This window comes from Streptomyces sp. NPDC050738, assembly GCF_040654175.1.
Taxonomy (GTDB): domain Bacteria; phylum Actinomycetota; class Actinomycetes; order Streptomycetales; family Streptomycetaceae; genus Streptomyces.
Genome location: NZ_JBFAHN010000009.1, coordinates 1 through 57671 on the forward strand (window position 1 = coordinate 1; position 57671 = coordinate 57671).

Consider the following 57671-nt stretch of genomic DNA (forward strand, 5'->3'; position numbering starts at 1 on the left):
GCCCGGTTACATTCCGAACCCGGAAGCTAAGCCTTTCAGCGCCGATGGTACTGCAGGGGGGACCCTGTGGGAGAGTAGGACGCCGCCGAACAATCATTCAACGCTGGCCCCAGAACTTCGGTTCTGGGGCCAGCGTTTTTTTGTGCCTTGTTACTTGTCGTTCACGTTGTGTAGCCAGCATCTGCAGTCATGAGCACCTTGAGGTTGCTGAAGGCCGCGGGCATCGGTGCCGGCGACGAAGTCATTGTGTCGGCGTACGGCGATGTCGAGGCCGCGGAGGCTGTACGTGCCGTCGGGGGCATGGTGGTGTTGGCGGACATCGACCCGGACACCTACTGCCTGGATGCGCGGAGCGTCGAGATCTCGGTGACCTCGCGGACGGCCGGTGTCGTGCTGACGCATCGGTTCGGGCATCCGCCGGACATGGTGGCCATGCGTGAACTCGCTCGCAGACGTGGGCTCTTCGTGGTCGAGCAAGCGGTGGTGGGGGATGGGCGTGAGCAGGCCGCGTACCTGAGTGAGCGGCTACGGGGCATGCGCACGCCCTCCTTGGGGGCTGGGCACAGTTGCGAGAGCTATGTCGTACGGGTGCCGGGCAACGGGCGGCCCGACCGGGACGCAGTGGCCCGTGCGTTGAAGGTGCGAGGGGTGGAGTGCTGGGTTCCTGTTCCTGCGCCGCTTCACCGTTTGCCGGCGTTCCGGCGTGATGTGCGGCTTCCCGAGGCCGAGTTGGCCTCCGACGAGACGCTGGCGCTACCGCTTCATGGCGATGTGCGGCGCACCGCGGCGGCCTGCAATGCGCTGGGTGGGCTTCTGCAACCCGCCTTCTAGGTGGTGCCGAGTACCGCAGAAGATCGGGTATGATTTCTCTTGTTGCTGCGCCCCAATAGCTCAGTCGGTAGAGCGTCTCCATGGTAAGGAGAAGGTCTACGGTTCGATTCCGTATTGGGGCTCTGGAAACGCGAAGGCCCCCGCCGGTTGGCGGGGGCCTTTTGCGTGCCCGCTACTTCTGGGGCTCAGGAACGCGCATGACCAGGATGGCCATGTCGTCGGAGGCCGGTTCGGCCGCGAAGCGCTCCACGGCTCGCAGTACCCGGCCGGCCACTGCGCCCGCGGTGAGGCCGGTGCAGGTGGTGAGGACCTCGGCCAGGCCGTCGTCGCCGAGCATGCGGGTGCCTTCGCGGCGCTCGGTGATGCCGTCCGTGACACAGAGGAGGACGTCGCCCGGGTCGAGGGTGATCGTCTGCTCGTACAGCTCGAGGTCCTCCATGACGCCGAGCAGGGGCTGAGGCTCCGCGGCCGGTTCCACCGTGCCGTCCTGGCGCAGGCGCAGCGGGAGCGGGTGGCCCGCGCAGACCACCTTGAGGACCGCGCTGCCGTCCTCCTGGGGCCACAACTCGCCGTAGAGCAGTGTCAGGAAGCGGCTGCGGGCGCCCTCGTCGAGGATCGCCGCGTTGAGGCGCTCCAGGACTGCGGGGCCGCCGAAGCCCTCCCGGGCGAGCAGGCGCAGGGCGTGGCGGGCGAGGCCGGTCACGGCCGCTGCCTCGGGGCCCGTACCGCAGACGTCTCCGATGGCGAAGCCGTAGGCGCCGTCGCGGATCGGGAAGAGGTCGTAGAAGTCGCCGCCGACCTCGTTGCCCTCGCCGGCCGCCCGGTAGATGACTTCCACTTCCACGTTGGGAACCACCGGCAGGCCGGGCGGGAGCAGGCTGCGCTGCAGGGAGCGGCTGATGGCCATGCGCTCCGAGTAGAGCCGGGCGTTGTCGAGGGCCAGGGCGGCCCGGCGGGAGAGGTCTTCGGCCAGTTCGAGGATCTCCTGGCGGAAGTGGTCGTCCGAGGGCTTTCCCAGGGTGAGCATGCCGATGACGCGGTTGCGGGCGACCAGGGGGAGCACCACTGTCTCGCCGCCCACTGCCGCGGCCGTGGCGAGAGTTGTGCCGATTCCCCCGCCCAGTGCGGGAGTTGAGCCGAGACCGAGGCTCCGCATGGAGGAGCGCAGGGCCGCCTGGTGGGCGGCTTCGCCGGGGGCGGCCCAGAGGCGGGCACCGGGGGTGGGGACCGGCTCGGGTGGCGCGATCTTGGAGAGGAGCGCCTTGAGGCCGTCGATGCGCTCCTCGTCCTCGTGGAGGACATAGCTGAGGTACGGGTCCGAGGCCTGGTCGGCGATCGTATAGACCGCGCACCAAGTGGCCAGGGTGGGGACCGTCATCTGCGCCATGAGCGCGAGGGTCTGGTCGCGGTCCAGGGTGCCGGCCAGCAGGTCGGATGCTTCGACGAGGAAGGACAGCGAACCTCGGCGCAGGCGCTCCAGTTCGCCGAGGCGGGCCGATTCGACGGCGAGCGCGATGCGGTCGGCGGCGAACTGCAGGCGCAGGGCCTCTTCGTTGGAGTATCTGCCGGGTGACTCGGCGGCGACTCCCAGGGAGCCGGTGAGGCGGCCCTCGACCTTGAGGGGGACGGTGACGACGGAGCGCATTCCCGTACCGCTGAGGAGAGGGACGGCTCCGGGCACCGCGGCCAGGTCCTCGTGGACGGCCGGCATCCGGGCAGAGCCGTAGCGACCCGTGCCCGCCTCTACGGGGACGCGGGCGAAGCGCTGGCGGGCGGAGGGGAGGCCGGTGGTGGCCCGTACTTCCAGTTCTGTCTCGTCGTCGGTGGCGAGCAGCAGGAAGGCGGCGTCCGCGTCGAGCATGTCGCGGGCCCGCTCGACGGTGCGCTGGAGGAGACCGTCCAGGTCGTCGGGGGCGGGGGAACCGATGAAGATTTCGAAGGGGTCGGTCGAGCGGTTGCCCGAGGAATAGCTGTCGGTGCTGTCCTGCGGTGTGCGCAGCGGGGTCTGCAGGACGGCGCGTTCGTCGTCGCGGACCAGGAGGCAGACCGTGGAGGGCTCTCCCTGGGGGTCGCGTACGCGCAGGTGTGAGGCGTAGACGGGGATGACGCGGCCGTCGGCGCCGCGGATGCCGTAACTGCCTTCCCAGCGGGAGAGTTGGAGGGCTTCCGCGATGCCCGTGCCGGTGCCCGGGGTGTGAGGCCAGGCCGCGAAGTCGGTGAGGGGCTTGCCGATGACCTGCTCGGCTGCGTACCCGAAGAGGATCTCGGCGTCCTCGTTCCACGAGGAGACGGCGGTGGTGCGGTCGATCTGGATGGTCGCGACGCGGACCTGGGCGTCTGCCACCGGCAGGAGCTCGACCGGGATGACGGGGCCCGCGGAGCGGGCGCCCACCGGGCGGTCGGGCAGGTCGAGTTGGAACCAGACCTGTTTGAGCGTGGGGGTGTACTCGACGCCCCAGCGCGAAGCGAGTGCCGCGCAGAGCAGCAGTCCGCGGCCGCCTTCGCGGTCGGGGCTGGCGTAGGACTCGGTCTGGCTCTGAAGCGGGACCTCGCGTTCCGGGTAGCGGTCGACGACCTCGACCCGGATTCCGTTCTCCGTACGCAGACAGAGCACGTCTGCGGTGGTTCCGGCGTGCACCACCGCGTTGGTGACGAGCTCGCTGGTCAGGACGACGGCGTCGTCGATGACATCGGAGTAGCCCCACCCCTGGAGGGTGTCGCGGACAAAGGCACGGGCGGTCGCTACCGACCGTCCGACCGGTTCGAAACTGGCAGCCGCCCGCGCGGTGATCACAGAACTCCTCGTACGCGTCTCGACGCCCGGCTCCGCCATTGTCGGCCCGCCCCTCCGGTGCCCGGTGGTAGTACTTGGTGCCTCCGCCCCCGCCGGGCGGACCGGGACGGTTGGACAGCCGGATGCCAGGTTACTTACCTTCGCTGTCCGAGCGGATGCCGGTCACTGGGTTTCCGCCCACTGTGGGCGGGGACGGTATGCGAAGCTGCCGAACTGTTATGGCCGGGTTCAGCCATGGTGAAACACTGGGCAAGCTTCCTTAGACAGCCCGGGAGTACGGTCAACCCCTGCGGGAGGGACACGGTGGAGTCTGGCATGGCGACGCGTGCCAAGAACACGCGCGCAAAAAGCGGACAGTCCCCGAAAAATCGGCGTAACGGGACCACTGAAGTGGACTCGGCCGCCCTCGGCAGACTGCTGACGGCCCTGGCCTCGATGCGGGACGGCAACTTCCGTAAACGCCTCACGGTCTCGGGCGAAGGGCCGATGGCGGAGATCGCCGCGGTCTTCAACGAGGTCGCGGACCGAAATCTCCACCTCACGGGTGAGCTGGCTCGTGTGCGGCGGATGGTCGGACGCGAGGGAAAGCTGACCGAGCGGCTGGAGACAGGGGCCTGCGAAGGCTCCTGGGCCGCCGCCATCGACGCGTCCAACGATCTGGTCGACGATCTGGCGCGGCCGGTTTCCGAGGTCGGCAGGGTGCTCTCCGCGGTCGCCGAAGGTGACCTCGAGCAGCGGATGGACCTGCGGTCGCAGAACGAGGACGGGGCGGAGCGGCCCCTGCGCGGGGAGTTCCTGAAGGTTGCCCGTACGGTCAACAGCCTGGTGGACCAGCTGTCGGCGTTCACCGACGAGGTCACCCGGGTCGCCCTGGAGGTCGGCACCGAGGGCAAGCTGGGCGGTCAGGCCCAGGTGCGCGGAATGTCCGGTTCGTGGAAGGACCTCACGGATTCGGTCAACACGATGGCATACCGGCTCACCGCCCAGGTGCGTGACATTGCTCTCGTGACGACCGCGGTCGCCAAGGGTGATCTGTCGCGCAAGGTCACGGTGCATGTGGCCGGCGAGATGCTCCAGCTGAAGAACACCGTCAACACGATGGTCGACCAGCTGTCGTCCTTCTCCTCCGAAGTGACGCGAGTCGCACGCGAGGTGGGTACGGAGGGCGAGCTGGGCGGTCAGGCTGCGGTGCCCGGTGTGGCCGGTGTGTGGAAGGACCTCACCGACTCGGTGAACACGATGGCCGGCAACCTGACCTCTCAGGTGCGCGGTATCGCAGAGGTCACCACGGCGGTCGCCAACGGTGACCTCTCGCAGAAGGTCACGGTGAGCGCGCGCGGCGAGGTCGCCCAACTTGCCGAGACCATCAACCAGATGACCGACACGCTGCGCACCTTCGCGGACGAGGTCACCCGCGTGGCGAGCGAGGTCGGCGCAGAGGGTCTGCTCGGTGGCCAGGCGCAGGTGCCGGGTGCGGCGGGGACGTGGAAGGACCTGACGGACTCCGTCAACACCGTCTTCCGCAACCTCACGACCCAGGTGCGGGACATCGCGCAGGTGACGACGGCGGTCGCCAACGGCGACATGACGCAGAAGGTCACCGTCGATGTGGCCGGCGAGATGCTGGAGCTGAAGAACACCGTCAACACGATGGTGGAGCAGCTGCAGGCGTTCGGTTCCGAGGTCACGAGGGTGGCCCGGGAGGTCGGCGTGGAGGGCCGGCTCGGCGGCCAGGCCGAGGTTCCGGGGGCTGCCGGGACGTGGAAGGACCTCACCGACTCGGTGAATACGGCCTTCCGTAACCTCACCGGACAGGTGCGGGACATCGCGCAGGTGACGACGGCGGTCGCCAACGGCGACCTCTCGCAGAAGGTCACCGTCGATGTGGCCGGCGAGATGCTGGAGCTCAAGGCCACCGTCAACACGATGGTGGCGCAGCTGTCGAACTTCGCCGACCAGGTGACGCGGATGGCGCGTGACGTGGGCACGGAGGGGCGGCTCGGCGGCCAGGCACGCGTCGACGGCGTATCGGGTACGTGGAAGGAACTCACCGACTCCGTCAACTTCATGGCGGGGAACCTGACTTCACAGGTGCGGCAGATCGCACAGGTGACGACGGCGGTGGCACAGGGCGACCTGTCGCAGAAGATCGACGTCGACGCACGGGGCGAGATCCTCGAGCTGAAGAACACCATCAACACGATGGTCGACCAGCTCTCCGCATTCGCCGAGCAGGTGACGCGGGTGGCCCGCGAGGTGGGCACGGACGGGCGCCTCGGCGGCCAGGCACAGGTGCCCGGTGTGGCCGGCGTGTGGCGCGATCTGACGGATTCGGTGAACGGCATGGCCGGGAACCTCACCGCCCAGGTGCGCAACATCGCGCAGGTCGCGACGGCGGTGGCGCGCGGTGACCTGTCGCAGAAGATCGACGTGGACGCGCGGGGCGAGATCCTCGAGCTGAAGAACACCCTGAACACGATGGTGGGCCAGCTCTCCAGCTTCGCCGAGCAGGTGACGCGGGTCGCGCGTGAGGTGGGCACCGAGGGCATCCTCGGCGGCCAGGCCGAGGTGCAGGGTGTGTCCGGTACGTGGAAGGACCTCACCCAGTCCGTCAACTTCATGGCCAACAACCTCACCAGCCAGCTGCGCAACATCGCCGAGGTCACGACCGCGGTCGCCAAGGGCGACCTGTCGAAGAAGATCACGGTGGACGCCAAGGGCGAGATCCTGGAACTGGTCACCACCGTCAACACGATGGTGGACCAGCTCTCCAACTTCGCCGAGCAGGTGCTCCGGGTGGCGCGTGAGGTGGGCACCGAGGGCATCCTCGGCGGCCAGGCCCAGGTGCGCGGGGTCACCGGCATCTGGGAGGACCTCTCCGACAACGTCAACCTGATGGCCAACAACCTGACCAGCCAGGTGCGCAACATCTCGCAGGTCGCCACGGCGGTCGCCAACGGCGACCTGACCAAGAAGGTGACGGTCGAGGCGCGCGGCGAGGTCGCTCAGCTCGCCGACACCGTCAACACCATGGTGACGACCCTGTCGTCGTTCGCCGACGAGGTGACCAGGGTGGCCCGCGAGGTGGGCACCTTCGGTTCGCTGGGCGGACAGGCACGCGTCCCCGGAGTCGCCGGTACGTGGAAGGACCTCACCGAGTCGGTGAACTCGATGGCGTCCAACCTGACCGGACAGGTGCGCCAGATCGCCACGGTCACGACGGCGATCGCCAAGGGCGACCTGACCAAGAAGATCGACATCGATGCCCAGGGCGAGATCCTGGAGCTGAAGACGACGATCAACACGATGGTGGACCAGCTCTCCAGCTTCGCCGAGCAGGTGACCCGGGTGGCCCGCGAGGTGGGCACCGAAGGGCAGTTGGGCGGTCAGGCGCGGGTCCGGGACGTGGACGGCACCTGGCGCGACCTCACCGAGTCGGTGAACGAGATGGCCGGGAACCTGACCCGTCAGGTGCGCGCGATCGCCGCGGTCGCCACCGCGGTGACCCGGGGCGATCTCAACCTGAAGATCGACGTGGACGCCGCGGGCGAGATCCAGGCCCTCCAGGACAACATCAACACCATGATCGCCAACCTGCGCGACACCACCGTCGCCAACAAGGAGCAGGACTGGCTGAAGGGCAACCTGGCCCGTATCTCCGGACTGATGCAGGGGCGCCGCGACCTGGAGGACGTGGCTTCGCTGATCATGAGCGAGCTCACCCCGGTGGTCTCCGCGCAGCACGGCGCGTTCTTCCTGGCGATGACCACGGGGACCACGGCCGAACTGGGCGTGGACGCGGAGAACGCGTACGAGCTGCGGATGCGCGGGAGTTACGGATACTCGGCCGGCTCGATGCCGACCACCTTCCGTCCCGGCGAGACGCTGATCGGTACGGCGGCCGAGGAGAAGCGCACGATCCTGGTGGAGAACGTGCCGCCGGGGTATCTGAAGATCTCCTCGGGCCTCGGCGAGGCGCCTCCGGCGCATGTGATCGTGCTGCCGGTGCTCTTCGAGGGGCAGGTCCTCGGGGTGATCGAGCTGGCTTCCTTCCAGCCCTTCACCCACATCCAGAAGGACTTCCTCAACCAGATCGCCGAGATGATCGCGTCGAGCGTCAACACGATCAGTGTCAACACCAAGACCGAGGTGTTGCTGAAGCAGTCGCAGGAGCTGACCGAGCAACTGCGTGAGCGTTCCGCCGAGTTGGAGAATCGACAGAAGGCGCTGCAGGCCTCCAACGCCGAACTGGAGGAGAAGGCCGAGCTGCTGGCGCGGCAGAACCGCGACATCGAGGTCAAGAACACCGAGATCGAAGAGGCCAGGCAGGTCCTGGAGGAGCGCGCCGAGCAGCTCGCCGTCTCGATGCGCTACAAGTCCGAGTTCCTGGCGAACATGTCGCACGAGCTGCGCACACCGCTCAACTCCCTGCTGATCCTCGCCAAGTTGCTCGCCGACAATGCCGAGGGGAATCTCTCCCCGAAGCAGGTGGAGTTCGCCGAGACGATCCACGGAGCCGGTTCCGACCTGCTTCAGCTGATCAACGACATCCTCGACCTCTCCAAGGTCGAGGCGGGCAAGATGGACGTCAGCCCGACGCGCATCGCGCTCGTACAGCTGGTGGATTACGTCGAGGCGACCTTCCGGCCGCTCACCGCGGAGAAGGGGCTCGACTTCTCCGTACGGGTCTCTCCGGAGCTTCCCGCCACTCTGCACACCGACGAACAGCGACTGCTGCAGGTGCTGCGCAACCTCCTCTCCAACGCGGTGAAGTTCACCGACACCGGAGCGGTCGAACTGGTCATCAGGCCGGCCAACGCCAACGTGCCGCACGACATCCGCGAGCAGCTGCTCGAGGCCGGCTCGCTGCGCGACGCGGACGCCGACCTGATCGCCTTCTCGGTCACCGACACCGGGATCGGCATCGCCGCCAGCAAGATGCGCGTGATCTTCGAGGCCTTCAAGCAGGCCGACGGTACGACCAGCCGCAAGTACGGCGGCACCGGCCTCGGCCTCTCCATCAGCCGCGAGATCGCACGTCTCCTCGGCGGTGAGATCCATGCGGCGAGCGAACCGGGCCGCGGCTCCACCTTCACGCTCTACCTGCCGCTGCACCCCGCCGAACTGCCGCCCCAGGGCTACCCGCAGCTCGCTCCCGGCGGTCTGGAGCGCGCACCGGGCAACAACGACACCGGGGACTTCCCGGAGTCGGCCGGCGGGTACTCAGGGATGTCCCCGACCGATGTCCAGGGCGGTCCCGCAGGACTGTTCCGGCGGCGCCGCAAGTCGCTCGGCGCGTCCGGCCAGCGTCCCGCGCTGCCCGGCCAGCCGGGGGTCTCGACGCCTCTGGAGCGTGAACAGTGGCCGACGGACGATCACGGTCAGCAGGAGGTGGAGCAGCCGCGCCGTGTCTTCCAGTTCGACAGCGAGAAGGTGCTGATCGTCGACGACGACATCCGCAACGTCTTCGCGCTCACGAGCGTGCTGGAGCAGCACGGGCTCTCCGTCCTGTACGCCGAGAACGGGCGCGAGGGCATCGAAGTCCTGGAACAGCACGACGATGTGACGGTCGTTCTGATGGACATCATGATGCCCGAGATGGACGGCTATGCGACCACGTCGGCGATCCGCAGGATGCCGCAGTTCGCGGGCCTGCCGATCATCGCGCTGACCGCGAAGGCGATGAAGGGCGACCGCGAGAAGGCGATCGAGTCGGGAGCCTCCGACTACGTCACCAAGCCGGTCGACCCCGATCACCTGCTCGCGGTGATGGAACAGTGGATGAACGGGGAGTGATCAGGGCGGTGGGAGGGAGCCCCGGGGGCGTACCCCGGGGCGGTCCGGCGCCGGGAGTTGCTGACTGACTGTGGCCGACGGAGTGTGAGACCGCGGTATTCGGGGAACCTTCTGGTCTCCCACTGCGTTTCTGCTACGTGCACAGTGACATCGCGGTGACAGGGTGTGGCGACAGGCGGGGTGCGGCTACCATGACCGGCACAAGGACGGGCGGCGCAACGGAGTCGTCCCCTGGGGCGGCGCCGGGTGTACATCCGGGGCGAGGAGGACGGGCCATGGTGCAGAAGGCCAAGATCCTCCTGGTCGATGACCGGCCGGAGAATCTGCTGGCGCTGGAGGCCATCCTCTCCGCGCTCGATCAGACACTGGTGCGGGCATCGTCAGGGGAGGAAGCGCTCAAAGCGCTGTTGACGGACGATTTCGCAGTCATTCTGCTGGACGTCCAGATGCCGGGCATGGACGGTTTCGAAACGGCCGCGCACATCAAGCGGCGCGAGCGGACCCGGGACATCCCGATCATCTTCCTCACCGCCATCAACCACGGCCCGCACCACACCTTCCGCGGATACGCGGCGGGGGCCGTGGACTACATCTCCAAGCCCTTCGACCCGTGGGTGCTGCGCGCCAAGGTCTCGGTCTTCGTCGAGCTCTACATGAAGAACTGCCAACTGCGCGAGCAGGCGGCCCTGCTCCGGCTCCAGCTGGAAGGCGGCGCGCAGGCAGGCGCCGGCGAGGCCAAGGAGCCCGCGGGGCTGCTGGCCGAACTCTCGGCGCGGCTGGCGGCAGTTGAGGAGCAGGCGGAGGCGCTGTCCAAGCAGCTCGACGACGAGTCAGCGGACGCCGGCGCGGTCGCCACCGCGGCCCATCTGGAGCGCAAGCTCACCGGGCTGCGGAGGGCACTGGACGCGCTGGAGCCCGGCACGGGCGGCTCTTCGCCCACGCTCCCCTCGCAGAACTGACAGCTGATCCCGCGTCAAGAAGCGTGCCCCGCACGGGCGACACGGACGGGTGAAGCGGTAGGCACACGTGTCCACCGCCGTAGACACCGGTAACCTCACCACCATGGCCTCACGTACGTCCGGCAAGGGATCCGCGAAGAAGGTGGCGCCCGCCAAGAAGGCCGCTGCGAAGAAGACCGCGCCCGCGAAGAAGGCTGCGCCCGCGAGGAAGGCCCCCGCCAAGAAGGCGGCGGCCAGACCCGCACCGAAGCCGGCGCCTTCGCCCACGGGGGGCGTGTACCGGCTCGTACGCGCCGTCTGGCTCGGCATCGCGCACAGCGTCGGAGCGATGTTCCGCGGCATAGGGCGCGGCGCGAAGGGACTCGACCCGGCCCACCGCAAGGACGGGCTCGCGCTGCTGCTGCTCGGCCTCGCCCTGGTCGTCGCCGCCGGTACGTGGTCGAATCTCCGCGGCCCCGTCGGGGACCTGGTCGAGATGCTGGTCACCGGCGCCTTCGGCAGGCTCGATCTGCTGGTGCCGATACTGCTGGGCGCCATCGGCGTGCGGCTGATCCTCTATCCGGAGAAGCCCGAGGCCAACGGCCGTATCGTCATCGGTCTCTCCGCCCTGGTCGTCGGCGTGCTCGGTCAGGTGCACATCGCCTGCGGCTCACCCGGCCGCAACGATGGCACCGCGGCGATGCAGGACGCGGGCGGGCTGATCGGCTGGGCCGCCTCCAAGCCGCTGGTCTTCATGATGGGCGACGTACTCGCCGTACCCCTGCTGCTTCTGCTCACCGTCTTCGGACTCCTCGTGGTCACCGCGACGCCGGTGAACGCCATCCCGCAGCGGCTGCGGCTGCTCGGCTCCAAACTCGGCATCGTGGAGCCCGCCGAGGAGCCGCTGCCGACGGAGGACGACGACGCCTACGACAACGAATGGCGCGAGGCGCTGCCCGCCCGCCCTCGGCGGTCCTCCGTACGGCGCAGTGACTCCCAGGAGGTCTACGACGCGGACCGGGCCGAGGAAGCGGCGCTCTCCCAGCGGCGCAGGCCGCGGCGTCCTTCCGTACAGCCGGTGCAAGGGCGGGCCATGGACGCGGTCGATGTGGCCGCGGCGGCGGCCGCGGCACTGGACGGCGCCGTACTGAACGGGCTGCCGCCGTCGCCGATCGTCGCCGACCTGACGCAGGGCGTCTCCACGGACCGCGAGGTCTCCTCGCCGTCCGCGCCCGCCGAGCCCTCGGTGCCGCCGGCGCGAGAGCGCGAGCCCGGGCGGCGTCAGCCCGGCACTCTCGTACCGGATCTGACGAAGAAGGCCCCCGAGCGCTCCGAGCCGCTGCCGCCGCGTGCAGAGCAGCTGCAGCTCAGGGGGGACATCACCTACTCGCTGCCCTCGCTCGACCTGCTGGAGCGCGGTGGGCCCGGCAAGACGCGCAGCGCGGCCAATGACACGGTCGTCGCCTCGCTGAGCAATGTGTTCATGGAGTTCAAGGTCGACGCGGCCGTCACGGGCTTCACCCGCGGTCCGACGGTCACGCGCTACGAGGTGGAGCTCGGTCCCGCGGTGAAGGTCGAGCGGATCACCGCGCTCACGAAGAACATCGCGTACGCCGTCGCCAGCCCGGATGTCCGGATCATCTCCCCGATCCCCGGCAAGTCCGCGGTCGGCATCGAGATCCCCAACACGGACCGCGAGATGGTCAACGTGGGGGACGTGCTGCGTCTCGCGGACGCCGCCGAGGACGACCATCCGATGCTGGTCGCGCTCGGCAAGGACGTCGAGGGCGGCTACGTCATGGCGAACCTGGCGAAGATGCCGCACATCCTGGTCGCCGGTGCCACGGGCTCGGGCAAGTCCTCGTGCATCAACTGCCTGATCACGTCGGTGATGATAAGAGCGACCCCCGAGGACGTCCGGATGGTCCTCGTCGACCCCAAGCGGGTGGAGCTCACCGCGTACGAGGGCATTCCGCACCTCATCACGCCGATCATCACCAACCCCAAGCGCGCCGCCGAAGCCCTTCAGTGGGTCGTACGGGAGATGGACCTGCGCTACGACGACCTCGCGGCGTTCGGGTACCGGCACATCGACGACTTCAACCAGGCCATTCGCGACGGCAAGCTGAAGACGCCGGAAGGCAGTGAGCGCGAGCTCAAGACGTACCCGTATCTGCTCGTGATCGTCGATGAGCTCGCGGACCTGATGATGGTCGCGCCGCGCGACGTCGAGGACTCCATCGTGCGCATCACGCAGCTCGCGCGAGCCGCAGGCATCCACCTGGTGCTCGCCACCCAGCGGCCTTCGGTCGACGTCGTCACCGGTCTGATCAAGGCGAACGTGCCCTCGCGGCTCGCGTTCGCGACCTCCTCGCTCGCCGACAGCCGGGTCATCCTCGACCAGCCGGGCGCCGAGAAGCTGATCGGCAAGGGCGACGGGCTCTTCCTGCCGATGGGGGCGAACAAGCCAACCCGTATGCAGGGCGCCTTCGTCACCGAGGACGAGATCCACGCGGTGGTGCGGCACATCAAGGAGCAGATGGCTCCGGTCTTCCGCGACGACGTGGTGGTCGGCACCAAGCAGGTGAAGGAAGTCGACGAGGAGATCGGTGACGACCTCGACCTGCTGTGTCAGGCCGTCGAGCTGGTGGTCTCGACGCAGTTCGGGTCCACGTCGATGCTCCAGCGCAAGCTGCGGGTGGGCTTCGCCAAGGCGGGCCGGCTGATGGACCTCATGGAGTCCAGGGCGATCGTCGGTCCGACCGAGGGGTCGAAGGCACGCGACGTTCTGGTCAAACCCGACGAAGTCGATGGAGTGCTGGGCATCATCCGCGGGGAGTCTGAATCGTAGGAGATCGCAAGGCAACCGTTTCCTCTGGCGGAACGTCAAGTTGGGGAAGGGGATCGGAAAATGTCCCGCCATCAGGCAGCCTGCGCGTCCTGATGGCGTACAAACTCTGCTCTCCCGGTTGCCCCGTCCTCCAAATGCCCCCCTAAACTGAACATCCAGCAGGTGGCTACACGCTCGAAAGGCGCCCCCGTGTCCATCGGCAACTCCCCCGAAGACGACCGGCCTTCGATCGGTCGCTCCCTCCAGCAGGCCCGGATCGCCGCGGGCCTGACCGTCGACGAGGTCAGTTCCTCCACGCGGGTGCGCATTCCCATCGTGCACGCGATCGAGCAGGACGATTTCTCCCGCTGCGGCGGCGACGTCTACGCGCGCGGTCACATCCGTACCCTCGCGCGCGCCGTCGGTCTCGATCCCGCACCTCTGGTCGAGCAGTTCGACGCCGAGCACGGCGGCCGGCCTGCCCCTACCCCTGCCGCTCCGCTTTTCGAGGCGGAGCGGATCCGTCCGGAACCGCGGCGGCCCAACTGGACGGCCGCCATGGTCGCCGCGATCGTCGCCGTCGTTGGCTTTGTCGGCTTCACGATGTTCAGCGGCAACAGCAGCGGCGACAAGACGAAGACCCAGGTGGCCGAAGGACCGACGACCACCAAGGCGCCGGCTCCTCAGCACACCACCGGAAAGCCCGCAGACCCCAAGCCCGACCCCTCGGACAGCGCGATCGCCGCGGTGCCCAAGGACAAGGTGACGGTGAAACTGACCGCCGCTGACGACATGAGCTGGATCTCGGCGAAGTCGCACACCGGCAAGACGCTCTTCGCGGGGAACCTGAAGAAGGGCGATTCCAAGACCTTCACCGACGACAAGCGCCTCGATCTCATCCTGGGCAACGCGGGAGCGATCCAGCTGTTCGTCAACGGCAAGGAAGTCCAGAACGAATTCGAGCCGGGCCAGGTGGAGCGGCTTTCGTACACCAAGGGAGACCCGGTGACCGGCTGACCGGTTGCCATGATCGCCCCTGGCGGGCAGGGCGTGGGCCAGGACAAAGTAGTCTTGAGCCCATGTCCGAACGCCGCACTGTCGCCCTTGTCACTCTTGGCTGCGCCCGTAACGAGGTGGACTCGGAGGAGCTGGCAGGCCGCTTGGCAGCGGACGGCTGGGACCTCGTCGAGGACGCCGCCGATGCGGATGTCGCAGTCGTCAACACCTGCGGATTCGTCGAGGCCGCCAAGAAGGACTCCGTCGACGCGCTCCTCGAAGCCAATGACCTCAAGGACCACGGCAGGACCCAGGCCGTCGTGGCCGTGGGCTGCATGGCCGAGCGGTACGGCAAGGACCTCGCCGAGGCTCTGCCGGAGGCGGACGCGATCCTCGGGTTCGACGACTACACCGACATCTCCGACCGCCTCCAGACCATCCTGAACGGCGGAATCCACGCCTCCCACACCCCGCGCGACCGGCGCAAACTGCTGCCGATCAGCCCGGCGGAGCGGCAGGACGCGTCCGAGGTGGCACTCCCGGGTCACGCTCAGGACGTACCGCCCGAGGACCTTCCCGATGGGGTGGCTCCGGAGTCCGGGCCGCGTGCGCCGCTGCGCCGCAGACTCGGATCGAGCCCGGTCGCCTCGGTCAAGCTGGCTTCCGGATGCGACCGCCGGTGCTCCTTCTGCGCCATTCCCTCCTTCCGTGGCTCCTTCATCTCGCGGCGGCCCTCCGACGTGCTCGGTGAGACGCGCTGGCTGGCCGGGCAGGGCGTGAAGGAGGTCATGCTGGTCTCCGAGAACAACACCTCGTACGGCAAGGACCTCGGCGACATCAGGCTCCTGGAGACGCTGCTTCCCGAGCTCGCCGAGGTCGAGGGGATCGAGCGTGTGCGGGTCAGCTATCTGCAGCCCGCCGAGATGCGGCCCGGCCTCATCGACGTACTGACCTCCACGCCCAAGATCGCGCCCTACTTCGATCTTTCGTTCCAGCACTCCGCTCCGGGGGTGCTGCGGGCGATGCGGCGCTTCGGGGACACCGACCGGTTCCTGGAACTGCTCGACACGATCAGGGGGAAGGCACCGCAGGCCGGTGTGCGGTCGAACTTCATCGTGGGCTTCCCCGGTGAGACCGAGGCCGATCTGAAGGAGCTGGAGCGCTTCCTCACGGGTGCGCGGCTGGACGCGATCGGCGTTTTCGGGTACTCCGACGAGGAGGGCACCGAGGCGGTCGGTTACGAGAACAAGCTGGACGCCGAGGTCATCGCCGAGCGGCTCGAGCACATCTCGCGGCTCGCCGAGGAGCTCACCGCCCAGCGCGCCGAGGAGCGGATCGGTGAGACGCTCTCCGTGCTGGTCGAGTCGGTGGACGACGAGGACGGCGCGGTCGGCCGGGCCGAACACCAGGCGCCCGAGACCGACGGCCACGTGGTGTTCACCACGCGCGAGGGACTTGTCCCCGGTCGTATGGTCGAAGCAAAGGTGGTCGGTACCGAAGGCGTCGACCTGGTGGCCGAATGTCTTGTTGAGGAGGCGGGCAGATGACCGGAGTCCCGGCATCCGCCACGGGCGGTACCGGTGCGAAGCCGGTGCCCGGGGGCAAGCTGGGCGCTGCGGCCGTCAATCAGGCCAGCCTCTGGAACATCGCCAACATTCTGACCATGGTGCGGCTGGTGCTCGTGCCGGTCTTCGCGGTCCTGCTGTTCCATGGGGACGGATATGACCCGGCCTGGCGTGCCTGGGCATGGGCCGCTTTCGCCGTTGCCATGATCACGGATATTTTTGACGGTCATCTGGCACGTACGTACAACCTTGTGACCGATTTTGGGAAGATCGCCGATCCGATTGCGGACAAGGCGATCATGGCCGCCGGGCTGATCGGCCTTTCCGTGCTCGGGGATCTGCCGTGGTGGGTGACCGTGGTGATTCTGGCGCGGGAGCTCGGGATCACGCTGCTGAGGTTCTGGGTGATCAGGCACGGAGTCATCGCGGCCAGCCGGGGCGGCAAGCTGAAGACCCTGGCACAGGGGGTCGCGGTGGGCATGTACGTCCTGGCGCTGACCGGGCCGCTGGCGACGCTGCGGTTCTGGGTGATGGCGGTGGCCGTGCTGCTGACCGTGGTGACCGGTCTTGACTACGTACAGCAGGCCGTCGTGCTGCGGCGGTCGGGGCTGGCGGCCGAGCGGGCCGAGGCCGCTGCTGCGGCTGCCTCGGCTTCGGCCTCGGCGGAGTCCTCGCGGTGAATCCTGCGGCACAGGTGCTGGAGCTGCTGGTGGAGCGCGGGGAGAGTCTTGCGGTCGCCGAGTCGCTGACCGGGGGCCTGGTGGCCGCGGAGCTCACTTCCGTGCCCGGAGCCTCGCGGGTCTTCCGCGGGTCCGTCACGGCGTACGCAACCGAGCTGAAGCGGGATGTGCTGGGCGTGGACGGCGCGCTGCTGGCGGCGCGCGGAGCCGTGGACTCCGGGGTCGCGGTGCAGATGGCGGCCGGTGTGCGTCGGGTGCTCGGGGCGGACTGGGGGATCGCGACCACCGGTGTCGCCGGACCCGATCCGCAGGACGGGCAGCCCGTCGGGACGGTCTTCGTCGCCGTTTCGGGACCTGATGGAGCAGAGAATGTGGCCGCGTTGAGGTTGAACGGGGACCGGGCGGAAATCCGTAGAGAGAGTGTGCGAAGCGCGCTGCGACTGCTGGCCGGCGAACTCGGCGGGAATGCGCGGGCACAGGATACGGAACAGAACGGGGAGAATTGATGTTTGCAGCCCTGAGTGAACACGACATCGCTCCCCGCACGGCCGCAGCGCGAGGCGGTACGGTGGGGCGTGAAGGATGCGGCTACGCGGTCCGAGGAGGGAGCCACCGATGATTCTGCTCCGTCGCCTGCTGGGTGACGTGCTGCGTCGGCAGCGCCAGCGCCAAGGCCGTACTCTGCGCGAAGTCTCCTCGTCCGCCCGAGTCTCTCTCGGCTATCTTTCCGAGGTGGAGCGGGGGCAGAAGGAGGCATCCTCCGAGCTGCTCTCCGCGATCTGCGACGCGCTTGATGTACGGATGTCCGAGCTCATGCGTGAAGTGAGCGACGAATTGTCCTTGGCGGAACTGGCCGAGTCGGCAGCGGTCACTGGGCCAGTGCGTGCACCAGTGCGACCGATGCTCAATTCGATCTCCGTGACGTCGATGACCGGTGTACCGGTGTCGACGGAACGGGTGACGATCAAGGCGCCTGCGGAAGCGGTGGATGTCGTCGCCGCCTGAGTTTTCGGCAGTCTTGTCAGCCCCGGTCGGCCCCAGTGGCCGACCGGGGCTTTTGCGTACAAGGTGGGACGGGAAGCTCGTGGAGACGCATCGGAGGACCGACATGTCTGTCGTGAAGAGCCCGCTGTCCGAGGCCGATATGAAAGTGGTCGGGGAAGCGCTTCAAGGGGCGCTGGTGGATCTCGTGGACCTCTCGCTGGTGGCCAAGCAGGTGCACTGGAATGTGGTCGGGCCGCGCTTTCGGTCCGTACACCTGCAGCTCGACGAGGTCGTGGACACGGCGCGGCTGCACTCGGACACGGTGGCGGAGCGGGCTTCGGCGCTCGGTGTGACGCCGGACGGGCGGGCGGCCACGGTGGCGCGGTCCAGTGCGATCGGCGAGGTGCCTTCGGGGTGGGTGAAGGACGTCGATGCGGTGAAGGTGCTGGTGGACGCGCTGGCGGCCGTGGTGGGGCGGATGCGGGAGCGGATCGAGGCGACCGGGGACGCGGATCCGATCAGCCAGGACGTGATCATCGGGCTGACCGCAGATCTCGAGAAGCACGCGTGGATGTTCCAGGCGGAGAGCGCCTAGGGGCGCGGGGTGGTGTGCATACGCGCCGGGTTTGCACCCGGTGCGCCCTCGCGCCGGGTGATCGAGCCCGTCTAGCGTCGGCCGGAGGAGGCAGTCATGGTACTGCGGTGGATCCCGGCGCTGGTGGTGGGCGCCCTGTGGTCATGGGCCGTGCTGCGTCTGGCGCTGGTGCCGGGTGACACGGGGCTGGTCGAGGGCGCGGTGGCGGTGGGCGGGTGGGGGCTGAGTCTGCTGCCGGTGCATGTGACGGTGCTGCCGGGCGGGAGCGGTGGGGTCACTACCAGGGCATGGCTACGCCGCCGTTCGGGCGGAGAATCTGACCCGTCATGAAGGCGGAGGCGTCCGAGGCCAGGTGAAGGACCGCGTGGGCGACGTCCTCCGGCTCTCCTACGCGGCCGAGCGGGGAGATGCGCGTCATCCTGGATTCGACCTGCTGCTGGTGGGCTTCGTCGTGGCGGTCGGTCATGGGGGTGCGGATCCAGCCGGGGGCGACGGCGTTGGCGCGGATGGAGTGGGGGCCGAGCTCGGCGGCGAGCGTCTTGGTGAGCTGGACCACGGCCGCCTTGGCGGTGCTGTAGCAGAGCAGGCCGGGGGTTGCCGAGTCCATGGCGCCCGAGGCCATGGTGACGATGGAGCCGTGGGGCGTCGCGTCGGCGATCATTTTGCGGGCCGCTTCCTGGCATGCGTACAGGACGCCCTTGAAGTTGACCGACAGGACGCGATCGAGGTCCTCGTCCCTGGTCTCCAGGACGGTGCTGCTGTGCATGATCCCGGCCACTGCCGCCAGGATGTCCAGGCGGGTGCCGGTGGATCCGATGGCCTCGGCGAGCTGGGCGCGGTCGGTGACGTCGAGGGTGTGGGTGCGGGCTGCGGCGCCTCCTGCGGCGGCGATCAGATCGGCGGTCTCCTGCAGGCCCTTCTCGTCGCGGTCCGCGCAGTGGACGGTGGCGCCTGCTTCCGCGAGGAGCACGGCACTTGCGCGGCCTATGCCGCTCGCGGCGCCGGTGATGAACGCGGTGCGGCCGGTGAGGTCGTACGCCTTGATGGGCATGGTGGGACCGTACGGCCGAATCTGACGGGGCGTCAATTGCCTTGGCAGGAAGGGCACCAGTAGGTCGGGCGGTCCCGCTGGGGGGCCTGGCGGATCGGGGTGCGGCAACGCGGGCAGGGGCTGCCCGCGCGGCCGTAGATGTACACATTGCGGACGGGGCGGTCGCGGTTGGTGTCCAGCAGCTTCTTCGCCGCGGCCACCAGGCGTTCGGGGGTGGGGAGTTCACCGATGGGCAGCCAGGGGGACGCGTGGACGAGGAAGCAGGTCTCGGACTTGTAGATGTTGCCGACGCCGGCGAGGTTGCGCTGGTCGAGGAGGGCCTCGCCGATGGGGCGGTCGGGGTCGGAGAGGAGGTTGGAGAGGGCTCTCTCCGCGTCCCAGCCGGGGCCCAGGAGGTCGGGGCCGAGGTGGCCGACGGCCTGCTCCTCGTCCTCGGTGCGCAGGAGTTCCAGGACGGGGAGGCGGTAGCCGACCGCGGTGCGTCCGGCGGTGGCGAGGACGGCTCGGATCTGGTGGGAGGGCCCGCCGCGCCAGCGCTCACCGGGAGCGTAGATCTTCCAGGCGCCTTCCATACGGAGGTGGCTGTGGAGGGTGAGGCCGCCCTCGATGCGGGTGAGGAGGTGCTTGCCGCGAGGGGTGGCGTCCAGGACGGTGCGCCCGGTGAGGTCGGCGGTGGCGAACCGGGGGACGCGCAGGTCCGAGCGGACGAGGGTGTGGCCTGCCAGGGCGGTGTGCAGGCGCCGGGCGGTCTGCCAGACGGTGTCTCCTTCGGGCATGGGGTCCAGTCTGCCGGTGTAGGGGGTCAGGCGCGGAGGCGGAGACCTCTGGGGGTGGCGATGAAGCCCGCTGATTCCAGGGTGCGGCCCAGCGGAGAGGTGAGGGCCGGGGCGCCGTTCGTGCGCTCGACCGTGATCGTGCCGAGGGATCCGGCGGTCGCCGACGCGGCCAGGGCGCGGGCCGCGGCGAGCAGGGCGGGATCTTCGGGGTCCGTGGGCCAGGCGAGGAGAGACTTGCCGCCGCGCTCCATGTACAGGGTGAGCTCGCCGTCGACGAGGACCACCAGGGAGCCTGCCTTGCGTCCCGGCTTGTGTCCTGCGTCGGCCGGTGACTCAGGCCAGGGAAGGGCCGCTCCGTAGGCATTGGCGGGGTCGGCCGCCGCCAGGACCAGGGCATGGGGATTGCTTCCTGATTCCGTACGGTCGCGGGCCGTGGCCGCGGCGCGGAGGCGGTCCACCGCGCCGTCCATGGCGAACTGGGCCGCGCCGAGGCCCTCCACCACATACCCCCTGCGGGCCTGGCCGCTGTCCTCGAAGGCGGAGAGGATGCGATAGACCGCCGAGAAGCCGCCCTGGACGCCCTCGGCCGCCACTGCGCCACGGGTGACCACGCCGTGGCGGTCCAGGAGGGTGCGCGCCAGGGCGTGCGCGCGGTGAGTCGGGTCCGGCTCGTGCGAGGGGAGCAGGGACCAGCGGCCGGAGACCGTGGGCGGGCCCGTGCGCGAGGTGGGGCGGGCGGCCGCGGTCGGCGTTCCGTAGCGGCCGCGAGGGATCGCGCGCTTGGCGCGGTGGGCCGTGGAGCCGGCGGTGCGGCCGGAGCCCAGGAGGGAGCGGAGCGGGGCCAGGGTGTCGTTGGTGAGCCGCCCCGACCAGGCCAGATCCCAGATGGCGTCGGCCAGTTGGGGGTCGGTGCACTCCGGGTGGGTGGTCGCGCGGATCTCGTCGGCGATCTGGCGGAAGAAGAGTCCGTACCCGGGGGCGAGGGTTTTGAGGACCGACTCGTGCAGAGCGCTCAGTTCCAGAGGGTGGGGCGGCGGGAGGAGCAGCGGGGCCGCGTCGGCGAGGTAGAGGGAGATCCAGCCGTCCTTGCCGGGGAGCGCGCCCGCTCCGGACCAGACGACCTCGCCGGTGGTGGTCAACTCGTCGAGGAGAGCGGGGGTGTAGCCGCTGATGCGGGACGGGAGGACGAGCTTTTCGAGGGCCGATGCGGGAACGGGTGCGCCCTGCAACTGCTCGATCGCACGGGCGAGGCCGTCGATCCCGCGCAGGCTGTTGCTGCCCAGGTGTTGCCACTGGGGGAGGAACGTGGCGAGGGCTGCGGGCGGGACCGGTTCGACCTCGTGGCGCAGGGCGGCGAGGGAGCGGCGGCGCAGACGGCGCAGGACGGTGGCGTCGCACCACTCCTGGCCGATGCCCGATGGATGGAACTCGCCCTGGACCACCCGGCCGCCGGCGGCGAGGCGCTGCAGCGCACCGTCGGTCACGGCGGTGCCGAGCCCGAAGCGTGAGGCGGCCTGGGAGGAGGTGAAAGGGCCGTGCGTACGGGCGAAACGGGAGAGGAGATCGCCGAGGGGGTTCTTGACCGGCTCGGTGAAAGCCTCGGGCACACCGACCGGAAGCGCTGTGCCGAGCGCGTCACGCAGCCGGCCCGCGTCCTCGATGGAGGCCCAGTGGTCCGCTCCGGCGATACGGACGGCGATGACCCGACGGGCGGATGCCAGGTCCTGGGGCCACTGCGGATCTGCGCCCCGCTCCGTCAACTCGGCCTCGGTGAGCGGGCCAAGAAGGCGCAGGAGGTCCGCCACCCCCTCGGCGTCCTTGATCCGGCGGTCCTCGGTCAGCCACTGGAGCTCGCGCTCCAGCTCGGTGAGGACGTCCGGGTCGAGGAGCTCACGCAGCTCCGCCTGGCCCAGGAGCTCCGCCAGGAGGCGGGAGTCGAGGGAGAGTGCGGCGGCCCTGCGCTCGGCGAGGGGCGAGTCGCCCTCGTACAGGAACTGCGCGACATAACCGAAGAGGAGCGAGCGGGCGAACGGCGACGGCTCGGTGGTGGTGACCTCGACCAGGCGCACCCGGCGGGACTCGATGTCACCCATCAGCTCGGTGAGGCCGGGGACGTCGAAGACGTCCTGGAGGCACTCGCGGACCGCTTCCAGGACGATGGGGAACGAACCGAACTCAGATGCGACCTGGAGGAGTTGGGATGCGCGCTGACGCTGCTGCCACAGGGGGGTGCGCTTGCCAGGGCTGCGGCGCGGCAGCAGCAGGGCGCGGGCCGCACACTCGCGGAACCGCGAGGCGAAGAGGGCGGAGCCGCCCACCTGGTCGGTGACGATCTGGTTGATGTCGCCCTTGTCGAAGGCGACGTCGGCGGCGCCGAGGGGGGCCTGTTCGGAGTCGAACTCGGTGCCCTGCGCCGCGGGGTCGCTCTCCGGGCCGAAGTCCATCAGGTCGGCGTCGGGCAGGCGCAGCACGATGCCGTCGTCGGCATGCATGACCTGGGCGTCCATGCCGTACCGCTCGGAGAGTTTGGCGCCCAGTGCCAGTGCCCAGGGGGCGTGCACCTGGGCGCCGAAAGGGGAGTGGATCACGACGCGCCAGTCGCCCAGCTCGTCGCGGAAGCGCTCGACGACGATGGTGCGGTCGTCCGGGACGTGTCCGCAGGCGCGGCGCTGTTCTTCGAGGTACGACTGGACGTTGCCGGCCGCCCAGTCGTCCAGGCCTGCGGCGAGGAGGCGCAGCCGGGCGTCCTCGGGGGACTGCCGGCCGACCTCGCGGAGGAACGCGCCGACCGCGCGGCCCAGTTCGAGGGGGCGGCCCAGCTGGTCGCCCTTCCAGAAGGGGAGCCGGCCCGGCACTCCGGGGGCGGGGGTGACCAGAACGCGGTCGCGGGTGATGTCCTGGATGCGCCAGGACGTCGTACCGAGGGTGAAGACGTCGCCGACCCGTGATTCGTAGACCATCTCCTCGTCCAGCTCGCCGACCCGGCCGCCGCCCTTCTTCGGGTCGGCGCCCGCCAGGAAGACGCCGAAGAGGCCGCGGTCGGGGATGGTGCCACCCGAGGTGACGGCCAGGCGCTGCGCTCCGGGTCGGCCCGTGACCGTACCCGCGATACGGTCCCAGACGACGCGCGGGCGCAACTCGGCGAAGGCGTCGGAGGGATAGCGTCCGGCGAGCATGTCCAGGACCGCGGTGAACGCCGATTCCGGGAGCGAGGCGAAGGGGGCGGCGCGGCGCACGACGGCGAGGAGGTCGTCGGCCTGCCAGCTGTCGAGGGCGACCATGGCGACCAGTTGCTGGGCGAGGACGTCCAGGGGGTTGGAAGGGACGCGCAGCGACTCGATGGAGCCCGTGCGCATCCGCTCGGTGACGACGGCGGCCTGTACCAGGTCGCCGCGGTACTTGGGGAAGACGACGCCCGTCGAGACCGCGCCGACCTGGTGTCCCGCGCGGCCGACCCGCTGCAGGCCCGAGGCGACGGACGGCGGGGACTCGACCTGGATGACCAGGTCCACCGCGCCCATGTCGATGCCCAGTTCAAGGCTGGAGGTGGCCACCACCGCGGGCAGCCGGCCCGCCTTGAGGTCCTCCTCGACGAGGGCGCGCTGCTCCTTGGAGACCGAACCGTGGTGGGCGCGGGCGAGGAGGGGCGGGGCGCCCTTGGCGGCTCCCGATTCGGCCATGACCTCCGCGGGGGAGTGCGCTTCGGGCAGGGACTCGCCGGTGGCGCGTTCGTAGGCGATCTCATTGAGGCGGTTGCACAGACGCTCCGCCAGGCGGCGTGAGTTGGCGAAGACGATTGTCGAGCGGTGGGCCTGGACGAGGTCGGCGATCCGCTCCTCGACCTGCGGCCAGATCGAAGGCTTCTCACCGGTCCCCGAGGCTTCGGAGACGGGCGAGCCGCCCAACTCGCCCATGTCCTCGACCGGGACGACCACGGAGAGGTCGAATTCCTTGCCCGAGGGCGGCTGTACGATCTCCGCCTTGCGCTGCGGCGAGAGATAGCGCGCGATCTCGTCCACCGGACGGACCGTCGCCGAGAGGCCGATCCGGCGGGCGGGCCGCGGCAGCAACTCGTCCAGGCGCTCCAGGGACACGGCGAGATGCGCGCCGCGCTTGGTGCCCGCGACGGCGTGCACCTCGTCCAGGATCACCGTCTCGATGCCGGTCAGCGCATCGCGCGCCGACGAGGTCAGCATCAGGAACAGCGACTCGGGTGTCGTGATCAGGATGTCCGGCGGTCGGGTGGCCATCGCGCGCCGCTCGGAGGCAGGGGTGTCCCCTGAGCGGATGCCGACCCGGATGTCGGGTTCGGGGAGTCCGAGTCGGACGGACTCCTGGCGGATGCCCGTGAGCGGGCTGCGCAGATTTCGCTCGACGTCGACGGCCAGGGCTTTCAGCGGTGATACGTACAGCACCCGGCAGCGCTTCTTCGTGTCCGCGGGCGGCGGCGAGGACGCGAGGGAGTCCAGCGCGGCGAGGAAGGCGGCGAGGGTCTTGCCGGAGCCGGTCGGGGCCACGACCAGCACGTCGGAGCCCTCACCGATCGCCCGCCACGCGCCGTCCTGGGCGGGGGTGGGCGCGGTGAAAGCCCCCGTGAACCAGGACCGGGTCGCGGGGGAGAAGGTATCGAGCGCTGTCCTCGCCATGCCCCCATCGTGCACCCCACCACTGACAACCGCCCGGAGCTGCGAGAATCGACCCATGGGCAAGGGGGAGCAGGCACGGTACTGGAGTTACGAGCAGCTGCCCGGCGTCGATCTCCTGCGCGCCCGCTACATCGGCCACACCTTCCCCAGGCACAGCCACGAGGGGTACGTCTTCGGCACGATCACCCACGGCGTCGAGGACGTGGGCCTGCCCGGCGGGACGGTGCACGCAGGACCGGGCACCGTGGTCATGATCAACCCCGAAGTCCCGCACACCGCCCGCGCCGGCGTTCCCGAAGGCTGGGAGTACGCGACGCTCTACCCCTCGGCCCAGGTGGTCGCCGACATCGCCGCCGAGACGACGTCACTGCGCGGTACTCCCGGTTTCGCCGAGACCGACGTGGTGGACTTCCAGGCCGCCCGGCTGCTGCGCGAGGTGCACCGTGCCGCCGAGGAGGGCAACGCGCTGGCCGCGGACAGCATGCTGCGGATCATGGTCGCCCGGCTGCTGCGCGTGCACGGACAGACCCTTCCCTCCCTGGCGCCCAGCTCCGCGGGCGCCCGCGACGCCGCCCGGGCACGCGCGGTGCTCCAGGAGCGGATGGCCGATCCGCCGTCCCTGGAACAGCTCGCCACGTCCCTGTCCACCAGCCCCTTCGCGCTGCTGCGTGCCTTCAAGCAGCAGTACGGGATGCCACCGCACACCTGGCTCACCAATGAGCGGGTACGCCGTGCCCGCCATCTCCTGGACGCCGGTACGACCCCCGCGGAGGCGGCCGCCGCTGTCGGGTTCAGCGACCAGCCGCACCTCAACCGGCATTTCACCCGCATCGTCGGGGTGCCGCCCGGGGCCTATCGGCGTGATCGTGCAAGAACGTACAAGACGGCCGGGGACAGCTCCTCGTAACGTCCCTCGTGTGGCAACAGAACAGACGACACCCGAGCACATACACACCGAGGACGAGCACAAACCCGACGCGGCGGTCATCAGGGATGCCCTCGGCGTCGGCGTCGCTGTGGGGCTCTCCGGGTTCGCCTTCGGGGTGACCTCGGCCGGATCCGGTCTCAGCCTCCTGCAGACCTGCGTGCTGAGTCTCATGGTCTTCACCGGGGCGTCGCAGTTCGCCCTGGTCGGTGCGCTGGCGGCGGGCGGCAGTCCGTTCACCGCGGCCGCGGGCGCCTTCTTCCTGGGGGTACGGAACACCTTCTACGGGCTTCGGCTCTCCCAGCTCCTGGCCCTGCCACGGGCGGTGCGCCCCTTCGCCGCCCACTGGGTGATCGACGAGACCACCGCCGTCACACTGGCCCAGCCCACCCGGCGGGCCGCCCGTATCGGCTTCACCGCCACCGGGCTGACCCTCTACGTGCTGTGGAATCTCACCACCCTGATAGGTGCCCTCGGCGCCCAGGCACTCGGCGACACCAAGGCGTGGGGCCTGGACGCGGCAGGCCCCGCCGTCTTCGTGGCGCTGCTCGCGCCCATGCTCCGTACGACGACAGAACGTTTCGTCGCCGCCCTGGCCGTCGTCCTGATCCTCGGCCTCCTGCCGGTGCTGCCCGCCGGAGTGCCTGTGCTGGTCGCCGCACTGGCCGCGCCCGCTGTGCTCTTCCTCAAGGGCCGCATGATCACCGACCCCACCAAGGAGGGGGACCGTTGAGCATCTGGATCGCCATCGCCGCGACCGCTGTCGGTTGCTACCTCGTCAAGCTGCTCGGGCTGCTCGTTCCTGCGGGCGTGCTGGAGAAGCCGCTGGTCAAGCGGTTGTCCGCGCTTCTTCCTGTTGCCCTGCTCGCCGCGCTCACCGCTCAGCAGACCTTCGGGAACGGTCAGCAGCTCGTCCTGGACGCCCGGGGCGCGGGGGTTGCGGCAGCGGCGCTCGCGCTGCTGCTGCGCGCTCCCTTCCTGGTGGTCGTCGCGGCGGCCGTGGTGGTCACGGCCGGTGTACGGGCGCTGGCCTGAGCCCGAGCCCGTACACCCGCTCCTCAGTGCGCGGGGGAGAGGACCGACGCTGTGGTCGTCTCCGCGACGCCCAGGCGTGCCGCGTCCCTCTCGGGCCGCAGCAGGAACGCGGCCAGTACTCCGGCCACCGCCACCAGCGCGGCCATCAGCAGATAGGCCGTGCGATAGCCGGCCGCCGTGGTCGCGGCCCCGTCCACCAGCCGGCCCGTGACCATGGGCGAGAGGATGCCGGCCAGTGCGTACACGAAGGCCAGCGCGCCGAGTGCGACACCTCGCTGCGAGGGCGGGGTGATCCGGGCGCAGGCCGTCTGCGAGATGGTCAGGATCACATTGGTCAGCGCCATCGGGCCGACCATCAGTGCGATCTTCACGCCGACCGCGTCGACCTGCGCGAACGCGGCGATCGATACAGCCGCCACACACATCACCAGGCCGCCGCCCGCCCCCGCCGCGAGACGGGGGCGGGCGGTGCCGCGCTCTGCCGCACGCCGGGCCAGCAGGCCGTGGGTGAGCAGGACGACGCCGTTGCCGATGGCCGCACCCGTCACGACCGCGCCCGACTGCTCGAGCGACAGACCGGTGACCTTCTGGAGATAGTCCGGAGCCCAGGTCAGGCCGGCCGACAGCATCCAGTAGGCGGCGAAGGCCCCGAAGGCGGCGGTCAGCCAGGTGCCCGAAAGCAGGATCCTGCGGTACGGGACCGCGGAGGGATCCAGCACGGACGACGCCCTCTTTACGAGGGGCGGGGCGAACGGCCCCTCCTTCGACCGTACGATCCAGAAACCCGACCAGCCCAGGCCCGCAAAGCCCACGATCCCGAACGCCCAGCGCCAGCCCCAGCAGTCGATCACCAGGGTGAGCAGGGGTGCGGAGACCGCGACCCCGGCCGCGGCGCCCACCAGCAGCACCGCCGTCGGCAGGGTGCGCTCCTTCTGCCCGAACCAGCCGTGCAGATGGTGCACGGCCACCGGCACCGCCGGTCCCTCGGCGGCACCGAGCAGCACCCGGGTCGCGATCAGCGTGCCGAACCCGGCGGCGCCGATCAGCATCGGCAGTTGGGCGACGGACCACAACAGGGCCATGGCAAGGAGCAGCACCGTGGTGCGGATCCGGCGGGTCAGGAAGGACACTCCGAGCGCCGCCAGGCTGAAGAGCGCGAAGAACGCCGACTGGGCGGTGCCGAACTCGCCGCGCGTCAGTCCCAGTTCGGCGCGGATCGGGCCGGCTGCGAGCCCCATGACCGTCTTGTCGGCGAAGTTCACGAGCATGAAGGCGAGCAGCAGCCAGGTGGTGCCCCAGGCGCTGTGCCGTGGCGAGGCCGCACCGGTCTGCTCCGGCGCGCGTGCCGGAGCAGAGGTCATCACTCCTGCACCTCGCCGCCGATGTCGCCGCAGCCGCACGAGTCGTCGTCGACGACCCCCACACTGATCAGTCCCGCGGCCTGCTTGCGGCCTGCCTCGGAGCGCGTCAACTCCGTCTCGACGTCCGTGCCCTCGGCCACGGCGGCCGACTCCGCGGCGGCCCAGTGGAAGATTCCGCGCGCCATGGTGGACGTCTCGGTCCGCGCCCGCCGGGCGTAGACGTCGGCGCGTATACGGGCCACTTCGGTGTCGGTCGGCGCGGCCAGCGCCGCCGTCTCCGCCAGGTGCGAGGCCAGCCGCATCTCGCCCTCGGCCAGCAGAGCCGCCGCCCGCCGCGCCAGCGCGATCGCTCCGCCCGCGGCCGTGGCGAACTCGGCCGCGACCGCCGCTTCGGCGGCCGGCTTCAGATTGGCCGGGTTCTGGTCGTACCAGCCGCCCCAGAGCCGCCACAGGTTCCGTACGACGAACTCCGGCTCGTCGTAGGCCGGGTGCAGATAGGGCTTGCCGAGCAGTTCCTCGGGGACCTTCACCCCGTGCAGTACGGCATCCAGCCGGTGGCCCGCGTTCATCAGCGTGCGCGTCTGCTCGCAGAGCGACTCCAGAAGGCGCGCCGTGTCGTCGAGTGCCTGGTGGATGCGGCTCGCGCCCACGATGGGCACACCGTGCCCCGGCAGCAGCAGCTCCGCGCCCAGCTCCTGCATCGCCCGCAGCGCACGGGCCCACTCCTCCGGGTAGCGCTGCACCTTCTGCGGGTTGCCGGCGTTGGGGGAGTTCCAGATGAACAGGTCGCCGGTGCACAGCGTCTTGAGTGCGGGGATCCACACATAGGTGTGGTCGTCGGTCTCCCCGCGCGCATGGACCAGCTCGAAGGCGAGGTCGCCGCGCTCGACGGTCAGACGGTCCGCATAGGTGGTGTCGGGATAGCGGTAGGACGTCGGCCACTTGAGGGACGGGACGCCGAACTGCCTGCGGTTGATCCAGGCGTTGTAGCCCGAGGTCTGGAGGTAGCGGTCGAATCGGGCCGTCACCGCCTGGTGTGCGATCACCTCGGGCCGTTCGCCGCCCGTCTCCTGGGCCTGCTGGTCGAAGGGCGTCACCCCGAAGACATGGTCGACATGGCCGTGCGTGTAGACGATCGAGTGAACCGGCCGGTCGCTGAAGGCCCTTACCGCCGTGTGCAGTTGTCCGGCCGTACGGAAGTCTCCGGAGTCCACCAGAACCGGCCCGTCCCCGGTGTCGAAGACCGCGACGTTGGAGAAGGCGGGGAAGAAGCCGACCCGGTCACGTACGGGAACGAGCTTTTCGCTCGTGTACGCGCCTGTGTGATGGGCCAGCAGACTCTCCTCGCCGCGCCATACGCGGTCTGTGTAGTCGAGGTAGTTCTGCGGAGTGTGCTCTGTCATATCAGCGGCTCCTTCGGTGCTGTGCGGCAGATCACGGCAGGTCACTGCCCCTACGAGTCTCGGACCGGAGGGTGACCTCGAACACCCGCTCTCGTCACATGCGCCCCGCGTGCGTAATGTGACGCGTCACAACCCTGGTCGCGGACGGCGAAGGAGAGGCCATGGATCCGACCCCTGGTCTGTCCCCCGCGGCCCGTGCTCTCGCCCTGCGCTGCGAGCCCCGGGTCAATGAACTGGCGCGACGCATGGCCCGCGAGTCCTTCGAGGAGCTCCCCGGGTACGCCGAACTCCCCGACGACGTCAAAGACCTGGAGATCGCCGCCACCGCACGCCACGGCGTACGGCTCTTCCTGCGCCGCGTCACCGAGCCGCACCTCAGCCCGAGCGGCCACCGCCTCTTCCGCGAGCGCGCCGCCCAGCGCGCCGAGGAGGGCATGCCGCTCCATCTGCTGCTGCGCACCCACGCGCTGGGGATGTACGTGCTGTGGCAGGCCCTGCGCGAAGCCGCAGGACCCGGTGACGAAGCGGCCCTGATGGAACTTGTCGACCTGCTCCTGCGTTCACACCACACCATCGTCGGTGCTGTCGCCGAGACCTACCTCGACGAGCGATCGGCGCTGGAGGCCGAACAGCGGGCCCAGCGCCGGTCCCTGGTCCGCGGGCTGCTCGACGGCATGCTCCCGCCCGGCCACGTACTCCTGGAGCAACTCCGGCTCGAGGGGCCCGCGCTGGTGCTGGCCATCTCCCTGGGCGCCGGTCCGGCAGGAGCCGAGGGGCCTGTGGTGGTCCGGCGCAGGCTGCGTCGCGTCCAGACGGTCCTCGACCACGCTTTCGGTACGGAGGTGCTCGCCCTCCTGGACGTGGAGCCCGGCCGGGCCGTCGTGCCCAAGGGCTGCGAGCCTCCCGAGGACCTGGCCCGGGCGGTCAGCCGGGCGTGCGGCCTGGAGGTCCGTATCGCCGCCGTACGCGCCGACGATCCCGGTGGGATACCGGACGCGGCTCGCACCGCCGGTGAGATCCTGCGCGTCGCGCGTGCCTGCGGACTCCCCGCCGGACTGCACGGAATCGACGACGTCCTGCTGGAGTTCCATCTCTCGCGCCCCAGCGAGAGCAGCCACCGCATCGCCGCCCTGCTCGACCCCGTGGCCGACCGGCCCGAGCTCATCGACACCCTTCGTACGCACCTCGCCGAGCAGCAGGACAGGCGTGCCACCGCCCAGCGTCTCGGGCTGCATCCCAATACGGTCGACAACCGGCTGGCGAAGATCGCCGAGCAGACCGGTATCGACCTGTCGTCGCCGCGCGGCACCGCTCTGGCGATCGCGGCACTGCTGCTGCGCGAGGCCTGAGCCGCACGTCGTCAGGCGATGGCGCGCCCGTGGGCCCGTAGCGTCAGCAACGCCTGGATCGTCACGATCGGCCGCCACTCAAGGGCTGTACCCGGCGCCCAGGCACGCCAGTTGATGGGCCAGCCGCCGTCCTGCTGCTGCTCGCCCGCGAGGTGGTCCAGCGAGCGGTCCATCTCCTCCTCGGTGAACCAGGCGCGCGCCAGCGACTCGGGCGTGCGCACGAAGTCGTACGGGAAATGGTGCTCGCCCGGTCCGTAGCCCGGGGCCACGGGAAAGTCCGCGCGCCGCAGCGGATCGGTGACGGCGAGACGCTGCTCCCGCACCAGCCGGCCCAGCCGGTCCGCGGCCGCCTGGGCCCTGGAACGGTCGGGTACGCCGTCCAGGAAGGCGACGGCGGCCTGGATCTCGTACGGATGGGACTTCTCCAGCGCGTCCACGGCCGACCAGCAGAAGTCGGTCGCCCTGAAGAGCCACGCGTGCCACACCTCGTTGCGGTGCAGCAGTCCGACCACGGGACCCGTCGCCAGCAGATCGCTCGGCGGATCGTCGACGATCGGCAGGAAGGGGGCCGCCGGGTAGCCGCGCAGGGAGGGGTGCAGCGCGGGCAGCGCGCCGTCCCGGTTGGACACTTCGGTCAGATAGCGGCACACCTGCTCCACCCGTCTGCCGTTGCAGCGGCCCACCGAGTCCAGGACGCGCAGGGCGTGCGCGGTGTGCAGCGGCTGGCTGACCGGGCCGCGAAGATCGGGTTCGAGTGCGTGACCGTAGCCGCCGTCTTCGTTGCGGTACGCGGTGAGGGCGGCCTCGACCGCTTCCTCGGCGCTGTCGGGGCGGGTGTCGTTGCCGAGGAAGTGGAACGCGAACCGCCGCTGCTCGAGCACCCGGGCCGTCAGCCAGATGAAGTGCTCGGCGCGTGCGAGGGGAGATGCTCCGGATCCAGCCATGTTCCGACCGTAGGGCGGAAAGCGCTCTCGGCAAGGGGGACGGGGCAGGCTGCACTCTCAGGGGCGGGATACTGGGGTCATGCGGTTGACGATTTTCTGGGAGCGGATGGCGGAGCACTTCGGTGCGGGGTACGCCGATTCCTTCGCCCGCGACCATGTGATGGCCGAGCTCGGCGGCCGTACGGTGCACGAGGCGCTCGCCGCCGGCTGGGAGACCAAGGACGTCTGGCGGGGTGTCTGCGCGGCGGTGGGCATCCCCGCCGAGCGGCGTTGACGGGCACCGGCGAGCCGCGGACAGGCGTGTGTGGATCCGGTTGTCCTCCCCGTAGGCGAGACTGATTCCGTGGCACCGACAGACGACAGAGCCCAGGACCCGACCGCCGCGGACACCGCTCCGCCGGTCCCGCCGCCGCCCGCCGCCGAGCGCGGCGCCGCCGGGCCCGCGCGCATGCCGCGCTGGCTGCCGAGGGCGATGGTGCTCGCGCTCGCCCTGATCGCCTGCTTCCAGCTGGGCAATTGGGCCTTCCACCAGCTGATCGGGCTGTTGATCAATGTCCTGATCGCATTCTTCGTCGCGCTGGCCGTGGAGCCGGCCGTGGGGCGGATGGCGGCGCGCGGGATGCGCAGGGGGCTCGCCACGTTCCTGGTCTTCTTCGGGGTGCTGATCGCCGGAGCGGGATTCATCTTCCTGCTCGGTTCGATGCTCGCGGGCCAGATCGTGGACATGGTCGAGGAGTTCCCCAAGTACCTCGACTCGGTGATCAATTGGATCAACCAGACCTTCCACACGGACCTGTCCCGGGTCGCGGTCCAGGACAGCCTGCTGCACTCCGACTGGCTGCAGAAGTACGTACAGAACAGCGCGAGCGGCGTCCTGGACGTCTCGACCACCGTGCTCGGCGGCCTCTTCCGGCTTCTGACGATCTTTCTGTTCGCCTTCTACTTCGCCGCCGACGGCCCCAGGCTGCGGCGTGCCCTGTGCTCCGTGCTCCCGCCGGCCAAGCAGGCCGAGGTGCTGCGCGCCTGGGAGATCGCGGCCGACAAGACCGGCGGCTATCTCTACTCGCGCGCGCTCATGGCGCTCATCTCGGGTGTCGCGCACTACATCCTGCTGGCCGCGCTGGGCGTTCCGTACGCACCCGCGCTCGCGGTCTGGGTGGGTCTGGTCTCCCAGTTCATCCCCACCATCGGCACGTATCTGGCGGGCGCCCTGCCGATGCTGATCGCCTTCACCGTCGATCCCTGGTACGCGGTGTGGGTCCTCGTGTTCGTCGTGATCTACCAGCAGTTCGAGAACTACGTCCTGCAGCCGAAGCTCACCTCCAAGACCGTCGACATCCACCCCGCGGTGGCTTTCGGCTCGGTCATCGCGGGTACCGCGCTGCTGGGTGCGGTCGGCGCGCTGGTCGCGATCCCGGCGGTCGCGACGCTGCAGGCGTTCCTCGGCGCGTACGTGAAGCGGTACGACGTGACGGACGACCCGCGCATGCACGGCAGGCACCGGCCCCGCAGCGGAGTCACGGTGCTCGCCCGGATACGGCGTGTGCTGCGCCAGGACAGGGACTGAGCGCGCCCCTGCGCAATGTCCGCCGCGGTGCGCGTGGTGCGCTTGACACCAAAATCGAACATCCATTCTCATGGGGTGGCGACCCTGTGTTTTCAAGGGTTCCGGCCGACTTGTCCACAGGCTGGAGGGACGTCGAGGCCCATTGTCAGTGGCAGGGGTTAGCGTCTTTGACGTGAAGCGATCGACTCAAGCAAATCGGGTGGAACCCATGGCAGCAGGTACAGACCGCGAGAAGGCGCTCGACGCCGCGCTCGCGCAGATTGAACGGCAATTCGGCAAGGGCGCAGTGATGCGCATGGGCGAGCGGACGAACGAGCCCATCGAGGTCATCCCGACCGGGTCGACCGCACTGGACGTGGCGCTCGGCGTCGGCGGCCTCCCGCGCGGCCGTGTGGTGGAGGTGTACGGCCCGGAGTCCTCCGGCAAGACGACCCTGACGCTGCACGCCGTCGCCAATGCGCAGAAGCTCGGCGGCTCGGTGGCCTTCATCGACGCGGAGCACGCACTCGACCCCGAGTACGCGAAGAAGCTCGGCGTCGACATCGACAACCTGATCCTCTCGCAGCCGGACAGCGGCGAGCAGGCTCTGGAGATCGTGGACATGCTGGTCCGCTCCGGCGCGCTCGACCTGATCGTCATCGACTCCGTCGCGGCGCTCGTGCCGCGTGCGGAGATCGAGGGCGAGATGGGCGACTCCCACGTCGGTCTGCAGGCGCGACTGATGAGCCAGGCGCTCCGCAAGATCACCGGTGCGCTGAACCAGACCAAGACCACCGCGATCTTCATCAACCAGCTCCGCGAGAAGATCGGCGTGATGTTCGGCTCCCCGGAGACCACCACCGGTGGCCGGGCGCTGAAGTTCTACGCTTCGGTGCGCCTCGACATCCGCCGCATCGAGACGCTGAAGGACGGCACCGACGCGGTCGGCAACCGTACCCGCGTCAAGGTCGTCAAGAACAAGGTCGCGCCGCCCTTCAAGCAGGCCGAGTTCGACATCCTCTACGGCCAGGGCATCAGCCGCGAGGGCGGTCTGATCGACATGGGCGTGGAGCACGGCTTCGTCCGCAAGGCCGGCGCCTGGTACACGTACGAGGGCGACCAGCTCGGCCAGGGCAAGGAGAACGCCCGCAACTTCCTGAAGGACAACCCCGATCTCGCCGACGAGATCGAGAAGAAGATCAAGGAGAAGCTGGGCGTCGGTGTCCGTCCGGAGACTCCGGCGGCCGAGCCGGGCGCGGACGCGACGGCCGCTGTCCTCGCGGACGATGCATCCAAGTCGGTGCCCGCTCCGGCATCCAAGGCCAAGACGGCCAAGGCTGTCGCGGCCAAGAGCTAGCCCATGACCCGGAGAACCGAATGGGCGGGGGCCACGGACTCCGAGGAGAGCAAGGGGACCCGGCGACGGGAGCGGGACGGGGCACGTCCGGGCCGGGAGCGGTCGGACCGGGAGCGTCCGGAGAAGTCCCAGGATCCGGCAGAGCGGGCGCGGGCGATCTGCCTGCGCCTGCTCACCGGGACCCCGCGCACCCGCAAGCAGTTGGCGGACGCTCTGAAGAAGCGGGAGATCCCTGACGAGGTCTCGGAAGAGGTGCTCTCCCGCTTCGAAGAGGTCGGCCTGATCAATGACGCGGCCTTCGCGGACGCCTGGGTCGAGTCCCGCCATCACGGCCGGGGCCTGGCCCGGCGTGCGCTCGTCCAGGAGCTGCGGACCAAGGGCGTCGACTCCGCATTGATCGACGATGCGGTCGGGCAGCTCGACTCCGAGCAGGAGGAGGAGCGGGCCCGCGAGCTCGTCGACCGTAAGCTCCGCTCCACCCGGGGCCTGGAGCGGGACAAGCGCCTGCGCCGTCTGGCCGGGATGCTGGCCCGCAAGGGATATCCGGAGGGTATGGCCCTGCGAGTGGTCCGGCGCGCCCTGGAGGAAGAGGGCGAGAACGCCGACGATCTGGAGCACGGGGGGTTCTAGGGAGGCCGGCGCGGCACCGGGGGTGGGGGTAGCCCCCGGGCGACGACGCCGGGCCGCTCCAGTGCACAGACAGGTGTGCACACGGAAATGTGTACCGCATGACAAGGGAATCCGGCGGTACGGAGATCGCGGATCTCGCCGCGCTCAAGGCGCTGGCGCATCCGCGCAGGCAGCAGGTGCTTCAGCAGCTCACCCTGGAGGGTCCGGCGACCTCCGCGATCCTCGCCCGCGCCCTGGGGCTGAACACCGGTGCCACCAGCTACCACCTGCGTGAGCTCGCCCGGTACGGCTTCGTCGAGGAGACCGAGGGCGAGGGCACGCGCAGAGCACGCTGGTGGCGGGTGGTCCCCGGCGACCGCCGGTTCCCGCCGCGCAGCCGGCAGACACCCGAGATGCGGCTCGTCATGGACGAGCTCAACCACCACGCCTACGCAGCGGACCTCGAACTCTTCGAGCGGCTGCAACGCGACAGCGACAGCGATGAATTCGCCTACTCGCGCTCGGAGATCCGGCTCACCCTCCCTGAACTCCGGGAGTTCTTCGAGGAGTACATCACCCTCCTCAACCGCTACAAGCGCCCCGAGAGCCGGACACCGGCGGGCGCCCGCACCGTGCACACCCGACTGATGGCCTTCCCTGCTGCCGAGGATGCATCATGATGCTGCGCTATGCCCTGCAGACCGTCCGCGACCGCAAGGGCGGCTTCCTCGGTGCCTTTGTCGCGCTGATGTGCGCGGCCGCCCTGATCACTGCCTGCGGAACCCTTCTGGAGACCGGTCTGCGCGGCACGATCACCACCGAGCGCTATGCCGCCGCGCCGGTCGTCGTCTCGGCCGACCAGAACGTCCACCAGACCACCGTCAAGCACAAGGGCAACGGCAAGACCAAGGTCAAGCACAAGGCCAAGCCGGTGGCCGAGCGGGCCTGGCTGCCCGAGGGAACGGTCGAGCGACTCCGTGATGTGCCGGGCGTACGCGCCGTCGTCCCCGAACTCACCTTCCTGGCGAGGCCGTTGGCGGGAGCGGGAGGCGCTCCCACGTACGGACACGCCTGGGACTCGGCCGCACTGACCCCCTTCGCCCTCACCGAAGGAAAGGCGCCGGTCGCTGCCACCGACCTCGTCGTCGACCGCGGTCTCGCCGATCGCGCTCGCCTGAAGCCCGGCTCCCGGCTCACCGTCCAGTCCACCCAAGCCCCCCGGACGTACACGGTCACCGGTATCGCCGCCGCACGAGGCGGCGATCTCCGGCACCAGACCTCGCTCTTCTTCTCCCTCGGCGAGGCAAAGCGGCTCTCCGCCCGCCCCGGGCAGGTCACCGCCATCGGTGTGATCCCCGAACAGGGCATCGACACAGACCAGTTGAAGCGGGCCATCGGGGATGCGCTCAAGACCTCCGGCGCCACCACCGCCCAGGTCTCCGCAGGCGCCGACCGCGGCCCCGTCGAGTTCCTCGATGCCGCCGGAGCCCGCATCAAGCTCATCTCCATGGGCGGTGCCATGGGAGGTACCTCCCTGCTCGTCGCGATCCTCGTCGTCGTCTCCACCTTTGCGCTCTCCATCCAGCAGCGACACCGCGAACTGGCCCTGCTGCGCGCCATCGCCGCCACCCCGAAGCAGATCCGCAGCCTCCTCGGCCGCGAGGCGCTGCTGGTCGGCGGGGTCGCCGGAGTCCTGGGCTCGCTCGCCGGACTCCCGCTGGGCGCCTGGCTGTACGGCAGGTTCGTCGACATGGGTGCCGTCCCCGTGACCTTGGAACGCACCGTCAGCGTCTTCCCGATGTTCGCCGCAGTCGCCGCGACACTGTTCGGCGCCTGGGGCGCGGCCCGGATCTCAGGCCGCCGTATCTCCCGGATCCGCCCGGCCGAGGCGATGGTGGAGTCCGCAGTCGAGCGGGCCCGCCCCCGCTGGAGCCGTATCGTCGCCGGGCTCCTGCTGCTCGCCGGGGGCGTTGTCCTCGTGGTCGTACTGAGCATGCTGCGCACCGAACCCGCCTCAACCCCTGTGACGTTCCTCGCAGTTGTGGTCCTCGCCTCCTCCGTCTCGCTTCTGGGCCCGCTGATCGTCAAGGGCGCGGCCGCGATCCTGGCCGGTCCGCTGCGGCTGACCGGATTCGGCGGCAGGCTCGCTGTCGCCAACGTCCGGGGCAACTCCGCGCGGATGGCAGCCGCCGTGACGCCCCTCGCCCTCCTCATCGGCATGACCTGCACCGTGCTCTTCGTCCAGCCGACCCTGGGCAACGCCGCCCGTGCACAGGCCAGGGAAGGCATCAGCGCCCCCTGGCTGCTGGCGTCGCAGGGTCCCGGAGTGCCGGCGCAGGCCGCGGCGAAGCTTCGTACCACCCACGGCGTCTCGGCGGTCACGGAGATCGTCAGGACCACCGTCCGCGTCGGCCTCACCAAGTACGCAGCTCAGGGGGTCACCTCCGCCGGGCTGACCCGCACCTGGAACCCCGGCGTCACCAGCGGCTCCCTGGACCGCTTCGGCGCGAACTCGGTCGCCGTCAGTGAACTGGCCGCCGACCAGCTCCACCTGAAGCCCGGCAGCACGCTGAAGCTCACGCTCGGCGACGGCACCCCGGCCGCCCTCACCGTCTCAGCCGTCTATGCACGGGGCCTGGGCTTCGGCGACCTGACCCTTCCCCACGACCTTCTCGCCCACCATGTCGACAACCCCCTCTCCACCGCTGTCCTCGTGGCCGCCGACCCCGGTGCGACCACACAGCGAGAACTCACCGCCGCGGTCAAGGAGTTCCCCGGCGTCAGCGTCATCACCCGATCGAGTGCCGATAAGGTCCAGGCCGACCAGCAGCGCACCAACGCCGAGGTCAACTACCTGGCCATGGGACTGGTTCTCGCGTTCACCGCCATCGCCGTCGTCAACACCCTCGCCATGTCGGTTTCCGAACGCATCAGGGAATTCGCCCTCCTGAGGCTGGTCGGCTCCACCCGCCGCCAGGTCCTGCGGATGCTCCGGCTGGAAGCCCTGACGGTCCTCCTGACCGCCGCGGCCCTCGGCTCCGGCATCTCGCTCGCCGTCCTGACCGCCTTCAGCGTCGGAATGACGGGAAGCGCGGCCCCCGCGGTCCTGCCGCTGGTCTACGCGGCCGTCGTGGGCACCGCAGCCCTGCTGGCCCTGATCGCGACGGCGCTCCCCGGCCGCGTGGCACTCAGGCCGCGCCCCGTCGAGGTGGCCACGGCCAGGGAGTAGCCGCCTCCCTCTTCACCAGGGCTCCCGGTCACCCCTCGACCGGGAGCCCTGCCGCACGCCAGGCCTGGAAACCGCCGATCAGATCCGTGGCCCTGTACAGCCCCAACTCCCGCAAGGACGCGGCCGCGAGCGAGGATGCGTACCCCTCGTTGCAGATCACCACCACCCGCAGGCCGTGGCCGGTCGCCTCGGCCGCACGGTGGCTGCCCTGCGGATCGAGCCGCCACTCCAGTTCGTTGCGCTCCACGACCAGCGCCCCCGGAATCAGACCGTCCCGCTCGCGCAGCGCGGCATACCGGATGTCCACCAGCAGCGCCCCGTCGGCAGCGGCTTGCGACGCCTCCTGCGGCCCGACCCGGTCCAGGTCCTTGCGCACCCGCTCCAGCAACTCGTCGATGGACATGGGCTCGCTCATTCACCACGCCCCGGGAAGCTCGACCTGCTCCAGGCGGAGCACCGGGCCGGTGCGACTGTAGCGGCGCATCAGAGGCAGCGGCGGGTAGTACGCATGCACCGAGACCGCGGGGGCATCGGCCGATTCATTGAGCACCTGATGTACGTGGTGCGGACCGAAAGCCCTTCCCTGGACAGGTGTCAGCTGCCGGGTGCGGTCGACCCCGTCGGCCAGCTCCAGCGTCTTCCACCCCTCGGTGGGCAGCCGCGCGGCCAGCGAGTCCTCCGTCAGCCGGCCGGCCGCCGTGGCGAAGGCGCCGTACGAACCGCCGTGGTCGTGCCAGCCGGTGCCGGTTCCCGGCGGCCAGCCGATCAGCCAGGCCTCACTGCCGGCGGGGCCGTCGAGACGCAGCCAGGTGCGCCCCTCGGGGTCGAGGGGCAGCGAGGAGACGAGCGCGGTGTCGGCCGCCGTACGACGTACGAAATCCAGCAGCTCGGCGGAGGTGGGAGCTGATGCGGGCGCGTCGGAGCGCGCAGGGGCGGACGAGGGTGTGGAAGGAGACAGAGCAGACACGGGTGACCGTCCGATGAGGTTCGCGAAGGAGTGCGGCCACAGCGGTCCATTGCGGTACGGCGCGGCTCGGCACAGGGAAAAGGCGAATCAGCAGGACGGGCGACACACGCAGCCCGCATAGCGGACAAGGTCCATATGGACCCTCCGCCACAGGTGCGCATGGGTGTCGGTCACATTCCGGAGTACACCATGCGCACCCACGTCGGTCAATTGACGTCCACGGGGCTTTCCGTACGTACGACGACGGGCACGCCCCCGCGTGCCACATCCGCGGCCTCGTACAGCTCGGCCGGCCGCACCCCGGCGAAGGCCGCCACCAGGTGTCCGTCGGGCCGGATCAGCAGCACCGTGTGGGCCGAGGCCCCTGGGTAAGACTCGGCGACCAGGAGCTCGCCCCTTACCGGGAGGGCGGCCACCGCAGCGGCCAGCCGGGGCATCACCCCGGCGGTCAGCCAGTGCCTCCGGTCCCACACCCCGGTCCCCGGAGCGATCAGCACCACCAGCAGCCGCCCTCGCTCCAGCCGGTCCCGCAGTCCGGCCGCCGAGCCGTCCGGCGTCGTCACCGGTACGTCCTCGACCGATGCGCCGACCGCCGTGGCGACCTCGGTACGCGAATCGGTGTACGGAGGTGCGAGGGGGGAGTGCGCGTACACCGGAAGTGCTCCCAGTGCCCCGCGCCCCAGATGCCCGTCCGTGAGCAGGGCGTCATGACCACGGGCCGCGCCCGGTACAAAGGTCCGCAGCCCCTTCCCGCCGCGCAGTATCGGCAGCGACTGGTCCGCGGCACGGAGCCTGGCGGCGACAGCCGTGCGCCGCTCCGCCTGGTAGCTGTCGAGCAGCAGCTCGGAGCCCCCGTGGTGCCAGACCTGCGCCAGCTTCCAGGCCAGGTTCCGGGCATCCCGAAGCCCCTCGTCCAGCCCCTGCGTACCGAGCGCGCCGAGCAGATGCGCGGCATCGCCCGCCAGGAAAGCTCTGCCCACGCGCCAGCGGCGCGCGAGGCGGTGGTGGAGGGTGTGGACGCCGGTGTCGATCAGTTCGTACGGAGGTGTCTCGCCGCACCACCCGGCCAGCGTGTCCCGGATGCGCGCCACCATGGCCTCGGGGGTGACCAGTTCGGCGCGGGCGGGCAGCAGCCAGTCAAGACGCCAGACCCCGTCGGGCAGCGGCCGAGCCGTCACCTCGTCGCCGCTGCCGCGCCACGGGGGCATCCGGTGCAGCAAGGCTTCGCCGGGCCAGGGCAGTTCGGCGCGCAGTGCGGCGACGGCGTGGCGTTCCACCGCCGTACGGCCGGGAAAGCGGATGTCGAGCAGTTTGCGGACGGTGGAGCGGGCGCCGTCGCAGCCCACCAGGTGACTTCCGCGCCACCAGGTCGCGCCCGGACCACGGGTGTGCGCGGTGACGCCGTCGGCGTCCTGCTCGATGGTGTCCAGGTGGCTCTCTGTGACCAGTTGGACCTGGTCGTGCGCGGCGACGGCCGCACGCAGCCCCCGCGTCAGCGCATGCTGGGGCACGTGCAGCGGTGAGGGAAGCGACGCGTCGAAGGAGAAGCGGCGCTGCTCCCGTCCGTGCCGCATCGACCGCCAGGCGAGCCAGTGCGCGCCCTCGTCGCGAGCCGTCGTACAGCCCAGTCGTTCCACGAACTCCGCGATGTCGGGCCGCAGTACGGCCGTACGGGCGGGCCGTGCTTCGTCGCTGCCCGTGCCTTCGTCCAGGACTACGGAGGGGACACCCTGCGAGGCGAGGGCCAGTGCCAGCGCGAGCCCGACCGGGCCCGCGCCGACGACGATCACCGGGTCCACGGCGCGACTCCTCCGGCTGGTGCGGAGGAGCGGGGACAGACAGGTACAGCCCGGTGCACGATCACAGAACGTATGCAACCCACTGCGGGTGCCCCCGTCAAGTGACACCGGGCGGCGGCGCGCGCGCCGCCGCCTCACGCCCCGTCAGGCGATCCCGTCGGACGACCCCGTCAGGCGCTGACGTCCGTAGGCGTCAGAGGTGCCGCCGGAGCCACGTCGATCCCGGTCTTGGCGCGCCGCCCGCGCTTCTCGATCCAGGTGGCGAGCCCGGCGAGCATCAGACACATCGTCACGTAGATGGTGCCGATCACGATGATCGTGGGGACGTACGGATAGTCGCCGTTGACCTGGGTGTTGCTCGCGATCAGCCGCGCCGTCTGCAGCAGCTCCGGGTACAGGATGATGTAACCGAGCGAGGTGTCCTTGAGCGTGACCACCAGCTGGCTGATGATCGTCGGCAGCATCGCGCGGACCGCCTGCGGTATCAGGACGCTCATCATGACCTGCGACTTGCTGAGCCCGAGGGCGTAGGCGGCCTCGCGCTGCCCCGTGGGCACGGAGTTGATACCGGCCCGCAGCACCTCGGCCTGCACACAGCCGTTGTAGACCGAGAGTCCCAGAGCCAGCGCCCACATCGGATCGTTCGCGAGGAAGCCCACCCAGATCGCATAGATGGTGATCAGCAGCGGGATGGAGCGGAACAGCTCGACGAACGTGGTGGCCACCCAGCGGACCGGCCGGTGGTCGGAGAGCCGGCCGACGACCAGGACCACACCGAGCACCAGGGAGCCGATCGCCGCCAGGCCGAAGGCCTTGAGCGTGGCGACGATGGCGTCCGCGATGTTCTGGCGGATGCCGGAGTAGTTGAAGATGTCCCACATCGCGCCCTCGAGCTGGCCCTTGTCCTTCAGGCGCAGGACGGCGAAGACGATCAGCGCGACGACCGCGACGGTACCGACGACGGTGTAGATCCGGTTGCGCAGGACGGCCTTGGGGCCGGGAGCGTCGTACAGAACGCTGGCACTCATCGGGCGACCTCCATACGGCGCTCAAGAAGGCGGAAGAGACCGCTGATGGTGAAGGTGATGACCAGATAGCCGAGGGCGACCCAGATGAAGATCGGGACGATGGCGTAACCCTGGTCGCTCAACGACTTCTGCCAGCCGAAGAGTTCGACGACGTTGAACGCGCCCGCGATCGCCGAGTTCTTGGTGAGCGCGATGATGATGCTGCTCAGCGGCGGGATGACGGTCCGGGTGGCCTGCGGCAGCACGATCAGGCGCAGAGTCTGGGAGAACGACATCCCGAGCGAACGGGCGGCCTCCGCCTGCCCCAGGGGCACCGTGTTGATGCCGGACCTGATGGCCTCGCAGACGAACGAGGAGGTGTAGAAGCCGAGCGCGAGCGAGGCGAGCACGAAGGAGCTCATGCCCGGGAAGAACACCAGAGGGACCACGAAGGTGGCGACCAGGAAGAGCAGGGTGAGCGGGGTGTTGCGCAGGAGCGTCACCCAGGCCGTGCCGAAGAACCGCAGAGGAGGCACGGGGGAGACCCGGAAGCCGGCGATGATCACGCCGAGTACCAGGGCTATCGCCGTGCTGAAGGCGGTGATCGACAGGGTTCCTATGAAGCCGGCGCGGAAATCGGAAAAATTGTCGAGCAGTACGTTCATGAGGTCTCCGCGTCGGCGGGCAGCTGCTGGAAGACAGGGGGCCGAGCGCCCCGTAGCGGTGTACGGGGCGCTTCAGCGCACACAGGATGAAGGACCGGGATCAGTACTTCACGGGGGCGGGCGGCGCGACGTACGGCGAACCCGACAGACCCAGGGTCGCGTCGTAGATCTTCTTGTACGTGCCGTCCTGCTCGTGCTTGGCCAGGGCGTCGTCGATGAAGTCGCGCAGCACCTTGTCGTCCTTGTTCATGCCGATGCCGTAAGGCTCCTCGGTGAACGGCTGGCCGACGACCTTCAGCTTGGTCGGGTTCTTCGCCGCGTACCCCTTGAGGATCGCGTCGTCGGTGGTGACCGCGTCGACCTGCTTGGTCAGCAGCTGCTGCACGCAGTCGGAGTACTTGGCGAGCGAAACGGTCTTCGCGCCGTACTTGTCCTTCTTGATCTCCTCGAGGGGGGTGGAACCGACGATCGAGCAGACCGTCTTGTTCTTGAGGGTGTCCTTGGTGATCCCCGAGTCGTCCTTGCGGATCAGCAGGTCGGCACCGGCCTTGTAGTACGGGCCCGCGAAGCCGACGAGCTTCTTGCGCTTGTCGTTGATCGTGTACGTACCGGCGTAGATGTCGACCTGGCCACCGGAGATGGCGGTCTCACGCACCCCGGAGTCGACCGTCTTCCACTCGATCTGGTCCTTCGAGAAGCCCAGGTCGGCGGCGAGCATCGTGGCGATCTCGATGTCGAAACCGCTGCGCTCCTTGGTCGCCTGGTCCTCGAAGCCGAGGTACGGCTGGTCGGCCTTGGCGCCGATGATCAGCTTGCCGCGCTTCTGGGCGGCCTTGAGGGTCGCCGAGTCGATGGTGACGCCCTTCGCGACCGCGTACGCGGGCAGCTCGGGCGCGCCGGAGGAACCGGGGGCGGCCGACTGCTTGTCACCGGCGGAACCGGACTTGCCGCCGCACGCGGCGGTGGTCAGCGCGAGCACGGAGATGGCCGCGATGGCGGCGGACTTGCGGAACTTCATGGTGAACATCCCTTGTATGGACGGGCGTTGATGTCGGGCGTCAGTGGTGCAGGATCTTCGACAGGAAGTCCTTGGCCCGGTCACTGCGCGGGTTGCTGAAGAACTGGTCGGGGACGGCTTCTTCGACGATCTTTCCGTCGGCCATGAAGACGACCCGGTTGGCGGCCGAGCGCGCGAAACCCATCTCGTGGGTGACGACGACCATCGTCATACCGTCGCGTGCCAGCTGCTGCATGACCTCCAGGACCTCATTGATCATCTCCGGGTCGAGCGCCGAAGTGGGCTCGTCGAAGAGCATGACCTTGGGGTCCATCGCCAACGCCCGCGCGATCGCCACGCGTTGCTGCTGACCGCCGGAGAGCTGTGCCGGGTACTTGTCCGCCTGCGAGCCGACACCCACCCGGTCGAGCAGGGCACGGGCCTTGGTCTCGGCGGCCTTCTTCTCGGTCTTGCGCACCTTGACCTGGCCCAGCATGACGTTCTGCAGGACCGTCTTGTGCGCGAAGAGGTTGAAGGACTGGAAGACCATGCCGACGTCGGCGCGCAGCCGGGCCAGCTCCTTGCCCTCCTGGGGCAGCGGCTTTCCGTCGATCGAGATGGCGCCGGAGTCGACTGTCTCCAGGCGGTTGATGGTGCGGCACAGTGTGGACTTCCCGGATCCCGAAGGTCCGATCACGACCACGACCTCGCCTCGGGCGATGGTCAGATCGATGTCCTGGAGCACATGCAGCGCGCCGAAGTGCTTGTTGACGTTGCTCAGCACGACCAGGTCGTCCGCCACCGGCTGGGCGTCCTTGGTCACTGAAACTCCGCTCATCGGCTTGTTGCTCCGTCCTCATCGGTTGCGAGGACCCTAGTGACAGCCTGCCACCAGCGTCATTACATCTGAGCGGAAATTGAGCATTACGATCCGGTTACTTGCCACCACTCCGGGTGAAGAACGCAGGCGGTGGAGTACCGGCTGCATAACGGAAACCCCGCTCGGGGGGAAGCCCCTTGACTGGCCGGGCGTCCATCGGCGTGGATGCGTGGGTACGTATCGAATGCGACCGGAGTGCGACGGAAGGGGGACCATGCGACTGCTGCTCGTCGAGGACGACGACCACGTTGCCGCGGCCCTCTCCGCGATCCTGGCCAAACACGGCTTCAAGGTGGTGCACGCGCGCAACGGCGAAGAGGCGCTGCAGGCCCTGCTGCCGGCCGCGCACGAGCCCTTCGGTGTCATCCTGCTCGATCTGGGTCTTCCCGACCAGGACGGCTACGAGGTCTGCGGGAAGATCCGCAAGCGCAGCTCGACGCCGGTGATCATGGTGACCGCGCGGGCCGACGTACGCTCCCGCATCCACGGCCTCAATCTGGGCGCCGACGACTATGTGGTGAAGCCGTACGACACCGGCGAGCTGATCGCCCGTATCCACGCGGTCATCCGGCGCCCTCCGCCGGCCGGCGGCCGCACCACCGGCGACAGCGAGCTGTGGCTCGGCCCCGTCCAGATCGAGCTGCCCACCCGCAGGGTCAGTGTCGAGGGCAGCGAAGTGCAGCTCACCCGCAAGGAGTTCGACCTGCTTGCGCTGCTCGCCCAGCGGCCCGGGGTCGTCTTCCGCAGGGAGCAGATCATCAGCGAGGTGTGGCGCACCAGCTGGGAGGGGACAGGGCGCACCCTCGAGGTGCACGTGGCGTCCCTGCGCTCCAAGCTGCGGATGCCCGCGCTGATCGAGACCGTGCGCGGCGTCGGCTACCGGCTCGTCGCCCCCGCCGCTCCCGGCACACCCCAAGGTACGTAACTCCCGGTGCGCACCCGTCTCCTCCCGCTGCTCATCGTCCTCATGGCAGGCGTGCTGCTCGCGCTCGGCTTCCCGCTCGCCGTCAGCGTGGCCGCCGCACAGCAGCAGAAAGTCGTCGTCGACCGGATCGACGACACCGCGCGCATCGCCGCCGAGGCCCAGTTCGTCACGGAGATACCGGCCGTCGAGAAGGAACGGCAGGCCAGGCTCCAAGACGAACTCGTCCGCTATCGACAGGTGTACGGAATTCGGGCCGGGGTCTTCGACCGAGATGGTGTTGCCCTGGCCAACGCCCCGCTGGGCTGGGGAGTTCCCGGCGAGGGCGAGGGGCGCCAGGCCTTCCAGGAGGCGCTCGCCAGCCGCCGCAGTCACGATCCCTCCCAGGTGTGGCCCTGGCAGCGCGGACGCCTGGTGGTCGCCTCTCCGGTCGTCAGGAACGGCGACGTGATCGCGGTCGTGATGACCGACTCGCCCACGGGGGAGATGCGTTCGAAGATTCTCCACGGCTGGCTGCTGATCGGCGGGGGACTGGTGGCCGCGATGCTCGTGGCCGTCGGGGCTGCCTTCCGGCTGACGGGCTGGGTGCTGCTGCCCGTCAGGATCCTGGACGCGGCCACCCACGGCATCGCGACCGGGCGGATGAACTCGCGCGTCGCACCTGGTGGCGGCCCGCCGGAACTCAGGCGCCTGGCCCGTTCGTTCAACGAGATGGCGGACAACGTCGAGGACGTACTGGAACAGCAGCGCGCCTTCGTCGCCGATGCCTCGCACCAACTCCGCAACCCCCTGGCGGCGTTGCTGCTCCGGATCGAACTGCTCGCGCTCGAACTCCCCGAGGGCAACGAGGAGATCGCCTCGGTGCGCACGGAGGGCAAGCGCCTCGCCCAGGTGCTCGACGACCTGCTGGGCCTGGCGCTGGCCGAGCATGCCGGTGCTGAGATGCGGCTCACCGACATCGGTGAACTGACGGCCGAGCGGGTCGCCGCCTGGCGCCCGCTCGCCGACGACAAGGGGGTGCGGATCACCGAGCACGGTGCGGCCGCCGCCACCGCCTGGGCGGACCCCGTCGCGCTCTCCAGCGCCCTGGACGCGGTGATCGACAACGCGCTGAAGTTCACCCCTGGAGGAGCGGAGGTCCGCGTCACCGTAGCCGTCGACGGCGCGGTCTCCACCATCACCGTCGCCGATGGCGGCCCCGGCCTGACCGAGGACGAGCTGGCCCGTGTCGGCGACCGCTTCTGGCGCTCCAACAGGCACCAGAACGTCAAGGGTTCGGGCCTGGGCCTGTCGATCTCGCGGGCCCTGCTCGCTGCGGGCGGCGGCTCCCTCGCGTACGGCAAGAACACCCCGCAGGGGCTGCGCGTGACCGTGACGGTGCCGCGCAGCGAGCCCTCCTGAGAGGGCAGGCCGGGGTTACGGCTTCACCGACCGGTAGTAGCGCCGTGCCCCTTCGTGCAGCGGCAGCGGGTCGGTGTAGATCGCGGTGCGTACGTCCACCAGTTGAGCGGCGTGCACCTGCCGTCCGATGCTGTCGCGGCTGCGGATCACCGTGCGGGTGAAGTCCTCGGTGAGGCGTGCGTCGGTGCGGTCGGCGGTGATCAGGATGTTCGCCACGGCCAGAGTCCCCACCGAGGTGCCGTTGCGCGCCGCGGGATAGGCGTCGGCGGGCATGACCGCCGAACGGTAGTAGCGGGTGGACTCCCCGCTCTGGTGCAGGGTCGCCACCAGGTCGTCGAGCGGGATCAGCCGCACCGGGAAGCGTTCGGTCAGCAGGCGCACCGCTGTGGTGGGCAGCCCGCCCGACCAGAAGAAGGCGTCGATCTTCTTCTCCTCGAGAAGCCGCGGCGCGGTGTCGATCCCGGCCGCCACCGGGGTGATGTCCTTCTGCGGATCGAGCCCCGCCGCCCGCAGCATCCGCTCGGCGATCAGTCGTACGCCCGACCCTTCCTGGCCCACGGCCACCCGCAGTTTGCGCAGGTCACGAGCGCGGTGCACCGTCGATCCGTCCGCCACGACGAGCTGTATGTAGTCGTCGTACAGCCGCGCGCAGCCTCGAAGCCGGTCCGCGCCGGGCCGCTTCTTGCGCAGGTAGTCGTCGACGGCGTCGGCGGTGGCGAGGGCGAAGTCCGCCTTCCCCGTGGCCACCCGCGAGATGTTCTGCTGCGAGCCCTGGCTGGTCTGCAGGGTGACCGAGACATTCGGCAGGTCCTCGGCGAGCGCATCGCGCAGCATCGTGCCGTACGTCTGGTAGACCCCGGTCGGCACACCGGTACTGAAACTGAGCCGTCCGCCGGGGGCGGACGAGCCGAAGGGCAGCAGCCACCACGCCAGCAGCCCGAGGACCACCAGGGCGGCCGCGGAGCCCTGCAGAGCGCGGCGTCGGCCGATGCGGGAGAGTGCCTGGAACATGCGCGCGATCCTGCCAGTCCGCTCCCCGAAAGGACCAGGGGGTACGGAGCTGCGGGCGCCCCGTACCCTGGTGTACGAGATGAGTGCGAAGACCTACGAGGTGCGCACCTACGGGTGCCAGATGAACGTCCACGACTCCGAGCGGCTCTCGGGCCTCCTTGAGGGCGCCGGTTACGTCCGCGCGCCCAAGGACGCCGACGGGGATGCCGATGTCGTCGTCTTCAACACCTGCGCGGTGCGTGAGAACGCCGACAACAAGCTGTACGGCAATCTCGGCCGCCTCGCGCCGATGAAGACCAAGCGGCCCGGCATGCAGATCGCCGTCGGCGGCTGCCTCGCGCAGAAGGACCGCGACACGATCGTGGACCGGGCGCCCTGGGTCGATGTCGTCTTCGGTACGCACAACATCGGCAAGCTGCCGGTGCTGCTGGAGCGCGCCCGTATCCAGGAAGAGGCGCAGGTCGAGATCGCCGAGTCCCTGGAGGCCTTCCCCTCGACGCTGCCCACGCGGCGCGAGAGCGCCTACGCGGCGTGGGTCTCCATCTCGGTCGGCTGCAACAACACCTGCACCTTCTGCATCGTGCCCGCGCTGCGCGGCAAGGAGAAGGACCGCCGCCCCGGCGACATCCTCGCCGAGATCGAGGCGCTGGTCGCCGAGGGCGTCAGCGAGATCACCCTGCTCGGCCAGAACGTCAACGCGTACGGATCCGACATCGGCGACCGCGAGGCCTTCTCCAAGCTGCTGCGCGCCTGCGGAAAGGTCGAGGGCCTGGAGCGCGTCCGCTTCACCTCGCCGCACCCGCGCGACTTCACCGACGACGTGATCGCCGCGATGGCCGAGACGCCGAACGTGATGCCGCAGCTGCACATGCCGATGCAGTCGGGCTCGGACACGATCCTGAAGGCGATGCGCCGCTCGTACCGCCAGGACCGCTTCCTGGGGATCATCGAAAAGGTGCGCGCCGCTATCCCGCACGCCGCCATCTCCACCGACATCATCGTGGGCTTCCCCGGCGAGACCGAGGAGGACTTCGAGCAGACGATGCACGCGGTCCGCGAGGCCCGCTTCGCCAACGCCTTCACCTTCCAGTACTCCAAGCGCCCCGGGACGCCCGCCGCCACCATGGACGGGCAGATCCCCAAGGAGGTCGTGCAGGAGCGCTACATGCGCCTTTCCGTCCTCCAGGAGGAGATCTCCTGGAACGAGAACAAGACGCAGGTCGGCCGCACCCTGGACGTCATGGTCGCCGAGGGTGAAGGCCGCAAGGACGGTGCCACGCACCGGCTTTCGGGCCGTGCGCCCGACAACCGCCTGGTGCACTTCACCAAGCCGGAGCAGGACGTGCGCCCCGGCGACGTCGTGACGGTGGAGATCACGTACGCGGCACCGCACCACCTCCTCGCGGAGGGCGCGCCTCTCGGTGTACGGCGCACGCGCGCCGGTGACGCCTGGGAGAAGCGCACCGCTGCGCCCGCCCAGCAGGCGCCCGGCGTCCTGCTCGGCCTGCCGAAGATCGGCGTCCCTGAGCCGCTGCCCGCGGTCACCGGAGGCTGCTCCGTCGACTGACCGGCTCGCCCCGGTCCGGTGCGCAGTAGGCTGCCGATCATGCTCGTAGCCGCCGCTGTCTGTCCCTGCCCGCCTCTGCTCGTGCCCGGGGTCGCCGCCGGCGCCGCGGCCGAGCTCGACGCTGCGCGGGACGCTTGTCTCGACGCGCTCGGGGTGCTGGCCGCCTCCCGGCCCGACCGGCTGGTGGTCGTGGGGCCCGCAGGGCCCGAGGGGCGCGGTGCGCATCCGCAGGGGGCGGCGGGGTCCTTCGCCGGCTTCGGGGTGGATCTTGAGGTACGGCTCGGGGCCTTCGGTCCCGGTGACAGCGTGCCCGAGCGGGAACTGCCGCCTTCGCTCTCCGTGGCGGCCTGGCTGCTGGAGCGCACCGGCTGGACCGACGCACCCCTGGAGGCGCTGGGCGTGGGCGAACCGCTCGACACCGACCGCTGCCTCGCCGCGGGCCGAGAGCTGGCCGCCCGCGCGGAGCGCGTCGCGCTCCTGGTGATGGGCGACGGCAGCGCCTGTCGCACGCTGAAGGCGCCCGGTTATCTGGACGAGCGGGCCACCGCGTTCGACGCGGGCGTGGCCCGGGCGCTGGGTGCGGCGGACACCGCGGCACTGGCGGCGCTGGACGCGTCACTGGCGTACGAACTCAAAGCCGCGGGCCGTGCGCCCTGGCAGGTCCTCGCGGGGGCCGCCGAGGGCGCGCGGCTGGGCGGAGAGCTGCTGTACGAGGACGCTCCGTACGGCGTCGGGTACTTCGTCGCCGCCTGGTCCTAGGGCGCCCGGGACCCGGCTCCGGACACGGCGGAAGGCCGCGGAGTACGCACTCCGCGGCCTTCCGGCAGTGTGATTCAGGCGGCCGGCGGCGGGGTGCCCGTGCCGCCGTCCTTGTTCGAGAGCTTGCCCAAGGCGTCCTTGGCCTTGTCCGTACCCGTCTCGATCTTGTCGCTGTACTTGCCCTTGGTCTTGGAGTCGACCGTCTGGGCGGCCTTGTCCAGGCCCTGTTCGATCTTGCCCCCGTGCTGTTGGGCGAGGTCACCGACCTTGTCCTTGGCGGGTGCGAGCTTGGCCTTCAGGTTGTCCAGAAATCCCATGGGACACCTCTTCCCTCTCGAAGGGATTTTACTTGCGGGCGCCCTCACCGGCTTTGTTGTCGGCGGCAGCCTCGGCGGACTGCTGCTGGGGAATCTCGACTCCCTCGACAGCGGCCGCCTCGGTGGCACCGGCCTCCTCGGCTGCCTCCGCTGCGTCCTCCGCCTCCGGTTCGGCCGTCAGCGTGGCGACCGTCGTGTCTGCGGTGGACTCCTCGGCTGCGGCCTTGGACTTCCGGCTAAACCGTGCAAAAACACCCATATCTACTCCATACCGTACTCGTGCGAGCGAAATCACGCGCCACCCGGAGCGCCTCATTGCGTCGCCCGGGTGAACCGGTCGGTAAACCGGCGGGCGGAACCTCGCAACGGGAAACGAAGCCGGACGCGGGCCGTCACGTAACTCGTTCGGGGACAGGCCAGGAGGTTTGCGAGACTGGGGAGGTGAGAACTGCAGCTCCCGCACCGCGGGTCATCGCCGTCGTCGGTCCCACCGCGGCCGGAAAGTCCGATCTGGGCGTCGCGCTCGCCCGGCATTTCGGGGGTGAGGTCGTCAACGCGGACTCCATGCAGCTCTACCGGGGGATGGACATCGGCACCGCCAAGCTGACGCTCCCCGAGCGGGGCGGCATCACCCATCGGCTCCTCGACATCTGGGACGTGAAAGAGGCGGCCAGCGTCGCGGAGTACCAGCGTCTCGCCCGCGCGGAGATCGACCGGCTGCTCGCCGAGGGCCGTACGCCGGTCCTGGTGGGCGGCTCCGGGCTGTACGTGCGCGGCGCCATCGACGCCCTGGAGTTCCCCGGCACCGATCCGGCCGTACGCGCACGGCTCGAGGAGGAGCTGACGCTTCGCGGTCCCGGCGCACTGCACGCACGACTGGCCGCAGCCGACCCGGACGCCGGGCGGGCGATCCTGCCCAGCAACGGCCGCCGTATCGTCCGCGCACTCGAGGTCATCGAGATCACCGGAAAGCCCTTCACCGCCAACCTCCCCGGTCACGATTCGATCTACGACACCGTGCAGATCGGCGTCGACGTCGCCCGCCCCGAGCTCGACGAGCGCATCGCGCGGCGCGTCGACCGGATGTGGGAGGAGGGACTGGTCGACGAGGTGAAGGCGCTGGAGGGCCTGGGCCTGCGCGAGGGACGCACCGCATCGCGCGCTCTCGGGTACCAGCAGGTGCTCGCCTCCCTCGCGGGAGAGTGCACCGAGGAGGAGGCGCGCGCCGAGACCGTACGCGCCACCAAGCGCTTCGCGCGCCGTCAGGACTCCTGGTTCCGCCGCGATCCCCGCGTGCACTGGCTGAGCGGCGCGGCCGAGGACCGCGCGGAACTTCCGCACCGGGCACTGGCGTTGGTCGAACGAGCGGTCACAGCCTGATCACGTGATGGCATCGGGACGCTCCGGCCGTCAATCCGGGGCCACGGAGCGTGCCATCATCGAGCTGCGATCGACAGTGAAGTCCGAGTTGGGAGGGCGCGTGGCGATGGAGGCCGGCCCTCGCGACAGAGAACGCGACACGGAGCAGGGCGACCAGGGCACAGCGGGAGTACCGGAGGACGCGGTACGGCTGAGCCCCGACGGGCCCGACCCCCTCGACGAGGCGGCCATGGCCGCCGCGGCGCCCGAGGTCGAGGTGGAACTGCGCCCGCAGCGACGCCTGCGGATCTGGCAGCTCGCGCCGATCGTGATGCTCGCCGCCGTCGGCTCGCTGATGTTCGCCTTTCCGCTCGCCTTCGAATTCGGTGACGGCGGACCGGTCGTGGCCATGCTCGGACTCCTGATCAGCTGTTGCGCCGCCGGCTGGGGGCTGATGGCCGCCCGCCGCGTGGGCTACACCCTGCCGGGACTGCCCGCCAAGGGTTCGGGGGAGCGCCCCGACTGGCGGGTGATCGCGCTGTACGCCGTCACCGCGTGCGCCCTGGTCGCGCTGGCCGTGTGGCGGGTCGCCCGGCTCCGCTGAGGCGCCGTCGCCCGCGCCGAAGGCGTTGTCGGTGCCCTCTCGTACGATGGAGCGCGTGACCACCACTGCGCAGCTCGCCTACCTCAAGGGCCACGGGACCGAGAACGACTTCGTGATCGTCCCCGACCCGGACAACACCGTCGACCTGCCCGCATCCGCCGTCGCGGCGCTCTGCGACCGGCGGGCCGGTATCGGCGGGGACGGCCTGCTCCATGTCGTACGGTCCGCCGCGCACCCCGAGGCGCTGGCGATGGCCGGCGAGGCCGAGTGGTTCATGGACTACCGCAACGGAGACGGCTCCACCGTCGAGATGTGCGGCAACGGAGTGCGGGTTTTCGCCCGCTATCTGCAGCGCGCCGGCCTTGTCGGGGACGGTGACCTCGCGGTCGCCACCCGCGGTGGTGTGAAGCAGGTGCACCTGGCCAAGGGCGATGACGGGGACATCACCGTCTCCATGGGGCGCTCTCTGCTCTCCGAGGACGAAGCGACCGTCAGTGTCGGCGGTCGCAGCTGGCCCGCGCGGAACGTGAACATGGGCAACCCGCACGCGGTGGCCTTCGTCGAGGAGCTCGAGCACGCCGGAGACCTCTTCACCGCGCCGTCGTTCAGCCCGGCCGCCGTCTATCCGACGGGGGTCAATGTCGAGTTCGTCGTGGACCGGGGCGAGCGGCATGTGGCGATGCGGGTGCACGAGCGCGGGGCGGGGGAGACCCGGTCCTGCGGCACGGGTGCCTGTGCCGTCGCGGTGGCCGCGGCCCGCAGGGACGGGCTCGATCCTTCGGTCACCGGTGCTCCCGTGACGTACACCGTCGATGTGCTCGGCGGGCAGTTGTCGATCACCGAGCGGCCGGACGGCGAAATCGAGATGACCGGTCCCGCCGTGATTGTGGCCGAGGGCACGATCGATGCCGACTGGTGGGAAACGGCTCGCGACTGAGTTTCGCTCGAATGGGTGATCAGTTTCACGGTGAGCGAGAGTGGGACTGCGGCCCGTGGTGGGCTCGGTAGCATCAAGCACCGGCCCTCGGGCGTATCCGCAGCCTGACAGTCGCCGGTCGATGGCCGAGACTGCCGGAGGTGCCCCATGAGTGCAGAGGCCACCAATCCTGGTGCCCCCAGCCGCCGGCGAGGCCGCCCCAGGATCGACCTTCGCCGGCTAGGCCGGGCAGCCCTGCTCGGCCCGGTCTCCAGGGACCGGCTGCCCGACGCCATCGGTCATGTCGCCGAGGCGCATCGGGCCCATCATCCCGACGCCGATCTGGCCGTCCTGCGCAGGGCGTACGTACTCGCCGAGTCCTCGCACAGAGGGCAGATGCGAAAGAGCGGCGAGCCCTACATCACGCACCCGCTCGCCGTGACGCTGATCCTCGCCGAACTGGGCGCCGAGACCACGACCTTGACCGCCTCCCTGCTCCACGACACCGTCGAGGACACCGAGGTGACGCTCGATCAGGTGAGGGACCAGTTCGGCGAAGAGGTCTGCTTCCTCGTCGACGGGGTCACCAAACTGGAGAAGGTCGACTACGGCGCCGCGGCCGAACCCGAGACCTTCCGCAAGATGCTCGTCGCCACCGGCAACGACGTCCGCGTCATGTCGATCAAGCTGGCCGACCGGCTGCACAACATGCGCACGCTGGGCGTGATGCGCCCCGAGAAGCAGGCCCGGATCGCCAAGGTCACCCGTGACGTGCTGATCCCACTGGCCGAGCGACTCGGCGTACAGGCGCTCAAGACGGAGCTGGAGGATCTGGTGTTCGCGATCCTCCACCCCGAGGAGTACGAGCACACCCGCGCGCTCATCGCGGCCGACGCCGCGACCGCCGACCCCCTCGCCACCATCGCCGAGGAGCTCAGAGTCGTCCTGCGGGACGCGGGCATCAGCGCCGAAGTCCTCATCAGGCCGCGCCACTTCGTCTCCGTGCACCGGGTGAGCATCAAACGCGGCGAACTGCGCCCGACCGACTTCGGCCGGCTCCTCGTGCTGGTCGGCGAGGACGCCGACTGCTACGGGGTGCTCGGTGAGCTGCACACCTGCTTCACCCCGGTGATCTCGGAGTTCAAGGACTTCATCGCCACACCCAAGTTCAACCTGTACCAGTCGCTGCACACCGCGGTCGCCAGCCCTGACGGCTCGGTCGCCGAAGTCCTCATCCGTACGCACCAGATGCACAAGGTCGCCGAGGCGGGTGTCGTCGCGCTCGGCAATCCGTACGCACCCCTGGAGCCGGCCTCCTCCGTCGTCTCCGCGGAACCCGCCGAGGACGGCGAGCGCGCCGACCCGACGCGCCCCGGCTGGCTCTCGCGGCTCCTCGAATGGCAGGAGTCCGCGCCGGACCCCGACACCTTCTGGTCCACGCTCCGCGCCGACCTGGCGCAGGACCGCGAGATCACGGTCTTCCGCTCGGACGGCTCCATGCTGGGGCTGCCGGCCGGCGCGAGCTGTGTCGACGCGGCCTATGCGCAGTACGGCGAAGCGGCGCACGCCTGTATCGGCGCGCGCGTCAACGGCCGTCTGGCGACGCTCAGCACGGTGCTCAGCGACGGGGACACCGTGCAGCTCCTGCTCGCGCAGGACGCTGCCTCGGGACCCTCGCCCGACTGGCTCGACCATGCCCGTACGCCCGGCGCCCGGATCGCCATCACCGGCTGGCTGGCCGCACATCCGGAAGGTGCCGCGGTGCCCGTCGCCGCCCCGCGTCCGCCCGTGTCGGAAGCGGCGGCCGGCGACGCGGTGCGGCCGGCGGGAGCCCATGCCGTCGTCGACCTGCCGAACGCGGCCGTACGGCTCGCGGGCTGCTGCACGCCCGTGCCGCCCGACGCCGTCACCGGCTTCGAGGTGCGCGGCGGAGCCGTCACCGTGCACCGCGAGGGGTGCTCGGCCGTGGCCCGGATGCGGGCGGTGGGCCGGGCGCCCGTCACGGTGAGCTGGCGGGCCACCGGCGAGGTGCGGGTCACGCTCGTCGCGGAGGCCTTCGGCCGCCCGCATCTGCTGGCAGACCTCACGGAGGCCATCGCCACCGCGGGGGCCGCGGTCGTGTCCGCCACGGTGGAACCGCCGAGCGAGCAGCGGGTGCGCCACACCTACACGCTCCAACTCCCGGACTCGGCAGGGCTTCCCGCGCTGATGCGCATCATGCGCGACGTGGCCGGCGTGTACGACGTGAGCCGCGCCCAGCATCCGGCCACCGCCTGAGAGCCTCGTTCGGGTGGCGTGGCGCGCGCCGCCACGCCCTGCGCCGCGCGCGCTGATAGCCGTAACCCATGCTGCACATCTCCCGGCCCTCCCGGAGGCTGCGCGCCGGTCTGCTGGCCGCCGCATCGGCCGCCCTCGTCGCCGCCGCCCTGCCCGCGCCCATGCCTCTGGGCATCGGCGATCCGCTCTACCCGAACCTCGGCAACCCCGGCTACGACGTCCTCTCGTACGACATCGGCCTCACCTACGGCGGCTCCAACACCAAGCCGCTGTCCGCCGTCACCGTCATCGACGCACGGGCCACCGAGGCCCTGGAGCGTGTCAACCTCGACTTCACCCACGGCACGGTCGACTCCGTCGAGGTGAACGGCGCCCGCGCCGACTTCGCGACGAGCGGTGAGGACCTGGTCGTCACCCCGGCCGCGGCCGTCCCCGCCGGTGACCTGCTGCGGATCACCGTCCACCACACCAGCGACCCGCGCGGCGGACAGGCCGGCGGCTGGGTGCGCACGGGCGACGGACTGGTCATGGCCAACCAGGCGGACGCCGCGCACCGGGTCTTCCCCTGCAACGACCACCCCTCCGACAAGGCCTTCTTCACCTTCCGCGTGACCGTCCCGAAGGGGCTCACGGCCGTCGCGAACGGTCTGGAACTGCCTCGGACCCGGCACGCCGGCAGCGTCACGTCGACATACCGGACCGCGCATCCCATGGCCACCGAACTGGCCCAGGTGTCGATCGGACGCTCGACGGTCCTGCGCCGTACGGGACCGCACGGGCTGCCGGTGCGCGACGTGGTGCCCGCCGCCGACCGCACCAAGCTGGAGCCGTGGCTGAAGAAGACCCCGGCCCAGCTGGCCTGGATGGAGTCGAAGGTCGGTCCGTACCCCTTCGAGACGTACGGTCTCCTGATCGCCGACATGGACACCGGTTTCGAGCTGGAGACGCAGACGCTGTCGCTCTTCGAGCGCTCGATGTTCACGCGGGCCGAGTACCCGGAGTGGTACGTCGACTCGATCATGGTCCATGAGCTGTCCCACCACTGGTTCGGCGACAGCGTCTCGCCGCACGCCTGGTCCGACCTGTGGCTCAACGAAGGCCACGCGACCTGGTACGAGGCGCTCTATGCGCAGGAGCAGGCCGATCAGCCGATGGAGCGGCGCATGCGCGATGCCTACACGGACTCGGACGGCTGGCGCGCGGCGGGCGGACCGCCCGCACGGCCGCGCAGGGCCGAGCCGGGACAGCAGATCGGCATCTTCAGGCCGGTCGTGTACGACGGCAGCGCACTGGTGCTCTACGCGCTGCGCCAGGAGATCGGCGCCGGCGCCTTCGAGCAGCTCGAACGGGAGTGGGTGCGCGAGTACCGGGACGGGACCGCGACCACCGCGGACTTCTCGGCGCTCGCGTCGCGGATCTCCGGGCGCGATCTCTCCGGGTTCTTCCAGGCGTGGCTGTACGGGGAGAGGACGCCGCCCATGCCCGGACACCCGGACTGGCACAGCGAACGGTAAAGGCGGATCGAGCGGGGTAAAACCTGGGTGACGGTCCCGGTCGCGGCATGCCACTATCGACAGGTCGGCGACGCGGCCGGGAATCTTCCCAGGTCGTCACGCGTTGTGACAGACACCCAAGAACTTCCTATCGACGTAAGGATCCAATGACCTCCTCTTCTTCCCCTTCCCAGGACGAGCAGAGCTTCCACGAGAGCCTTCGGGCCGATGCCCTGATGGAAGAGGACGTCGCCTGGAGCCACGAAATCGACGGAGAGCGCGACGGCGACCAGTACGACCGCTCCGAGCGTGCGGCACTGCGCCGTGTCGCGGGCCTCTCCACCGAGCTCGAGGACGTCACCGAGGTCGAGTACCGCCAGCTGCGCCTCGAGCGGGTCGTGCTGGTCGGCGTCTGGACCTCCGGTACCGCGCAGGACGCGGACAACTCCCTCGCGGAGCTCGCCGCGCTCGCCGAGACGGCGGGTGCGCA

Annotated in this window: 49 protein-coding genes, 1 tRNA gene and 1 rRNA gene (1 of these 51 running past the window's edge); 33 read left to right on the forward strand and 18 right to left on the reverse strand. The window is 69.9% G+C overall.

Features of this window, described 5'->3' with window-relative positions; genetic code table 11:
- The 3 genes from rrf to AB0H78_RS23020 form a co-directional block, all read left to right on the forward strand.
- Positions 1-91 (forward strand): 5S ribosomal RNA (gene rrf / locus AB0H78_RS23010); the annotation flags it as partial.
- Positions 92-189: 98 nt separating this feature from the next.
- Complete coding sequence (locus AB0H78_RS23015) at positions 190-831, forward strand: DegT/DnrJ/EryC1/StrS family aminotransferase (RefSeq protein ID WP_363236401.1); 642 nt, start codon at positions 190-192, stop codon at positions 829-831.
- Positions 832-880: 49 nt separating this feature from the next.
- Positions 881-953 (forward strand) — tRNA-Thr (locus AB0H78_RS23020).
- Positions 954-1003: 50 nt separating this feature from the next.
- Here AB0H78_RS23020 and AB0H78_RS23025 read toward each other — a convergent pair.
- Positions 1004-3664 carry a SpoIIE family protein phosphatase gene (locus AB0H78_RS23025; protein ID WP_363236402.1) on the reverse strand — a complete coding sequence of 887 codons (2661 nt, stop codon included), beginning with the start codon at positions 3662-3664 and terminating at the stop codon, positions 1004-1006.
- Between the two features lie 276 nt (positions 3665-3940).
- Between AB0H78_RS23025 and AB0H78_RS23030 the strand changes: the two genes are divergently transcribed.
- The 10 genes from AB0H78_RS23030 to AB0H78_RS23075 all read left to right on the forward strand — a co-directional run bounded on the left by AB0H78_RS23030 (position 3941) and on the right by AB0H78_RS23075 (position 18339).
- A complete protein-coding gene (locus AB0H78_RS23030; RefSeq protein WP_363236403.1) occupies positions 3941-9421 on the forward strand; it encodes a HAMP domain-containing protein in 5481 nt (1826 codons plus the stop codon).
- 275 nt (positions 9422-9696) lie between these two features.
- Positions 9697-10380 (forward strand): response regulator, encoded by a 684-nt coding sequence (locus tag AB0H78_RS23035; RefSeq protein WP_363236404.1) that lies wholly within the window; start codon positions 9697-9699, stop codon positions 10378-10380.
- Between the two features lie 103 nt (positions 10381-10483).
- On the forward strand, positions 10484-13210 hold the full coding sequence (locus AB0H78_RS23040; RefSeq protein WP_363236405.1) for a DNA translocase FtsK: 2727 nt from the start codon (positions 10484-10486) through the stop codon (positions 13208-13210).
- A 189-nt stretch (positions 13211-13399) separates the two neighbouring features.
- Positions 13400-14206, forward strand: coding sequence for a RodZ domain-containing protein (locus AB0H78_RS23045; RefSeq protein ID WP_363236651.1), 807 nt, complete (start codon positions 13400-13402; stop codon positions 14204-14206).
- A 62-nt stretch (positions 14207-14268) separates the two neighbouring features.
- Positions 14269-15732, forward strand: coding sequence for a 30S ribosomal protein S12 methylthiotransferase RimO (gene rimO, locus AB0H78_RS23050; protein WP_363236406.1), 1464 nt, complete (start codon positions 14269-14271; stop codon positions 15730-15732).
- Positions 15729-16430: a CDP-diacylglycerol--glycerol-3-phosphate 3-phosphatidyltransferase gene (gene pgsA / locus AB0H78_RS23055; RefSeq protein WP_363236407.1), complete on the forward strand. Its 702-nt coding sequence runs from the start codon at positions 15729-15731 to the stop codon at positions 16428-16430. The genes rimO and pgsA overlap by 4 nt, the downstream gene beginning before the upstream one ends.
- Positions 16427-16936, forward strand: coding sequence for a CinA family protein (locus AB0H78_RS23060; protein WP_363236408.1), 510 nt, complete (start codon positions 16427-16429; stop codon positions 16934-16936). The genes pgsA and AB0H78_RS23060 overlap by 4 nt, the downstream gene beginning before the upstream one ends.
- Before the next feature lie 109 nt (positions 16937-17045).
- On the forward strand, positions 17046-17435 hold the full coding sequence (locus AB0H78_RS23065) for a helix-turn-helix transcriptional regulator (protein ID WP_363236409.1): 390 nt from the start codon (positions 17046-17048) through the stop codon (positions 17433-17435).
- Between the two features lie 103 nt (positions 17436-17538).
- On the forward strand, positions 17539-18009 hold the full coding sequence (locus AB0H78_RS23070) for a DNA starvation/stationary phase protection protein (RefSeq protein WP_363236410.1): 471 nt from the start codon (positions 17539-17541) through the stop codon (positions 18007-18009).
- Between the two features lie 96 nt (positions 18010-18105).
- A complete protein-coding gene (locus AB0H78_RS23075; protein WP_363236411.1) occupies positions 18106-18339 on the forward strand; it encodes a hypothetical protein in 234 nt (77 codons plus the stop codon).
- Here the strand turns inward: AB0H78_RS23075 and AB0H78_RS23080 are convergent.
- Genes AB0H78_RS23080 through AB0H78_RS23090 form a run of 3 tightly spaced genes read right to left on the reverse strand, consistent with a single transcriptional unit; the run spans position 18287 to position 24482 of the window.
- Positions 18287-19060, reverse strand: coding sequence for an SDR family NAD(P)-dependent oxidoreductase (locus AB0H78_RS23080; RefSeq protein ID WP_363236412.1), 774 nt, complete (start codon positions 19058-19060; stop codon positions 18287-18289). The two genes, AB0H78_RS23075 and AB0H78_RS23080, sit on opposite strands and share 53 nt — an antisense overlap.
- Before the next feature lie 32 nt (positions 19061-19092).
- On the reverse strand, positions 19093-19836 hold the full coding sequence (locus tag AB0H78_RS23085; protein WP_363236413.1) for a DNA-formamidopyrimidine glycosylase family protein: 744 nt from the start codon (positions 19834-19836) through the stop codon (positions 19093-19095).
- 26 nt (positions 19837-19862) lie between these two features.
- Positions 19863-24482, reverse strand: coding sequence for an ATP-dependent helicase (locus tag AB0H78_RS23090; protein WP_363236414.1), 4620 nt, complete (start codon positions 24480-24482; stop codon positions 19863-19865).
- A 55-nt stretch (positions 24483-24537) separates the two neighbouring features.
- On the opposite strand from AB0H78_RS23090, the gene AB0H78_RS23095 reads away from it, so the two are divergent.
- Genes AB0H78_RS23095 through AB0H78_RS23105 form a run of 3 tightly spaced genes read left to right on the forward strand, consistent with a single transcriptional unit; the run spans position 24538 to position 26442 of the window.
- Positions 24538-25389: an AraC family transcriptional regulator gene (locus tag AB0H78_RS23095; RefSeq protein WP_363236415.1), complete on the forward strand. Its 852-nt coding sequence runs from the start codon at positions 24538-24540 to the stop codon at positions 25387-25389.
- Between the two features lie 10 nt (positions 25390-25399).
- Positions 25400-26140, forward strand: a complete 741-nt coding sequence (locus AB0H78_RS23100; RefSeq protein ID WP_363236416.1) for an AzlC family ABC transporter permease — start codon at positions 25400-25402, stop codon at positions 26138-26140.
- A complete protein-coding gene (locus AB0H78_RS23105; protein ID WP_363236417.1) occupies positions 26137-26442 on the forward strand; it encodes an AzlD domain-containing protein in 306 nt (101 codons plus the stop codon). Before AB0H78_RS23100 ends, AB0H78_RS23105 begins: the two co-directional genes overlap by 4 nt.
- A gap of 23 nt (positions 26443-26465) precedes the next feature.
- Here the strand turns inward: AB0H78_RS23105 and AB0H78_RS23110 are convergent, their stop codons facing one another.
- Positions 26466-27803, reverse strand: coding sequence for an MFS transporter (locus AB0H78_RS23110; protein WP_363236418.1), 1338 nt, complete (start codon positions 27801-27803; stop codon positions 26466-26468).
- Positions 27803-29206: an alkyl sulfatase dimerization domain-containing protein gene (locus AB0H78_RS23115; protein ID WP_363236419.1), complete on the reverse strand. Its 1404-nt coding sequence runs from the start codon at positions 29204-29206 to the stop codon at positions 27803-27805. The genes AB0H78_RS23110 and AB0H78_RS23115 overlap by 1 nt, the downstream gene beginning before the upstream one ends.
- 161 nt (positions 29207-29367) lie before the next feature.
- Here AB0H78_RS23115 and AB0H78_RS23120 point away from each other — a divergent pair, with 161 nt between their 5' ends.
- A complete protein-coding gene (locus AB0H78_RS23120) occupies positions 29368-30555 on the forward strand; it encodes a helix-turn-helix domain-containing protein (protein ID WP_363236420.1) in 1188 nt (395 codons plus the stop codon).
- Between the two features lie 11 nt (positions 30556-30566).
- Here AB0H78_RS23120 and AB0H78_RS23125 read toward each other — a convergent pair whose 3' ends face one another.
- Positions 30567-31499: a hypothetical protein gene (locus AB0H78_RS23125; protein ID WP_363236421.1), complete on the reverse strand. Its 933-nt coding sequence runs from the start codon at positions 31497-31499 to the stop codon at positions 30567-30569.
- Between the two features lie 79 nt (positions 31500-31578).
- On the opposite strand from AB0H78_RS23125, the gene AB0H78_RS23130 reads away from it, so the two are divergent.
- The 6 genes from AB0H78_RS23130 (at position 31579) to AB0H78_RS23155 (ending at position 38240) form a co-directional block, all read left to right on the forward strand.
- Entirely contained in the window at positions 31579-31773 is a 195-nt protein-coding gene (locus tag AB0H78_RS23130; protein WP_363236422.1) for a DUF3046 domain-containing protein, read from the forward strand.
- A gap of 174 nt (positions 31774-31947) precedes the next feature.
- A complete protein-coding gene (locus AB0H78_RS23135) occupies positions 31948-33066 on the forward strand; it encodes an AI-2E family transporter (RefSeq protein ID WP_363236652.1) in 1119 nt (372 codons plus the stop codon).
- A gap of 208 nt (positions 33067-33274) precedes the next feature.
- Positions 33275-34402, forward strand: coding sequence for a recombinase RecA (gene recA / locus AB0H78_RS23140; RefSeq protein ID WP_363236423.1), 1128 nt, complete (start codon positions 33275-33277; stop codon positions 34400-34402).
- A 3-nt stretch (positions 34403-34405) separates the two neighbouring features.
- Positions 34406-35032: a recombination regulator RecX gene (gene recX, locus AB0H78_RS23145; protein ID WP_363236424.1), complete on the forward strand. Its 627-nt coding sequence runs from the start codon at positions 34406-34408 to the stop codon at positions 35030-35032.
- A gap of 98 nt (positions 35033-35130) precedes the next feature.
- Positions 35131-35691, forward strand: a complete 561-nt coding sequence (locus AB0H78_RS23150) for a helix-turn-helix domain-containing protein (RefSeq protein ID WP_363236425.1) — start codon at positions 35131-35133, stop codon at positions 35689-35691.
- Positions 35688-38240: an FtsX-like permease family protein gene (locus AB0H78_RS23155; RefSeq protein ID WP_363236426.1), complete on the forward strand. Its 2553-nt coding sequence runs from the start codon at positions 35688-35690 to the stop codon at positions 38238-38240. Before AB0H78_RS23150 ends, AB0H78_RS23155 begins: the two co-directional genes overlap by 4 nt.
- A 28-nt stretch (positions 38241-38268) precedes the next feature.
- On the opposite strand, the gene AB0H78_RS23160 is transcribed toward AB0H78_RS23155, so the two are convergent.
- The 8 genes from AB0H78_RS23160 to AB0H78_RS23195 all read right to left on the reverse strand — a co-directional run bounded on the left by AB0H78_RS23160 (position 38269) and on the right by AB0H78_RS23195 (position 44513).
- Complete coding sequence (locus AB0H78_RS23160) at positions 38269-38655, reverse strand: rhodanese-like domain-containing protein (protein WP_363236427.1); 387 nt, start codon at positions 38653-38655, stop codon at positions 38269-38271.
- Positions 38656-39198 carry a cysteine dioxygenase gene (locus tag AB0H78_RS23165; RefSeq protein ID WP_363236653.1) on the reverse strand — a complete coding sequence of 181 codons (543 nt, stop codon included), beginning with the start codon at positions 39196-39198 and terminating at the stop codon, positions 38656-38658.
- Positions 39199-39294: 96 nt separating this feature from the next.
- A complete protein-coding gene (locus AB0H78_RS23170; protein WP_363236654.1) occupies positions 39295-39408 on the reverse strand; it encodes a putative leader peptide in 114 nt (37 codons plus the stop codon).
- 5 nt (positions 39409-39413) lie between these two features.
- Positions 39414-41006 carry an FAD-dependent monooxygenase gene (locus AB0H78_RS23175; RefSeq protein ID WP_363236428.1) on the reverse strand — a complete coding sequence of 531 codons (1593 nt, stop codon included), beginning with the start codon at positions 41004-41006 and terminating at the stop codon, positions 39414-39416.
- Between the two features lie 170 nt (positions 41007-41176).
- Positions 41177-42034 (reverse strand): amino acid ABC transporter permease, encoded by an 858-nt coding sequence (locus AB0H78_RS23180; RefSeq protein ID WP_363236429.1) that lies wholly within the window; start codon positions 42032-42034, stop codon positions 41177-41179.
- Entirely contained in the window at positions 42031-42678 is a 648-nt protein-coding gene (locus tag AB0H78_RS23185; protein WP_363236430.1) for an amino acid ABC transporter permease, read from the reverse strand. The genes AB0H78_RS23180 and AB0H78_RS23185 overlap by 4 nt, the downstream gene beginning before the upstream one ends.
- A gap of 100 nt (positions 42679-42778) precedes the next feature.
- Complete coding sequence (locus AB0H78_RS23190) at positions 42779-43696, reverse strand: glutamate ABC transporter substrate-binding protein (protein ID WP_363236431.1); 918 nt, start codon at positions 43694-43696, stop codon at positions 42779-42781.
- A gap of 40 nt (positions 43697-43736) precedes the next feature.
- Complete coding sequence (locus tag AB0H78_RS23195; protein WP_363236432.1) at positions 43737-44513, reverse strand: amino acid ABC transporter ATP-binding protein; 777 nt, start codon at positions 44511-44513, stop codon at positions 43737-43739.
- A 256-nt stretch (positions 44514-44769) separates the two neighbouring features.
- On the opposite strand from AB0H78_RS23195, the gene AB0H78_RS23200 reads away from it, so the two are divergent.
- Both AB0H78_RS23200 and AB0H78_RS23205 read left to right on the forward strand, forming a co-directional pair.
- Entirely contained in the window at positions 44770-45480 is a 711-nt protein-coding gene (locus AB0H78_RS23200; RefSeq protein ID WP_363236433.1) for a response regulator transcription factor, read from the forward strand.
- Positions 45481-45486: 6 nt separating this feature from the next.
- Positions 45487-46878, forward strand: coding sequence for a HAMP domain-containing sensor histidine kinase (locus tag AB0H78_RS23205; RefSeq protein WP_363236434.1), 1392 nt, complete (start codon positions 45487-45489; stop codon positions 46876-46878).
- Positions 46879-46893: 15 nt separating this feature from the next.
- Here AB0H78_RS23205 and AB0H78_RS23210 read toward each other — a convergent pair whose 3' ends face one another.
- Positions 46894-47889 carry a TAXI family TRAP transporter solute-binding subunit gene (locus AB0H78_RS23210; RefSeq protein WP_363236435.1) on the reverse strand — a complete coding sequence of 332 codons (996 nt, stop codon included), beginning with the start codon at positions 47887-47889 and terminating at the stop codon, positions 46894-46896.
- A 79-nt stretch (positions 47890-47968) separates the two neighbouring features.
- On the opposite strand from AB0H78_RS23210, the gene miaB reads away from it, so the two are divergent.
- The gene (gene miaB / locus AB0H78_RS23215) at positions 47969-49456 is read left to right on the forward strand and encodes a tRNA (N6-isopentenyl adenosine(37)-C2)-methylthiotransferase MiaB (protein ID WP_363236436.1); all 1488 of its coding nucleotides are present in this window, start codon (positions 47969-47971) and stop codon (positions 49454-49456) included.
- A 39-nt stretch (positions 49457-49495) separates the two neighbouring features.
- Positions 49496-50215 carry a class III extradiol dioxygenase subunit B-like domain-containing protein gene (locus AB0H78_RS23220; protein ID WP_363236437.1) on the forward strand — a complete coding sequence of 240 codons (720 nt, stop codon included), beginning with the start codon at positions 49496-49498 and terminating at the stop codon, positions 50213-50215.
- Between the two features lie 74 nt (positions 50216-50289).
- Here AB0H78_RS23220 and AB0H78_RS23225 read toward each other — a convergent pair whose 3' ends face one another.
- Positions 50290-50532 carry an antitoxin gene (locus AB0H78_RS23225; protein WP_363236438.1) on the reverse strand — a complete coding sequence of 81 codons (243 nt, stop codon included), beginning with the start codon at positions 50530-50532 and terminating at the stop codon, positions 50290-50292.
- Between the two features lie 28 nt (positions 50533-50560).
- The gene (locus tag AB0H78_RS23230) at positions 50561-50791 is read right to left on the reverse strand and encodes a gliding motility protein (RefSeq protein WP_363236439.1); all 231 of its coding nucleotides are present in this window, start codon (positions 50789-50791) and stop codon (positions 50561-50563) included.
- 182 nt (positions 50792-50973) lie between these two features.
- On the opposite strand from AB0H78_RS23230, the gene miaA reads away from it, so the two are divergent.
- From miaA to hflX, 6 genes are all read left to right on the forward strand, one after another.
- Complete coding sequence (gene miaA, locus AB0H78_RS23235) at positions 50974-51912, forward strand: tRNA (adenosine(37)-N6)-dimethylallyltransferase MiaA (protein ID WP_363236440.1); 939 nt, start codon at positions 50974-50976, stop codon at positions 51910-51912.
- A gap of 106 nt (positions 51913-52018) precedes the next feature.
- Entirely contained in the window at positions 52019-52495 is a 477-nt protein-coding gene (locus AB0H78_RS23240; protein ID WP_363236441.1) for a hypothetical protein, read from the forward strand.
- A 46-nt stretch (positions 52496-52541) separates the two neighbouring features.
- On the forward strand, positions 52542-53432 hold the full coding sequence (gene dapF, locus AB0H78_RS23245) for a diaminopimelate epimerase (RefSeq protein WP_363236655.1): 891 nt from the start codon (positions 52542-52544) through the stop codon (positions 53430-53432).
- A gap of 147 nt (positions 53433-53579) precedes the next feature.
- The gene (locus AB0H78_RS23250) at positions 53580-55688 is read left to right on the forward strand and encodes an HD domain-containing protein (RefSeq protein WP_363236442.1); all 2109 of its coding nucleotides are present in this window, start codon (positions 53580-53582) and stop codon (positions 55686-55688) included.
- 77 nt (positions 55689-55765) lie between these two features.
- Entirely contained in the window at positions 55766-57202 is a 1437-nt protein-coding gene (locus tag AB0H78_RS23255) for a M1 family metallopeptidase (protein ID WP_363236656.1), read from the forward strand.
- Positions 57203-57348: 146 nt separating this feature from the next.
- Positions 57349-57671 carry the start of a GTPase HflX gene (hflX, locus tag AB0H78_RS23260; protein WP_363236443.1) on the forward strand. 1165 nt of this gene lie beyond the right edge of the window, so 323 of the gene's 1488 nt are visible here — the first part of the coding sequence; the start codon lies at positions 57349-57351; its stop codon lies off the right edge, out of view.

Bases quoted from the DNA above. Each gene is read 5' to 3' on its own strand.
- AB0H78_RS23015 (WP_363236401.1), top strand. From the start codon at position 190: ATGAGCACCTTGAGGTTGCTGAAGGCCGCGGGCATCGGTGCCGGCGAC.
- AB0H78_RS23025 (WP_363236402.1), bottom strand. From the start codon at position 3,664: ATGGCGGAGCCGGGCGTCGAGACGCGTACGAGGAGTTCTGTGATCACC.
- AB0H78_RS23030 (WP_363236403.1), top strand. From the start codon at position 3,941: ATGGCGACGCGTGCCAAGAACACGCGCGCAAAAAGCGGACAGTCCCCG.
- AB0H78_RS23035 (WP_363236404.1), top strand. From the start codon at position 9,697: ATGGTGCAGAAGGCCAAGATCCTCCTGGTCGATGACCGGCCGGAGAAT.
- AB0H78_RS23040 (WP_363236405.1), top strand. From the start codon at position 10,484: ATGGCCTCACGTACGTCCGGCAAGGGATCCGCGAAGAAGGTGGCGCCC.
- rimO (WP_363236406.1), top strand. From the start codon at position 14,269: ATGTCCGAACGCCGCACTGTCGCCCTTGTCACTCTTGGCTGCGCCCGT.
- pgsA (WP_363236407.1), top strand. From the start codon at position 15,729: ATGACCGGAGTCCCGGCATCCGCCACGGGCGGTACCGGTGCGAAGCCG.
- AB0H78_RS23065 (WP_363236409.1), top strand. From the start codon at position 17,046: ATGATTCTGCTCCGTCGCCTGCTGGGTGACGTGCTGCGTCGGCAGCGC.
- AB0H78_RS23070 (WP_363236410.1), top strand. From the start codon at position 17,539: ATGTCTGTCGTGAAGAGCCCGCTGTCCGAGGCCGATATGAAAGTGGTC.
- AB0H78_RS23075 (WP_363236411.1), top strand. From the start codon at position 18,106: ATGGTACTGCGGTGGATCCCGGCGCTGGTGGTGGGCGCCCTGTGGTCA.
- AB0H78_RS23080 (WP_363236412.1), bottom strand. From the start codon at position 19,060: ATGCCCATCAAGGCGTACGACCTCACCGGCCGCACCGCGTTCATCACC.
- AB0H78_RS23085 (WP_363236413.1), bottom strand. From the start codon at position 19,836: ATGCCCGAAGGAGACACCGTCTGGCAGACCGCCCGGCGCCTGCACACC.
- AB0H78_RS23090 (WP_363236414.1), bottom strand. From the start codon at position 24,482: ATGGCGAGGACAGCGCTCGATACCTTCTCCCCCGCGACCCGGTCCTGG.
- AB0H78_RS23095 (WP_363236415.1), top strand. From the start codon at position 24,538: ATGGGCAAGGGGGAGCAGGCACGGTACTGGAGTTACGAGCAGCTGCCC.
- AB0H78_RS23110 (WP_363236418.1), bottom strand. From the start codon at position 27,803: ATGACCTCTGCTCCGGCACGCGCGCCGGAGCAGACCGGTGCGGCCTCG.
- AB0H78_RS23115 (WP_363236419.1), bottom strand. From the start codon at position 29,206: ATGACAGAGCACACTCCGCAGAACTACCTCGACTACACAGACCGCGTA.
- AB0H78_RS23120 (WP_363236420.1), top strand. From the start codon at position 29,368: ATGGATCCGACCCCTGGTCTGTCCCCCGCGGCCCGTGCTCTCGCCCTG.
- AB0H78_RS23125 (WP_363236421.1), bottom strand. From the start codon at position 31,499: ATGGCTGGATCCGGAGCATCTCCCCTCGCACGCGCCGAGCACTTCATC.
- AB0H78_RS23130 (WP_363236422.1), top strand. From the start codon at position 31,579: ATGCGGTTGACGATTTTCTGGGAGCGGATGGCGGAGCACTTCGGTGCG.
- AB0H78_RS23135 (WP_363236652.1), top strand. From the start codon at position 31,948: ATGCCGCGCTGGCTGCCGAGGGCGATGGTGCTCGCGCTCGCCCTGATC.
- recA (WP_363236423.1), top strand. From the start codon at position 33,275: ATGGCAGCAGGTACAGACCGCGAGAAGGCGCTCGACGCCGCGCTCGCG.
- recX (WP_363236424.1), top strand. From the start codon at position 34,406: ATGACCCGGAGAACCGAATGGGCGGGGGCCACGGACTCCGAGGAGAGC.
- AB0H78_RS23150 (WP_363236425.1), top strand. From the start codon at position 35,131: ATGACAAGGGAATCCGGCGGTACGGAGATCGCGGATCTCGCCGCGCTC.
- AB0H78_RS23155 (WP_363236426.1), top strand. From the start codon at position 35,688: ATGATGCTGCGCTATGCCCTGCAGACCGTCCGCGACCGCAAGGGCGGC.
- AB0H78_RS23160 (WP_363236427.1), bottom strand. From the start codon at position 38,655: ATGAGCGAGCCCATGTCCATCGACGAGTTGCTGGAGCGGGTGCGCAAG.
- AB0H78_RS23180 (WP_363236429.1), bottom strand. From the start codon at position 42,034: ATGAGTGCCAGCGTTCTGTACGACGCTCCCGGCCCCAAGGCCGTCCTG.
- AB0H78_RS23185 (WP_363236430.1), bottom strand. From the start codon at position 42,678: ATGAACGTACTGCTCGACAATTTTTCCGATTTCCGCGCCGGCTTCATA.
- AB0H78_RS23190 (WP_363236431.1), bottom strand. From the start codon at position 43,696: ATGAAGTTCCGCAAGTCCGCCGCCATCGCGGCCATCTCCGTGCTCGCG.
- AB0H78_RS23195 (WP_363236432.1), bottom strand. From the start codon at position 44,513: ATGAGCGGAGTTTCAGTGACCAAGGACGCCCAGCCGGTGGCGGACGAC.
- AB0H78_RS23200 (WP_363236433.1), top strand. From the start codon at position 44,770: ATGCGACTGCTGCTCGTCGAGGACGACGACCACGTTGCCGCGGCCCTC.
- AB0H78_RS23210 (WP_363236435.1), bottom strand. From the start codon at position 47,889: ATGTTCCAGGCACTCTCCCGCATCGGCCGACGCCGCGCTCTGCAGGGC.
- miaB (WP_363236436.1), top strand. From the start codon at position 47,969: ATGAGTGCGAAGACCTACGAGGTGCGCACCTACGGGTGCCAGATGAAC.
- AB0H78_RS23220 (WP_363236437.1), top strand. From the start codon at position 49,496: ATGCTCGTAGCCGCCGCTGTCTGTCCCTGCCCGCCTCTGCTCGTGCCC.
- AB0H78_RS23225 (WP_363236438.1), bottom strand. From the start codon at position 50,532: ATGGGATTTCTGGACAACCTGAAGGCCAAGCTCGCACCCGCCAAGGAC.
- AB0H78_RS23230 (WP_363236439.1), bottom strand. From the start codon at position 50,791: ATGGGTGTTTTTGCACGGTTTAGCCGGAAGTCCAAGGCCGCAGCCGAG.
- AB0H78_RS23240 (WP_363236441.1), top strand. From the start codon at position 52,019: ATGGAGGCCGGCCCTCGCGACAGAGAACGCGACACGGAGCAGGGCGAC.
- dapF (WP_363236655.1), top strand. From the start codon at position 52,542: ATGGAGCGCGTGACCACCACTGCGCAGCTCGCCTACCTCAAGGGCCAC.
- AB0H78_RS23250 (WP_363236442.1), top strand. From the start codon at position 53,580: ATGAGTGCAGAGGCCACCAATCCTGGTGCCCCCAGCCGCCGGCGAGGC.